We start from the raw sequence: 57671 nt of genomic DNA, 5'->3' as shown, positions 1-57671 counted from the left end.
AAACGCCTAGTAATTCGAGGCGTTTTTAGTTATTTCTTAAAAATAAATTCTAATCCCATGCGTTTAAGCATCTTTTTTTCGAAAGTCCAAAAGAATTTGAACTGTCCGAACAAAAAGCCTATTAACACTAATAATACTTGATAGATGGGGAAAATTAGAACTAACCGAACAGGAGTAAACCAATGCCCTAATTCTTCGGAAGTAATTCCCAGCCAAATACAAAAAGGTTCGGACAACCATGCCGATGCTGATCCGGTTATTGCAAAAACAATAAATATAAGGGTAAGTTGGAAATTAGTTTCAATCCCCCAACGCTGTTTCAGTTTGTTCATTTTTATTTAAAATCAATACAAAGATAGTGACATTATCTGATGGGGACAAAACCAAAGAATTTTTGTTTATGCGTGTTTTGAAAATAAATCATATAATTGTAGATCAAATAATTTACTTCATACCCATAATCAATGTTAAGGTCATAATTGATTGTCAATTCATACAAATTGGGATCATAGCGTTGTGGTTGCAATACCCGACTGTTCCATTCCATCACATAAAGTTGGTTTTTGCTTTCCAAAAAGGGTTGGGAATGATAATTTCTTGGAAATGCCCTTGAGTTAAGCCACATGCTAAAACCGGGATCAATAATTATCACCTCGTATTCCAGTTCCTCATTTGCAATACGAACCGTGTCGCCTTGGGCGGCAACAGATTTTTCAGTACTTGGAAATGCAGTTTTAGAAGATGTGCAGCCCAAAATCACACAAAAAATGACGATAATGATGCAGTAACTTTTTTTCATGATAAAAAATTGAAGTATAAAGTTACGAAAAACAAATCATTGATTGGTAGGATTTTAAACAAAAAAAGAGGCTGTTTGTATCAAACAGCCTCTCATTAAATATTTAATTTGAAAATACTAACCTAATATACTAATAATTTGGGAAGCTAATTCAGTACCAATTCTATCTTGTGCTTCTCCTGTAGCCGCTCCTATATGTGGAGTCAACGAGATTTTATGATGCATCAAAATAGCCATTTCGGGAGTTGGTTCATTTTCAAAAACGTCTAATCCTGCAAATAATACTTTTCCGCTGTCTAATGCTTTTACTAATGCAACTTCGTCAATAACACCGCCACGGGCACAGTTTACAATTCCTACACCCTCTTTCATAATAGCAAGTGCCGCCTCTCCAATGATGTAACCATCTTGAGCAGGAACGTGTAACGTAATGAAATCAGCTTCTTTGAATAAAGATTCTAATGATTGAGAAACGATTGTGGTCGTAATAGCTTGTCCGTCAAAAAATTCGACTTTAACATCTACTTGCGGGATAAAACTATCGGCAGCAATCACTTTCATTCCTAGTCCTAACGCCATTTTAGCGGTAGCCTGACCAATACGGCCAATTCCAACAATTCCCAGTGTTTTTCCTCTTAGTTCAATTCCGTTCGCATAAGCTTTCTTCAAACCATCAAAGTTGGTATCTCCTTCAAGCGGCATATTTCTGTTGGAATCATGCAAGAAGCGAACGCCAGAAAATAAATGTGCAAAAACCAATTCAGCCACTGATTCTGAGGATGAAGCTGGAGTATTAATCACGTGAATTCCTTTGCTTTTAGCATAATCCACATCAATATTATCCATACCTACACCACCACGACCTATGATTTTCAGCCCTGGGCAAGCGTCAATGATATCTTTCCGAACTTTAGTTGCACTTCGTACCAAGACCACACTTACATTATTTTCGTTTACAAAATTAGCCACTTGTTCCTGTGCTACTTTTGTTGTTATCACTTCAAATCCACCTTTTTCTAAAGCTAGAATTCCACTTTTAGAAATTCCGTCATTGGCTAATACTTTCATTTGTATTTTATATTTAAAGATTGAAAAATTTAAAGATTCAATCTATGTTGTTTAATGTAGTGATTGATTAAAAATTGATTTTTCAAATCTTTAAATCATTCAATATTTTAATTTTTAAATTCCTTTTTCCAAAGCCTGCATTACATCCACTAATACTTGAACACTTTCTAACGGGAGTGCATTGTACATAGAAGCTCTGTAACCACCTACTGAACGGTGTCCAGGCAAACCTGAAATTCCCGCTGCTTTCCACATTGCATCAAACGTGGCAGCATGTGCTTCATCATTTAATAAGAAAGTAGCATTCATGTTCGAACGATCTTCAACAGCTGCAGCGCCTTTGAATAATGGGTTTCTGTCAATTTCTCCGTAAATCAAAGCTGCTTTAGCATTGTTTATTTTTTCAATAGCGGGTATACCACCAAGATTTTTCAACCATTGTAAGGTCAACAAGGAAGCATAAACCGGAAAAACAGGGGGTGTATTGTACATACTTTCTGCTTTGATATGTTTAGTGTAATCCAACATGCTTGGGATTATTCTACCACTTTTACCCAAGATTTCTTCTTTTACAACAATCAGGGTAGTTCCTGCTGGTCCCATATTTTTTTGGGCTCCGGCATAAATCAAATCAAATTTAGAAAAGTCTAATTGTCGTGAAAATATATCAGAGCTCATGTCACATACAATTGGCATGTCCAATGCCGGGAATTCCTTCATTTGTGTGCCAAAAATAGTGTTGTTACTCGTGCAGTGAAAATAATCAGCATCTGCTGGTACAGCGTATCCTTTTGGAATATGATTGTAATTTTCGTCTTTTGAGGAAGCAACAACTACTGTGTCACCAAAAAGCTTAGCTTCTTTTATAGCGCCAGCTGCCCAGGTTCCAGAATCAAGATACGCCGCTTTTCCGCCCTCTTTCATCAAGTTATAGGGAGCCATAATAAATTCTAGACTCGCTCCGCCTGCCAGAAATAAGGCGCTGTAGCCTTTGCCTTCAAGTCCTAAAAGTTCAATAGCCAGTGTTCTCGCTTCGTCCATAACGGCAACAAAATCCTTGCTTCTGTGTGATATTTCTAAAAGGGATAATCCGGAATCATTAAAATTTAAAATAGCTTGTGCTGATTTTTCAAAAACTTCTTGCGGTAAAATACAAGGTCCTGCGCTGTAGTTGTGTTTTTTCATGGTGTAGTTTATGTCCAAAAAATTAAAGTGCAAATTTCGACAATCGGAGTTTAAAAAACGTTAATTAATTCGGAATAATTCTACTTTTTTCTGCTATATTGTTAACAAAAACGAAATAGTATCGGTATTATCTGCATAATTCCATAATTGGGGATTTTGAGTTTGTCCAAAAGCCACATTGTCATCAATCGTTCTATCCGCAACAACACATTGTATTCGCTCACTTTCTAATTTTAATTTTGTTTTTAATTCATTAATGTCGTTGTAAAACTCATAAAAGACACTTGAAATTGGTGAGGCATGACTTTGATCTTCTTTTAAAGTCAGAAATCCATTGTCCAGTAATTTGAAATTACTCATCAGAAAAACCGCTTTATTGTAATCGTAATTGTTAGCATATTTTTCGTAATGAATGACGTCTTGGTACACAAATATGGCTTCAAAAAAAGGAACAAACGAATATCCTTTTGGCACAAAAAGTTTAGAGACATTGCGGCAACCCAATCCAAAATAGCGAAAAATATCTTCGCCTAAAGCAGTAAGTTGTTCCTTGGTTTCATTTCCGGTTAAAACAGCTACTGAATTTCTGCTTTTTCTAATAATAGACGGTTTGTCTTTAAAATAATATTCAAAATAACGCGCTGTGTTATTGCTTCCTGTGGCAATAACGGCATCAAAATTCTCTAATTTCCCATCTACAAAAGTAATATTTGTAGCTAATTCTGGCTGTACTGCAATGATGTATTTAGCTAAAAAAGGTAATAAATGCTGATCATTTGACGATGTTTTAACCAATACATTATTTCCAGTAATTAGAACCGATAGAAAATCGTGAAAACCCACCAACGGAATATTTCCGGCAAGAATTAAGGCGATGTTTTTAGATTCTTGTATTGGAATAGTATAACTGGAAAGCCATTGGTTTAAGTTCTTTTCTGTCAGAGCTTCTGCCCAGGAATGTATCGAGAAATAGACGTTTTCGGGGGTGTACCAGCCATTATGCGATTGCGATAATTGTACCAAGTCAACAAAAGCATCAAAAAACGCTTCGTTGTGCAAAACAGTCGGATTTTTTAACGTGTTGTTTTCGGAAAACTGACTTAAAAATTTCCCTAATTCAACAAAAACACTTTTTTTTGTTTCTAATGTCATAATGTTTGCTTATGAATAGTTTTGATTGTAATTTTGCACAAAAATAAGCATAATTATGTCGAAAGTCAAAAGTCAAAATATCAAAAGAAAATTTGATATTTTACCTTTGATATTTTGACTTTAAAACAATAAAAAGATGGCAATTATTATAACAGACGAATGTATCAATTGTGGTGCTTGTGAGCCCGAGTGTCCAAATACCGCAATATATGAAGGAGCAGACGATTGGAGATACAAAGACGGAACAAAACTGAAAGGGAAAGTGATTTTGCCTGATGGGTCCGAAGTAGATTCTGATGAGGCTCAAACTCCAATTTCGGACGAAGTGTATTATATTGTACCCGGAAAATGTACGGAGTGTAAAGGATTTCACGATGAGCCACAATGTGCGGCCGTATGTCCGGTAGATTGCTGTATTCCGGATGACAATCATGTAGAAAGCGAAGAGACTTTACTGAACAGACAAGCGTTTTTACACAATGAATAGCAAATAATTCTGTATTGATATAAATCCCGAGTCTGATGCTCGGGATTTTTTTTTCTATTTTTTTCGTGCAACAATAACATACGTATCGTAAGCGTAGGTTTTTCTATCGATGGTTCGAATGATTTCAAAGTCGTTTAAATATAAAAATAGTTGTATTTCGTTTAAGGTAAAAACACGAACGGTAGAAAAATCATCGGCAATTATTTCTTTTTTATCATTTTTCATGGTGTAATAAAGTGCTGTCCAATCCAGCATGAAATTTTCTAAGGCAGTTGCTCTCCACTTGCTGTTGCGATAGTAGTCTATTCCTAGGTAGGTAGCTTCGTGAAGTGTCACAGGATTTTCTTTAATAAAAGGGATAAATCTATTAGCATCTATAAAGTCAAAAATAAGAATTCCTCCTTTACTCAGATTTTTATAAATAGAACAGAACGTATTATTTAGATCTTGATTTGTTATCAAATAACTGGTAGAGCGTCCCGTAATTAATACGGAATCAACTGGTTTTTGTAGTTTAAAATCCCTCATGTCTCCCAGAATAAAAATCCCGTTTTCATTTCTTTTTTTGGCAATTGCAATCATACTTTGGCTGTAATCCAAACCAATATAATCGATGTAATTTTGTAAAAACCGTTTGGCTAGATTGCCTGTTCCACTGCCAATTTCCAAAACTGTTTTGTACTCGTGTTCCTTAATTAAATTGGTGTAGAATTGATATTCTGCATCATAATCAATAAAAGTTTGGTACATGGCGTCAAAAATTGAGGCCATTTTTCCATCATAAAGATTTGCCATGATAAGATGTTTTAAAGACTAAATTTAGGGAGAATAAATGATATAAAAAAAGAGTTGTCTCAAATTAAAAAGGAGCCAGTCACTATTGTTTGTATTTCCAAGAGGGAAAACCTATGATTCTCAATGACCTATTTCACTCTCAAGATGGTGAGTTTAAAAAACTAAAAATCAGCGCATTAGGCTTTCTTTGCGTAATTTTATCTAAATGGGCTTCACAGAGGATAAGATGTATAAACATAGTGGTTTTTTGCGCATAAAGGCAGCGATGGAATAGGAATTTCTTTCTCCAGGAATACCTTCTTGTTTTTCGTATTTGGTTGTGCTTTGAGGATAATTTGATGTATACGCACTTCAATTACTTCGTGAAATAGATGGACTAGCGGCACTAAGTCTTGTCTTGAAGAAGGCTAAAGCTTTATTTGCTTTTGATGAAAGGCTTTAAAAACAGGTTTTTGAAATTACATAGTATGGATTAAAAACCAGAAAATCGTAAAAATAGAATGCTTATTCTGTTAATTTGTATATATAAATAGGCTGTCCTTTTGAGATAGCCTATTTATATTGATCCAAGAAAGGAATTAGTTATACTTTTCCTAAGGTGTATAATTGTTCCATTGTAGGAGTCAAACTTCCGCCTGCGGGTTCTAATGTAATTCCAAAGGCTTCCGCTTCATTAGCATTATTTACTGCAAATAATTTTTGTTCATTTACATCAAAATTTTCTAACAATCCAATGCTGGTAGGAGTCAGTGGACTTAATTTTAACGCCCAAACCTGATATACCATTCCTTCTGGCGGTTCTGGCAAGCCTGCAGCATCAATATAAACCACTTTGGTGTCTTGATTCCAGTATACTTTTGCAAAGGATTCCGGAGCTACAGTTTGCCCTCCAAGAGCTACTACCGTATTTTTAGTATCCCTTACAACGGCTAAACTCGTTTCAATTGTTGTATTTTTTAATTTTAAGACATTAAATTCTTTTTCTAATTTAGCTTTCTCAATTGCTGTAGTAGCAACTTGTGTATTGGTCTGATCCAGTTGATTGTATTGGTACCCAATACCAACTAATAATAGTATAGCTGCAGCCCAACCAATGTACTGAGCCCTGTTATTAGTAGGTTCTAATGGTATGACTTGAGCATGTTTAAGTTCTAGCTTTTCTTTTATTTTTTCGAAATTAGCTACAGAATGAAAAGGTGAAAAGCTGGATGATATAGCAATAATCGCCTTCTCAATGGCAATAATTTCTGCATTTATTTCCGGATTGTTTTTCGCCATAGTGGTAACTTCTTCGTTTTCGGGTTCACTCAATAAACCGTAAACATAAAGTTCCAGAATTCCTGATTCGATATATTCTTTTATTTCCATTATACTTTCAAATAATTTCGTAGGTCATTAATACAATTTCTATTTTGTGTTTTTACAGTTCCTAAAGGTATTGCCAACTCATCCGAAGCTTCCTGCTGGGTGTAACCTTTAAAAAAAAGTAAATCTATTATTTGAATACATTTTGGTTTTAGTCTTTTTACAAATTCCTGCAACCCTATTGTATCCACTTTGTCAGACAGTTTGTTGCTGTCTTCAAAATGATTTACGAAATTATCTGAAGAAAGGTTTTTTTGACTGTTATTAAAATTTTTAGAGCGTAATTTATCAATAGAGGTATTTCTGGCAATGTTTAGAATCCATGTGTAGAACCGGCCCTTACTTTCATGATAGGAATCAATGTTTTTCCAGATTTTAACAAATACATCCTGAAGTACATCTTCAGCTTCTTCTCGGTTTTTTACGAGAACATTGATCACGGAAAATAAGCTTTTCGAATACATATCATATAGATGTGTAAATGCCCTTTCATCTTTCTTATAAATTAATACTAATAATTCGTCTTGGCTCATACTATTTTTTATTTATCTCTTACAAATCTATACAATCTTATTTTACAATTGACCTTTTTTGTGATTAGTAACATTAAAAAAAACAAATTTTAAAATAATTGAATTTTATTTAAGTATTTAAAATATTGATTATAAGTAACTTAATTAAAAATTTATTTTTTTTTATGGTTTAAAAAAACCAAATCAAGTACTATCCCGTAAATGCTTGTATAACTTTTTAAATTTATAATAAAATGAAAAAATCAAAAATGATTTTAGGTCTTTCGCTAGTGGCGGTTTCAGGCTTAATTTTAGTAGCTGCGGATCACATTGATGCTCCTGCTACAGCATCTGGTGGTGCAAATGATATTACTGATGTGTACGCTTTTCAAGGGCAAGACACTAATAATTTAGTTTTTGCTGTAAATACGCAAGGCTTGTTAAGTCCAAATGCTACTGGTGCTGCAAAATTCGATGAAAATACAATGATCGAAATTAATATTGACAACAATGGTGACAATGTTGAGGATTTAGTGATCCAAGCTATCAAAAGAGATGACAAGATGTATTTCTTTGGTCCGGTAGCTCCAGGTACCCCAGGAACTTCAAGCACGATTAAAACAGCTGCTGCCTCAGGAAGTGTTACCATATCTTCTTATGGAGCTGCTGCATTAACGGCACAGAATAATGGAATGAAATTTTTTGCAGGACCAAGAGACGATCCGTTCTTTTTTGACTTAGGTCAATTTAAAGCTATTCTCGCTAATACAGCAACTGGATTCAAGAATCCTGGAACAGATACTTTTGCCGGGACTAATGTGCTTTCAGTAGTTGTAGAAGTTCCTAAAGCAATGCTAGGTACTTCAGGAACAGTAAATGTTTGGGCAGAAACCAAGAAAAAACAATAACTATTTTAATTTTAAAGTATGAAATCGGAATCTACGATTTTTAAAATAACTAAATACAAACGTCATGAGTAAAACAAATAAATTTAAAATTATAACAATCGCATTAATAACTGCAGTTGTTTCAGTAAATTGTGATAATAATGATTCAGATTCTGTTTCTGAACCAAGTATTAATTTCACAGGTACTTTTGTACAGCAAGATCAAATGGCCAGACCGGCAATAAACACTGTATTTATTGCTTCAGGATCTCCTAAAGATGAATTTAACGGTACCACTCCTTCAGCAATGGGTGCTAAATATCAATCTGTTTTTCAATCTAGATTAATGGCCTTGAATCCAGGGTATACCACTAATGCATTAGGACAAACGGCTGCTCAGTTTACCGGTCTTTTAGCTACAGATGTATTAGGAGTTTCTAAAACAGCAAAAACAACTTTCTTTGATGGAACTAATATTTTGACAGGAAGAGCTTTGGCTGATGATGTAATCGATGTGGAATTATTATTGATTTTTGGTGGATCAGCGGGTACTTCAAATCCAGGGCTTACTAAAGATAATGTGAATTCAAATGATAAAACATTTAGCACAACTTTCCCATACCTAGCTTCTGCTTGGTAGTATTTCCTAAAAAAAACAGAGCGCTTTATTTAATAATCTTCGCTCTGTTTTTTTATTTTTAAAGCAAACAAACAAACAAACAAACAAACAAAATAATTAGAGTATGAAAACTTTAAAAATAATTCCATTTTTGGTTTTCACAATCCTATTAATATTCGGTTGCGAGACTAAATCAGAACAAATTACAAATGCAGATGATTACACGAAATATCTGGGTTTAAAAGATAATAAATCAGTCACTTTTGCTCAGAATGAAATTGATTTTTGGCAAAAAAAATTCGACGCAGCACCCAATCAAATCAGTTATTTAAGTCAGATAGCGGCTAATTATAGTACCCTTTTTGAATATACAGGCGATATTAAAAACTTATATAAAACGGAAGAATTATTAGTACAATCGAACGAAGCCTATGATTATTCCAGAGTGTCAACAGTTCGATCTTTAGCAAGAAATTATATCTCTCAGCATCGTTTTAAAGAAGCATTGGTATTAGCTAATAAAGCATTAGCAATCGATGAAGGAAAAAAAGAAACTCAGAAATTACTTTTCGACGTTCAAATGGAACTTGGGAATTATCCGGAAGCAGTCAAAAATTTGAATGTGATTAGGGATATGAATAGTTTTGATTATTTGATTCGCTTGGCAAAATGGAACGATCACAAAGGCGATCTTGAAACAGCTATCACTTTTATGGAAAAAGCCAGAGATATTGCTGAGAAAGAAGATAATAAGGTGCTTAAAATTTGGTCCTATTCGAACTTAGGTGATTTTTATGGTCATGCTGGCAGAATTCAGGATTCGTATGACAGTTTCTTAAAAACAGTAGCACTAGATCCTAATTATTCCTATGCTTTAAAAGGAATTGCCTGGATTGTTTTTTCGAAAGAAAGAAACACTGAAGAGGCGAATCGAATTATTGATGCTATTGCCACCACACACAACACCCCAGATTTTTATTTATTAAAATCTCAAATTGCTCAATTTGATGGAAATAAAAGTGAAGAAATAAAAAATAGAAACGCTTATTTTTCGATGATGGAGAAAAATAATTATGGTGCAATGTACAACAAATACAATGCTTTGATTTATGCTGAGAACAAAAATACGGCGCAAAAAGCAATAGAAATTGCTAAGATTGAAGTAGCACACAGGCCCACTGCTGATTCTTATGATTTATTGGCCTGGGCGTACTTAAATGTAGGCGATAATAAAAAGGCTTTAGAAATTGCTCAGCTTCATGTAGCAGGAAAATCCTTTGAGCCAAAGATTCAATACCATTTAGCGATGATTTATAAATCGAATAATTTACCACTCAAAACCAAACCTATCAAGGACGAATTACTGTCTAGTTTGTATGAATTGGGGCCTAACTTTGAGAAAAAGGTAAACCAATTATAATTCATTATGAAAAATATTGTTTTAGTATTGATATCCCTTTTTGGGCTGTCTTCTTACGCCCAAATTCAAAAGGGAAAAATTTTGGATCGTGATGGAAATCCAATTGAAAATGCCTATTTAGTCAATACAAATTCTGAGAGTCATGCCCACACCAATGAATTTGGATTGTTTAGTTTGGATAAAACGATTTTGGGGGATGTAATCAAAATAACTGCTTTAGGGTACAAAAAAACAAATTTCATCCTGAATTTTTCCGAGGAGGTAATTGTGATGGAAGATGATATTTTTAGATTGAATGAAATTGTTATCCAACCAAAACTTTCGGCGATGAATGTCATTTCAAAAATAGATTTAGAAACCACTCCTGTAAATTCGTCGCAAGAAATTCTTCGAAAAGTTCCGGGATTATTTATCGGACAACATGCCGGTGGGGGAAAAGCAGAGCAAATATTTTTAAGAGGTTTTGATATTGATCACGGCACAGACATTGCTATTTCAGTAGACGGAATGCCGGTTAATATGGTGTCTCACGCTCACGGTCAAGGTTATGCCGATTTGCATTTTGTAATTCCGGAAACAGTAGAAAAAATAGATTTTGGAAAAGGAACGTATTATGCCAACAAAGGGGATTTTGCTACGGCGGGATACGTTGCTTTCCAAACTAAAGACAAAATTGAAAAAAGTAGTATTGGTATCGAAGTCGGACAATTCAATACCTTAAGAACAGTTGCGCTTTTTAACCTTTTAGGGAATCAAAAAACACAAAGTGCTTATATTGCCACAGAGTATATCCTGACAGACGGTCCCTTTGAATCTCCTCAGAATTTTAACCGAATTAACATATTAGGAAAATATTCGGCTATTTTGAAAGATAACAGCAAGTTTTCCATCTTGGCTTCTCGCTTTTCCAGCAAATGGGATGCTTCAGGCCAAATTCCGCAACGGCTGATTGATGATGGAACGATTTCAAGATTTGGCTCTGTTGACGATACTGAAGGCGGAAATACATCCAGAACGAACTTCAATGCCAGTTTGAGTAAATCTATTGACGAAAATACATTTCTGAAAGCAAATGCTTTTTATTCAAAATATGAATTTGAATTGTATTCTAACTTTACTTTTTTCCTAAATGACCCCATCAATGGGGACCAGATTAAACAGAAGGAAAACAGGGATATTTATGGAATGAATGCTGAGTTGAACAAGAAAACGAAATGGAATGATACCAATGTTTTGTTCCAATTTGGAGCGGGTTTCCGTACGGATGCCACAACTGATACGGAACTTTCGCATACGTTGAATAGAAGAACTGTTCTTGAAAATATACAATTAGGAGATATTGATGAGTCTAATTTGTTTACGTATTTGAACTCTGAGTTCACTTTTGGAAAACTGATAATTAATCCGGCCATTCGATTGGATTATTTCAAATTCAATTATCAGGATAAATTGATGGAAAATTATAAAACAGCATCCGAATCGAAAGTAAAGTTTTCTCCAAAACTGAATTTTATTTATTCACAAAATAACAATTTGCAGTTTTTTATAAAATCAGGAATGGGTTTCCATTCGAATGATGCCCGTGTGGTGGTTCAAAACAATGGGAAACAAATACTACCAACTGCAATAGGAACGGATGTAGGGACCATTTTTAAACCATTTCCAAAATTGATTGTCAATGCCGCTTTATGGCATTTGTACTTAGAACAAGAATTTGTTTATGTGGGAGATGCCGGAATTGTTGAACCAAGCGGACAATCAAGACGCATGGGTGCTGAACTGGGATTGCGGTATCAATTGAACGATTGGTTGTATTTTGATGCGGATGCTAATTATACTTATGCCAGAAGTATTGATGAGCCCAAAGGGCAGGATTACATTCCGTTAGCACCGGATTTTACCACAACTGGAGGATTAAGTTTCCAAAAAGTGAATGGTTTTTCGGGAGGAATTCGGTATCGGTATCTAAAAAATCGCCCGGCAAATGAAGATAATTCGATTGTTGCCAAAGGCTATTTTATATCCGATTTGAATGTTAATTATCAATATAAGAATATGAATTTTGGAATTTCAGTAGAAAATATTTTTGATACTGAATGGAACGAAACTCAGTTTGCCACTGAATCCAGATTACAAAATGAACCACAAAGTGTCGAAGAAATTCATTTAACTCCAGGAACGCCTTTCTTCATGAAAGGAAAAATAACGTATACTTTTTAAATACCACAGTAAGATTTGTTGTTTATTTGTTTGGGAGTCTAGCATTTTTATAATGTTAGACTCCTTGTTTTTTTAACTGTTGTTTAACAAAAAATTACTTTAACAAAACAAATATTTATCTACTTTTATAAAAAATTTCAATTATGAAAAATAGTGTATTTATAGCTACTTGCGCTTTACTGTTATTTAGTTGCCAAAATCAGGCACAACCTAAAAAATCTGAAATAAATATGAACACAGCTCCAATTGCAAAAGAAACCATTTATCAGTTTAAAGTAGAAGATTTATCAGGAAACAGTTTTGATTTTGCTTCTTTGAAAGGAAAAAAAATCATGATTGTGAATACGGCTTCAAAATGTGGACTGACACCTCAGTACAAAGATCTTGAAGCTACATATAAAGAATACAAAGACAAAGGGTTAGTGATTATCGGTTTTCCTGCTAATAATTTTGCGTCACAAGAGCCAGGAACCAATGACGAAATTGCTACTTTTTGTCAAATGAATTACGGTGTTACGTTTCCTATGATGGATAAAGTTTCTGTAAAAGGAGAGGATATGGCGGCTATTTATCAGTTTTTGACTCAAAAATCTAAAAACGGATTACAAGATTCCACTGTAGAATGGAATTTTCAAAAATACCTAATCAATGAAAAAGGTGAATTAGAAAAAGTGATCGCTCCACGAACATTAGTAACGGATCCGGAAGTATTGAATTGGATTAAAGCATAATTTTTACCGCTAATTTGCTAATTATTATAAAGTAAATAATCAAAAGAGATTTTCAGTCAAATGAAAATCTTTTTTTTTTTGCATTTTGAGTACGTGTCGAATATTTTCTAAAAGTTGAACCATTAAAATTAAGTTACATTAAGTTCCAAGGCTTAATTTTTCTTAATTTTAATGGTTTATTTTTTAATTTAGAATTTTTCATTTTTGAAAATTTCAGCTACAGCTGCTTCGTAATTCCGAATACTCTGTGCTTTTTTTATTTTCTTTAAAACCTTGTGCGGATTTGAAAACGTAGCCGAAAAGTATTCCCATAAATGGTACATTTTTAATAAAATATGGGTTGAGCCAGAAAGGGATTCGCTGTAAATAGCATACAAAGTATCGTGAAACGCACTGAACAGTTCCATTTTGTTTGCAGGATATTCTGAAGTATTGTTTTTTATCATACTTGGTAAAAAAGGATCTGATATTAATCCTCGGCCAATCATCCAATGGTCAATGGTTGGAAAGCGTTGCTGCATTTCATGAAATTTAGCCACGGAGGTTATGTCGCCATTGTAATATAATTTATGCTTGGTGTTGTCAACACAATGCTGGAATGCATCTAGATTTACGCCACCTTTGTACAATTGCTTGCCAATACGCGCATGAATCGCTATGTTCTTGATTGGATAGGTATCTAAAATAGGTAAAACATCCAGTATTTCTTCACTGTTTTCATACCCCAAACGCATTTTCATAGAGACAATAATATCCGATTCAGTATGCGCTCTGTGAAGGATAGTATTTATTTTATCGGGATTGCTGATCAAGCCGGAACCCATACCAGACTTAGTAACCATAGGATACGGACAGCCTAAATTCCAGTTTAATTCTTTATATCCCAATTCTTGAACGTACTTGGCCACAAATAAAAATTCATCGGCATCGTTTGTTATCACTTGCGGAATAACTTCTAAATCAAGATTATTTTCAGGAAGCAGGTCTCGTTCATACGAAGGTTTTATTACCATCTTTCCGTGCAATCGAATATAAGGCGAGTAAAATGTATCAATTCCTCCAAAAAGTTTGTTTTGGGCATTTCTAAAACGAAAGTCGGTAAATCCCTGTAAAGGCGAGGAGAGTAAGGTGTAGTCCATGAAATTTTTAGTTGTGCAAATATACTATAAAGTGGCAAGTCTTAAAGTTATAAATTTTTTAAAGCCTAACATGTTTAATAAATAAACTATTATATGCTGGTACAAATTCAATTATTCTAAAATTAATTGCATAAAAACGGAACTCAACCAACGATCAAATTTATAGCCGGATTCTTTAATAACGCCAACGGTTTCAAAACCATATTTTTTATGAAAAGCGATACTTCCTTTATTTTCGGAGTCAATAACGCCAATCATTGTATGGTATTTTTGTTTTTTTGCCAATTGAATTAGTTCAGCCAGTAATAATTTCCCAACGCCTTTTCCTAAAAACTCCTCCGCAACATAAACAGAATGTTCTACCGTAAAACGATATCCTATTTTATGACGAAAAGTTCCGTAAGTAGCGTACCCGATTGTTCCATTTTCAGTTTCAGCAACAATAACAGGTAAGTCATTAGTTATTTTGTCTTCAAACCACAATTTATGGGTTTCAAAATCACGGGGCTCATAATCATAAATCGAAGTACTGTGCAGTATTTGGTGATTGATGATCTCCAATATTGTATCTAAATCGGTAAAAACAGCCGGTCTTATTTTGATTTCCATAAAGAATATATTTTGCTTCAAATTTAAGAAAAGTATTTAAGATTAGAAAAAAACCTTCACAACTTTGTATCTTTGTTTCTTTCAAACTAAAACAATGATTTACCCAAAAATACCTTTAGCACAAAGCATTATTGAAATCTGTTTGGCCAAAGGAATTACTACTATAATTATTTCTCCGGGTTCTCGTAATGCCCCGCTCACAATTGGTTTTGTAAATAATCCCGCTTTTCAATGTTACAGTATTGCTGACGAGCGTTCGGCTGCTTTTTTTGCATTGGGAATAGCACAACAAACCAAGCAACCAGCGGCTTTAGTGTGCACTTCTGGGTCGGCTTTATTGAATTATTATCCGGCTTTTGCGGAAGCATATTACAGCCAGATTCCTATGATTGTGATTTCGGCAGACAGGCCCCAAAGCAAGATTGATATTGGTGACGGCCAAACGATTCGGCAAGAAAATGTATTCGAAAACCATTCGCTATACAATGCTAATTTGCATGAGGATGTTTTGGTGGCAAATAATTTAAAAATCAATGCGGCGATCAATACGGCGATCACTCAAAAAGGCCCCGTTCACATTAATGCGCCTTTTGAAGAACCATTGTATGAAACCGTTTCGGAACTTTCAATAAAAGTGAATAGTATCGCTTCCGCAAAAGTGACTCAGACGATTTCCATTGAAGACGTTTCGGAATTTGCAACAATTTGGAACAACTCCACTAAAAAAATGATTTTGGTTGGTGTGAATGCCCCAAATGCTATCAACCAAAAAATAATTGAGGCTTTCGCCAAAGACGCTTCGATTGTAGTTTTGACCGAAACGACTTCTAACCTGCATCACGATACTTTCATCAATACTATAGACACAATAATTACGCCTTTTACGAATGCCGATTTTGAAAATTTTAGTCCGGAAATTTTAGTCACTTTTGGAGGAATGGTCGTTTCAAAACGAATCAAGGCTTTTTTAAGAAAACACAAACCAAAACACCATTGGCATATTGATTCTTTAAGAGCTTACGACACGTTTGGCGCTTTGACCAAACATTTTGAAGCAGATCCAAATGTTTTTTTTGATACTTTCTTACCACTTACAAAAGCAACAAAAAGTAATTATTTTCAGCAATTAGACGCGGTGAAAGTGCTGCGAAAGTTAAAAAGGGATATTTATTTAAACAAAATTCCTTTTTCGGATTTTAAAGTTTTCGAAAAAGTGATGCAATGTTTACCAAAAAACAGTCAATTGCAAATCAGCAATAGTTCAGCAATCCGTTATGCGCAATTAGTAGCTGTTGATCCTTCAATTGAAGTATATTGCAATCGCGGTACCAGCGGAATTGATGGCAGTACCTCTACGGCTATTGGTGCGGCTGTTGCCAATGAAAAACAAACGGTTTTTATAACAGGTGATATAGGATTTTTGTACGACAGCAATGCATTATGGAACAATTACATTCCAAAAAATTTCAAGATTATATTGATTAATAACGGTGGAGGAGGAATATTTAGGATTTTACCCGGACACAAAGAAACACCGGTTTTTAATACCTTCTTTGAAACTTCACATTGTTTAACTGCGGAACATTTGGCTAAAATGTATGGTTTTGAATACTGTATTGCCAGTGATGAGGCGAGTTTAGCAATAAGTTTGACTGCTTTGTATGCTCAAAATGAAAAACCAAGTATTTTGGAAATTTTTACACCAACCTTGAAAAACGACAGTATTTTACTGCAATATTTTAAAGAGTTGATTTAATTATTTTCGGATCATTGATATTTAGCATTTATACTTAATTTATAAATGGGAAACAAAAAAAAACGTTTGCATAAGCAAACGCTTTTTTATTTATTGTTGTGTTGAACCATCAAGTACGATTCATTAATAAAAACGTGACTATAAATAATTACTTTAATTGTTTAAAACGTTCTAGTGTTTTAACGAATTGGCAAAGGGAAAACCGGTAAACTGGAATGTCCTAATGCATCAACTGCTTGAACAGCAAAGAAAAAATTGTCTTTAGAATATGGGATTTCAGCTTTAGTATCTTGTACAAAAATTGTTTTTTCCCAATGTTGTGATGCCGTTTCTCTGATAAGAATGTTGTATCCATAAACCGATTTCCCTTCAGGTGCGGTCCAAACTAACGTAGAAAAATTAGTAAGTTCCTTTACTTCAATTCCTACGTTTGTAGGCGCTTTAGGAGACCAAGCCAAATTACTGAACGTAGCCAAGTTAGAACAGGTTACTTTCTTCATGTATTCAAAGTCCATAAATTCTGCAAGATCGCCGTACTGGATGTTGTTTTCTTTTCGAACATCTTGATGTTGGTGGTCGTAGTTTTCGTTCATTTCACAAAAACGAACAGCTGTAAATCCATTTTGACTGAAAGGAGTATGATCCCCACCACGTAAGAAACGGTCGTTGCGATACACTAAATTAATATCCAGTTGCTCCACATATTGATTGGTAACCGTTTTGATGTATCGCGCTAGTTGTCTGGATGGACTGTCATTATCACGATTGGTCGATTTACGCATTTTTGACTCAGCTTCTGTCTCTAAGAATGGAATTGTTTCACTGAAAACGCGCACTTTAGTATTGTCTCGTAATAAAGTACCGCTGGATAAACTGTTTCCAATCATATCATTGTTGATCATGGCAATAACATTCCATTTTCCCTCTTTGGCAACATCCGCTAAATGCTTAGCTCCGTATAATCCTTGTTCTTCACCAACTACAGCCACAAAAATCAGTGTAAAAGGGAATTCTCTTTGGCTCATTATACGGGCCAGTTCCATCATGGCGGCTACTCCGGAAGCGTCGTCATTAGCACCTGGCGCATCAATTTTAGCATCCATGACATCCGAAGCACGGGAATCTAAATGGCCGCTTATAATTAATACACGATCGTCCGTAGGATCAGTTCCTTTTAAGGTTGCCATGACATTACCCAATTGGCTGTCGGTGGCAATACGTCTTCCATCTGCTTTGATGGTGAAAAAGTCAATAACCGAAGTTAGTCTGCCGCCAGAAGCCAAAGCATATTTATCAAATTCCGATTTTACCCAGCGTTGTGCCGCGCCAATACCGCGAGTGTTACTTTTTGTGTCGCTTAGGGTATGTCTGGTTCCAAAAGACACTAGTTTTCGGACCGTAGCTTCCATATTTTCCGATTGTACCTCAGCCACCATTTTTTTTATTTCGGGATCATCGACGGTGGTTTGTGCGTAATTGGCATGAGTAATGAATAATAGTAGGAACAAACAGAGAATTGAGGTTGATTTCATCTAATTTTTTTTAGTTTTCTCAAAGTTAGGGAAAAGGAAAAGATTTTAGGCACAAAATTGTGCTTTAGTGTTTCATTGCTAGAACTTGCGCAATCGCTTTTTCAGCCAGAGGCGCCATTACCTGATAGCCCAATTTATTAGGATGTACTCCATCACCGGAATAGGCAGCTTTTAATCCGTTGCTCTCATCGGCCATTGCCGAAAAATAATCCAGGTAGATAATTCCATTCGCATCAGCATATTTCTTTAGTAATTGATTAAGCTCCATAACCTTTTCAGCCGGATTTTGATTGGGTTTCCAAGGAAAATCAAAAGCGGGTAATACGGAACACAAAATAACTTTGATCTGGTTTGCTTGTGCCAATTCAACCATCGAAATAATATTGTTTTCAATCCTATCTAATGTTGTGGGGCCTGTATTTCCGGCAATATCATTGATTCCTGCTAAAATGAGTACTGCGGCTGGCTGTAAAGCAATAACATCAGCTCTGAAACGGATGAGCATTTGCGGGGTTGTTTGACCGCTAATACCCCTATTTATATAGGGTTTTCCTGAAAAGTATTCAGAATTGATTGCACTCCAGAATTCGGTTATGGAATCACCCATAAAGACAATTCGTTGTTGTCCAGCTGCTGGTGGTTTCAGCGAAACATTCTGCTCTTGGTATTTGCTTAAATTTGGCCAGTCCTGCGCCTGTATTGTTTCTCCCATAACGATTGATAAAAATAAGATGCTGTAAATAAATTGGATGTTTTTCATTTGTAACCGGATTAGAGATTTTGAAAACAGTAAATAAGTAGTAATGCAGTAAAACGCAACAACCTTCCATTCTTATCCGAAAGATAGAGAAAAGGAAGGTTGATTTTATAGTGCATTGGTAATTAATCAAATAAATCGGAAGACAAATACCGATCGCCTCGGTCGCAAATGATAGCGACAATCACACCGGACTCTATTGTATTTGCTATTTTTAGTGCTGCAGCCACGGAACCGCCACTGCTCATTCCTGCAAAAATGCCTTCTTCAAGTGCCAAACGTTTGGTCATAGCACGTGCTTCCTGTTCCGAAATTTCAATGATGGTATCTACTTTTGAAGCATCAAAAATTCTAGGTAAATATTCTTGAGGCCATTTTCTGATTCCCGGAATCTGCGAACCGTCGCTGGGTTGCGCACCAATAATTTGAATTTCTGGATTCCGCTCTTTCAAATACGTTGACGTTCCTATAATTGTCCCTGTAGTTCCCATTGCTGATATGAAATGGGTTACCGTTCCTTCCGTATCATTCCATATTTCCGGACCTGTGGTTTTGTAATGTGCTTTCCAGTTGTCATCATTAGCAAACTGATTGAGCATTATGTATCCGCCTTCGGCTACCTTTTTATCAGCATAATCTCTGGAACCAATTATTCCGGTGTCAGCAGGCGTTAGAATGACCGTAGCTCCATAAGCACGCATAGTAAGCGTACGTTCTATAGTGGAATCTTCCGGCAGTATCAATTCGATTTCGATATTGAATAATTGGGCAATCATTGCCAAAGCAATTCCGGTATTGCCGCTGGTTGCCTCAATTAACTTGTCTCCTTTTTTGATTTCTCCTCTTTCTAATGCTGATTTGATCATGTTGTATGCCGCACGATCCTTTATGCTTCCGCCTGGATTATTTCCTTCGAGTTTCAGTAAAAGTTTTACCTTGTCATTTTGTATCAAATGGGTAGATTCAACTAAAGGTGTATTGCCTATTAAATCTAGTATTGTTTGAGATTTCATGCTATTGGGTGTGTTGTGTTTGATTTGTAATAATCCGAGTATTGACTAAATTTGATAAGTATTCGTTTATAAAAACTATTTTTAACAAGCTTATTTTAAAAATAGCAACAACAATAGCAGAAAGGAATATTTTTATAATTCAGTGGCATTTTCATGGTTTTTAAAACGAATGGTAAAGGTATTGAACAATTTTGGATTATTTGTTTTTAGTCAATAAAGCTATCTTGTTTATTGCTGCATTTTTGTTAAATTTATCGCTTTTGAATGCAATTGAAATTATTGTTATATCCGTTAATTGGAATTAATAAAAATTAAATCAATAGCTTTTTTTACAATTTTAAGATATAAACAGCTATTGCTAGACTGTTTATATTTTCAAGGTATACAAATTGATTATTAGTTTCGATAGAAGTGTTTTTTAAATTAGCCAATAAATAACTAGCTATGAAAAGTAATTCGACTTTTATAAGTGACATTTCTAAAAAGGTATTGCCAATAGCGGATAAAGTAGCTGCTAAGACCATACGGAACCCAATATTAGCACTTATTCAAAATGATTATCCTGATTTTGATGCCAATAAATTATTAGCAATAAGTGAACTTAATAGGTATCGGGAAAAATATATTTCGAATTATTTATTGGTCGAAATAGGGGAATTGTCTAATCTGGAGGCTAAAGTAATCGGTTCCTTAAGCGAAGATAAATCGCTGGTGAATACTGTAGAGGATGAAAATGGTGATAGAACCGTAGGGCAAAAAGTGGCAGACAAGGTAGCTGCTTTTGGCGGAAGCTGGAAATTTATCATTCTTTTTGGGGTGTTTATTTTATTGTGGATTTTGGCTAATATTTATATTCTGCTGAATAAAGGTTTTGATCCGTACCCATTTATTTTATTGAATTTAATTCTGTCTTGTTTGGCTGCACTTCAAGCACCGGTAATTATGATGAGCCAAAACCGTCAGGAAGAAAAAGATCGGGAAAGAGCTAAAAAAGATTATATGATTAATTTGAAATCAGAACTTGAAATCAGAATGCTTCATGAAAAACTGGATCATTTGATTATGCATCAGCAAGAAGAATTAATTGAAATTCAGAAAGTACAAATCGAAATGATGAATGATATTCTAGCCCGAATCAAATAATTGTTGTTGCTGTAAAGGGGATAAAAAGAACCTCATTAGTAGTGTTTAAAATAATACCCTGCAATCATAAAAACACCATTAAGGACAGCGGTGCCGATAATTATTTTTTTGTAGTTTGTGTTGGTGTCTATGAAATTCAAAGCCAGAATTCCCAGAAATAATAAGGTCGTGAAAATTGCCGGATACCTATCGAAAGCACCTCCAAAATCACCTTGTAAAAGCAATAAAAATCCCCGCTGAAAACCACAGCCCAAACACTCTATTCCAAAGAGTGTTTTACTGAAACACGGGAGCATGTATTTTTCTATATTCAATTTTTTTTCTTTTTTACAAGTATACGTAAAAGTAAGAAATTTTATCAAGAGTAAATAGAGTAATTTTAAATTCAGTACTTTTGGAATCTGATATTTTAAAAGATGAAAAAATATATAATCCCCATAATGATTCTCGCCATCACAGTTGCTTTATATGAGCAGGTGAGTGCCGAAAAAAACGTGTACATCATGGTTGTTGCAATTGTAGTTTTTATGATTGGAATGATGCAGTTGAGTGCTAAAACTCCGAGTAAAAATCAAGAAAAAGAAGACAAAAATGTTCAATAAAGGAGATAAAGTTTCCGTGCTGGATGAAGCGATGAATGGGATAGTGTTGTCAGTCAAAGACCAGCAGGTTACGATAGAAACGGAGGATGGTTTTACGATGACATTTATTGTCAATGAATTGCTTAAAATAAACGATTCCAGTAACTTAATGGAATCAATCAGAAGAATAAATGTAAGTGAAATTGCAAAAGAGAAAGAGATCCCAAAACCCCGTAGTTTTGTAAAAGAAAGGAAATCTAAACACGAAATTCCAGCTCCTGAATTTGATTTACACATTGAAAAACTGGTGCCTAATAAACGCGGAATGTCGAATTATGATATTCTGACGCTACAGACTGAAACAGCAAAACGCCATATTGAATTTGCGATTAAAAATCGCATTCCAAAGATTGTTTTTATACATGGAGTCGGGGAAGGAGTCTTGAAAGCAGAGCTGGATTTCTTATTGGGACGGTATGATAACATCGCTTTTCAAGAAGGTAATTATCAAAAATACGGTCAAGGAGCAACAGAAGTTTTCATTAAACAAAATGCCATGTAAGTTCATTTTTGGATTTTTAATTAAAAAAAAAGGGTCTAATTTAAGTAAATTTCAATGGAGAAATCATCTTAAATAAGACCATTTTTGTAGCCTTGAAAACAACTTTTTCTTATCTGAAATATAAGTTTTTTGGCCCCTAATTGGTAGTCAATAAATCTCCATAAATATAAGCATCACCTAGAATAAAATCACTGTTTCCTTTCTTCATTTTTACTTTTTTCAGCACTACAGTATGTCTAAAACCTGATCCATTTGTTGTAGTTGTTACTTCTATAATACCGCTGGTATTTGCTATTCCTGACACTCCAATCCATTCTTCACTAAATGTCGGAGTAGTAGGAAAAGTAGTATTACAAAAATAATTTCCTGTAACCAAGCCAGAGAACAAACGATACGTCAGTTTGTTTTCTGTGTCGCCTATCAATCCGGTTCTAGGAGTGTTCAGCGGTGTTACGGCATTCACGATTAAACTGGCATCAATATCCAGAATTAGCGCTTCACTGCTGTTGTAATCGTATAATTGTTTGGAAGTAGCACATTGTTCCAGTGTTTTATTAAAACTAAAAGGCAGCGGTATTGCTGCTATTTGATAGTCTCCAAAAAAGAATGTTTCGTACACTTGCGTTCCGTTTCCTTTATCAAAAGTGATGTTTTTGAACGTTATATTATGATTGTATCCTGTAATTTTAGTACTGTTATCATCTGGATTTAGGGGTTTTATTGCCGTTGTAGTTATTACAATTGTCCCGCCAGTTGCGGTCCATTGGCCTGTAACTGTAGGTGTTGCTGGAGGAATAGTTTCGCAAATTGTAGCATTTGTGACAGTTCCGTTATAAAAACGGTAAAAAACTCGATTTGTACCATTGATATCCAGTTCTTGCACACTTGTTTCTGTCGGAAAAACAACATTTTTTATTTCAAGAATTAACGCTTCGCTATCTTTTAATTTATAAATGATCCCATTTGTCGTGCAATTTTGTGTGGCTACATCTTCAAAAGTGATGGTTTCTTGAATTAAATCTCCATCATCACATCCGTTTAGGAGCAATGCAAAAACCAACAGGCTAACAATTCTTTTCATTTTATAAAATTTAAAACAAAAATAGAATTTTTAATTTATTCCAAATGCATAACCGCTTAAAAATAGATTATTTAACAGGATATTGTGTTTTAGCAACTATCAATTAAGTGATAAAGTACCTGTTTTAATAGTTATAAAATTGAAAGATAGTGAGAATTTAAAGCCGATTGAAATCAGTATCTTTGTCTAAATTTAATACGATAGATGAGACTTAACAAATATTATTCGGCTGCTTTTTTAGCTTTTTTTGTTTGGGGTTTTTTTAGTTTTGCTTTAAAGCCTTTACACAATTATCCGTCGCTGGATATATTATTTTACCGAGTGTTTTTTAGTGCCATTACCATGGTGTTGATCAATGTTGTTTTCCGTAGAAATGTAATGCGTAAAAACTGGAATCACTTCAAGACGATACCTCCCAAACAACAGAAGAGTGTTGTTATGCTAACACTTGGCGGAGGTATATTTCTCTCCTCAAACTGGTTTGTTTACATTTATGTGATGAATCACGTAAGTGTAAATGCGGCTTCGTTGGCGTATTTAATTTGTCCAATTGTAACAACTGTTTTTGCCTTTTTCATGTTGAAAGAAACGCTGAGCAAATGGCAGTGGATTGCTGTTTTAATTAGTGTATTTAGTTGCGTTTTATTATCCTTTAATCATTTTCAGGATATATTCTACAGTCTTATTACGGCTGCTACTTATGCGCTGTATTTAGTGAGTCAACGTAAAAATAATGATTTAGATAAATTCCTCAGCCTGACGATTCAATTGATTTTTACGGCACTTGTACTGCTCCCTTTTTATCCAAAATACAGTGGAACAATTCCTGTAGAGCCTCTGTTTTACGGCTACATGTTCCTGATTGTGGTTTTTTTTACGATTATCCCTTTGTTTCTAAATCTCTATGCGCTCAAAGGAATCAACTCTTCCGCGGTGGGAATTATGATTTATATTAACCCGATTATTAATTTCTTGTTGGCTATATTTTATTATAACGAGCAGGTTAGCTCGCTTCAATTGTTTTCTTATTTGCTGATTTTGGTTTCAATTGTTGTTTTTAATGAAAAACTGCTTTTTCCCCGAAAATTAAAACTCGTCCCTTCAGAAATACCAGTTTTAAAATAATTTTATAATTAAAAAAATGAAAAAAGTATATCTCGATAACGCTTCTACAACTGCTATTCGTCCCGAAGTAATCCAGGAAATGACTAAAGTATTAACGGAAGATTATGGAAATCCATCTTCAACGCACAGCTTAGGGCGTTCTGCAAAAAATGTTCTGGAGCTTTCCAGAAAGTCAATTGCCAAAAACCTGAATGCCACTGCGCAGGAAATAATTTTTACTTCCTGTGGTACCGAGGCCAATAACTGGATTCTTCGGTCAGCCGTTAAGGACTTGAAAGTGCAACGAATCATTACCAGTAAAATCGAGCATCATGCGGTTTTGTACACGGCTTTAGTTTTAGAAAAAGAGTATGGCATTCAGATTGATTATGTAGCAATAAAGCCAAATGGAGCAATTGATATTACTGATTTAGTAGAGTTATTATCACAGGATAAGAAAACATTAGTCAGTTTGATGCATGTGAATAATGAAATTGGAACTGTTTTAGATTTAGAACGAATAAGCCGTATTTGTCAAGAGCACAGTGCTTTGTTTCATTCGGATACCGTACAGTCCATAGGGAAAACCGGCATAGATTTGCAAAATTTATCTATAGATTTTATCGTGGCCAGTGCGCATAAATTTCATGGACCTAAAGGCGTTGGTTTTGCATTTATTCGAAAAAATTCAGGAATGCAACCCTTATTTTTTGGTGGCGAACAAGAGAAAGGATTGCGCGCCGGGACTGAGGCTCTACATCAAATTGCAGGAATGGCAAAAGCTCTGGAACTTTCATACACCAATTTAGAAACGGAACGAAAGCACATTTCTGAAGTACGGAGTTATTTAATTACCAAGCTTGAAATTGATTTTCCAGGTTTCGAAATTAATGGGAATAGCGATGGTTTTTACACGGTTTTAAATGTTTTACTGCCTTTTTCAGACGAAAAGACAGCGATGATTTTGTTTCATTTAGACATGAAAGGGATAGCAGTTTCCCGCGGTAGCGCCTGCCAGTCCGGGAGTATAAAACCGTCTCATGTATTAGCCGAAATGCTTTCGAATGACGATTTAAAGAAACCAAGTTTGCGCATTTCATTCAGCCATTATAATACTAAAGAAGATATTGATTTGCTTATTGCAGCTTTGAAAACGATATAAAAAATCTGCTGTAAAGTAGTTTCTTCAGTAGTATTAACGTATTTACGCACCTAGTTTTGGATATTTATAATGAAATCGATGGCTTTTCTGCATATTTTTCCATGATTAAGCGCGCTTTAAAAAAGCATAATGCAGATTCAGAACCTTGATTAATAGACAGTTGCCGAGTGTTAATTAAAAAAAAAGTGTAAGCTGCAGTTCAATTACAAGTTATTCACCTGTTTGTTTAGAAATATGAATGGATTGCCCCACTAATTTCCAGTGTCCATCAATTTTTTCTAATAACCGAATTTCATACGAGAACGTTTTTTTACCATCTTTGGCCGTTGACTCTTCGTTGTGGCTTACCCAGGCGTTGTCCTTATGAATACTCATTTTGTAATTTGTATTTACAGAATAGCCACCGTTACCCATTGCTTCCGGATTTGTATTAATCATAGCCGTAGGCGGAATGTCGAGTACGGTTCCGTCTCCAGTTGAAATTAATATTCGGCTGTAGGGCTGAATGTACCAGCAGTCCGTATGTCCCTTGCTGTCGCCAGCTCTCCATGTGGCAGACTCTTTTTCAAGTAGTTTTTTGATGCTCTCAGATTCATCATTATTTTGACTATAACCTACCAAATTTAGTGCTAGTATAAGATAAAAGGATATTGTCCATTTCATATCAGGCCTGTTTTTTAGAATATTATGTTTTTCGTTTTTATGGCGTAAAATCAGCTAAAAACATGTGCTTTCAAGAATTTTAAGGTTCTTTACGAACGTAAATATATAATTTAATCCTATGAAAACAAATAGGATTTCATTTTTGTGCGTTGTTGTATTAAGAGAGAGTTTTACAATAGCTAAAAAAAAAGACTCTTGACACTATCCCGCTAATTATCACTGATTAACCGGATTGTGTTTAAAAAAATCCGGCTAGTCTAGTGGTAATATTAATTAAAGAAAGGTCGCTTTATTTTAAGGTTTTAGTATTGGATCCTACTAACTTGCATCAAAAAAGCACTGTTTTTTTAATGCGACGAAGGTTCATAAATGAGTCGTAAAAAGGAGCTAAACCGCTGGTTTTCTCTATTTATAGGAATTCCGGTTACTATGCCTATTAGTAAATTATCTGTAATTTCTACTCTCATTTGAGGTCGGATTGTCATATCAAAATCAGCATTATTAATTTCTTTGTTAAACTCCAGTCCAATAAAATTTCGCGTTCCGGGGATCATGTAATGGATATTTGAATTAATCTGCCAGTTCGTCTGTGTTGTATTATCTGAAAAGTGGTGCGTAAATTGTGGCCCGGTGTATAAAAGGGTATGAAAATTTTGTCCCCAGCGTTTAGCAATCACCAAGAACGGATTATATCCATTTCCGGTTATTAAAGTACTATTGCTGTAGTTGTTAAAATTGGGTAATAGAAATTCGTGAATATAGCCAACAGCCATTGATATTTTCTTTTTTTCTGAAACAAAAAAGGTATATTGTGCCGCTAGTTTTATACTATTCAGGTTACTTCCCGGCGAATTTCCGTTGCCGGAAGTAGGGTAATAAATTGAAAAAGGCAGTTCTACTTCAAGTCCTAATCGATCAATTGGAGCCCATTCATATTCTAGCAGTGCAGTATATTCATCATGAGTGATATTGTCTGTCAAACCGAGACCTAAATTCCATTCTTTTTCTCCTTTTCGGGCTCCCAAATCTCTAATGAGATCGATGTACAGAGGTTCAGCATGTAACACTTTTGGATGTTTTTTTTTGCCTTCAACTTCTTGAATGTAAAGACTGTCTTTGATCGTATTTTGTTGGTTTTTTTCTGTTTGTGCTTGAGAATGTGTACCCGTAAGTACCGTTAATAGCAGAGTAAATACCGCTGTTTTTAAATATTGAAGAGCCATTTTAATTTGTTTTATGTTTTAGTATACGAATTGCAACCCTAGTTTTCATGAGAAAATAAGGCAGGGATTAATGATCTAAATAACAAATTAAATGTCAGGGGGAGGCGTGTGTATTTCAAAATACGGGGTCGGAGGAATCGAATTTTGTTCAGCTAATTTCCCCTTTTTTAAATATAAATATTTTTTATAAAGACTAATTGCACTGTTTGGTACTACAAAAAAATCTATAAAAAAAGCACTTTTTGCAGCAAAATCTTGATTGGTATCATTATCATCGTATTCAGGTATGGCATTTTCGAATCCTAATATTTTTTCAACCACTATTTCAATAATGCTTTCCAGATCATTGTGGGTCAGATCCTCAGGTAAATGATTTGGTTGCGCATCCGGGGAATCAACAAAGCAGTTCAGCAGGTATAACGACATGAAACCCCAAAAATATCGAGTTAAAAGAGTATGTCGAATTTGTTTAATCATTTTGCATAATTACACTATTTTCTTGCTTAATAGTTGTAAATTTTCGTTAAAGTCGATTATAATTTAAGCGAGTCGCCATCTGCCAAGTGTTTAAAGGGTACTTTTCTGGATTATTTTAAGTTTAAAAGAGAAATATGGTATTTAGTTAAATTTCCTTTGGTTGTAACCGTTTTACGGATCTGTTTGCAAGCAGTTTTTGTTTTTAATAATACGTTATTGGATTTTATTTCTAAATTTTTCTAAAATGATTAAAATATTCATCAGTGCGTATCATCATTCCAGTCAGAATCTTCTTCAGTTGTTTTTTTGAAATCTTTATTCAAGAACTGTTTGTATTTCTTTTTGTCTTTTTGATTTTTTCTGATGAGAAATACTATCAAAGCAATTCCGAAGAAGAGTACAAGTCCAACTATTACCCAATTGATTTTCATTGTTTTTTTGTTTAATAAGTAAATTAACAATCTGCCATATTCACGGCGATGGCTAATCCGCCTTCTGAGGTTTCTTTGTACTTGTTGTTCATGTCTTTGGCGGTTTGCCACATCGTGTCCACGACTTTGTCTAAAGGCACTTTGGCATTTTTCGGATCGGTTTCCAGGGCTAATTCAGCGGCATTAATGGCTTTTATGGCACCCATAGTATTTCTTTCGATGCAGGGAATCTGAACCAAACCGCCAATAGGATCACAGGTCAACCCCAAGTGATGTTCCATTGCAATTTCGGCAGCCATTAAAACTTGTGCAGGAGTTCCGCCCATCAATTCGCATAAAGCGGCGGCAGCCATGGAAGATGAAACGCCTATTTCGGCCTGACAACCGCCCATTGCCGCAGAAATGGTAGAACCTTTCTTGAAAATACTGCCTACTTCACCGGCAACCATCAGGAATTGTTTGATTTCTTTTTCTCCTGCATTATGGTTTTCAATCACTAAATAATACATCAAAACAGCCGGAATTACGCCTGCGCTTCCATTTGTTGGAGCTGTGACCACGCGTCCTAAAGCGGCATTTACTTCATTTACCGCAAGGGCAAAACAGGAAACCCATTTCAGGATTTGGCGGAATTTTACTTCTGTTTTTCTGATCTCTTCAAGCCAGGTCTGAGGGGAATTATAATTGGATAAACCAATTAGTTTTTGGTGCATGTCAAAAGCACGGCGACGCACGTTTAGTCCGCCGGGAAGAATCCCTTCAGAATGACAACCAATGTACATGCATTCGAGCATCGTGTGCCAAATGCGCATTAGTTCCTGATCGATAACGGCTTCGGAACGCATTGATTTTTCGTTTTCATAAACGATTTCGGATATCGATTTGTTTTCTTTTTTACAAATATCCAATAGCTCAGCCGCTTTGTCAATTGGATAAGGAAAAGTACCTTTTATTTGGATTTTCTTTTTGGCGTTGATGCGTTCTTCCTTGACTACAAATCCGCCACCAATTGAATAATAGGTCGCTATATGTTCTTTGTTATCAGTTGTATAAGCTGTAAAAGTCATCCCATTGGAATGAAAGGGCAGAAAGTTTTTATTGAAAACGATATCTTGGAGAAAGTAGAATGGGATTCGCTTTTCATTTCCTAAATGGATTTCATTTTTGGATTCAATAGATTTGATAATTGCATCAATATTTTCTACGGGAATGTATTCTGGATCTTGTCCGCTCAAACCAAGCATTACTGCTAAATCCGTGGCGTGTCCTTTACCGGTTAAGGAAAGGGAACCGTATAGATCTATTTTTACCCTGCTGACAGCATGAAGTAAATTTTCGTTTCGCAATTCACTAAGAAAGCGTTCGGCAGCTCTCCAAGGTCCAAGTGTGTGTGAACTCGAAGGTCCAACACCAATTTTTAGCATATCAAAAACGGAGATACATTCTTCCATGTTAAGTGTGAATTTTTGTTACCTGCAAATATAATAGAATGTAGCAGGGATACGAATTGAAAACAGAATAATATTGTTTTTTTAATAATTAATATTGCTATATTGCTAGTATTCTTCAAAAAAAAAGGATTTAACAAAACTAATACTTTGTTAAAATCAATATTTCTTTAATTCAAAATTTAGCTTGTGCAATACTTTGTAAATGGCTATTTTTGAAGCTTAACTAACCCAAAACAACATGAAAAAGATTATTTTTTCTTTTTATCTACTGCTAACTTTGGTGCTGAGTGTTCATTCGCAAGTGCAAAGTCCTTCTGAATTTATACCCAATTACGGAAAACAAATAACCTATTACCATCAGACTGAAAATTATTTTAAGCATCTTACTGAAAAGTCTACTTTTATCAAACACCAGAAATATGGTGTAACGCCGGAACAAAGGGATTTGAATGTATACTTTATATCGAGCCCGGAGAATTTGGCTAATTTGGAACAAATTAGGAATAACAATTTGGCAGCCATTGGTTTATCCGAAAATAAATCACAAATGATTGGCGATAAATTAATTGTTTGGTTGAGTTTTAATGTGCACGGAAATGAATTTGCCGGAACCGAAAGTGCTATGACCGTGGCGTACGAATTAGTAAATCCTTCGAATGCCGATACTAAAAAGTGGTTAGAGAATACCATTGTAATACTGGATCCATGCATCAATCCGGATGGATATTCCAGATACGGAAATTGGTTAAGAGAAATTTCAGGTAAAAAAACGCATCCGGAATTGTCAGACAGAGAGCACATGGAAGTGTGGCCGGGCGGTAGATACAACCATTATATATTTGATTTAAACAGAGACTGGGCGTGGCAAACACAACCGGAAACCCAACAGCGTATTGCGTTGTACAACCAATGGATGCCACAAGTTCATACAGATGTGCATGAAATGGGATACGATTCTCCGTATTTTTTTCCACCCTCAGCGGAACCTTTGCACGAATATATTGAGAAATACCAGAAAGATTTTCACTACACTTTAGGTAAAAATATTTCTAAAAAATTTGATGCTCAAAACTGGATGTATAACACCGGTGAACGTTTTGATTTGTTTTATCCAAGTTATGGGGATACGTATCCTACATACAATGGCGCGGTTGGTATGACGATGGAACAAGGCGGAATAGGTGCGGGGAGAGCCATTACTATGGGCAACGGAATCACCTTAACGATACAAGACCGATTGACACATCACGCTACGGCAGTCCTGACGGTGGTAGAATCAGCCACCGCACAAGCGGATGTTTTGCTGAAAGGTTTCAGAGGTTTTATGAATAATTCCCGAAAAACAGTGAAGGGAAATTATAAAATGTATGTGATGAAAAATAATCCGAAGTTGGTTCAAATGGCGGATTTGTTGAAAAAAAATAATGTAGAATTCAGTTACGCTGATGCCAGTCAAAAAGTATCCGGATTCAATTACAATACAAAAACAGATAAAGGTTTTACGATTGAACCCGATGATTTAATTGTAAAAGTAGATCAACAAAAAGCTGTTTTAGCACAAGTGCTTTTTGAACCGGACCAAAAGTTGAATGACAGTTTATCGTATGATATTACCTCTTGGGCTTTGCCCTTGGCGTACGGTGTTGAAGGTTATGCGTTAAAAAATAGTCTGGACATAAAGACTAAAGCAACTATTGAAGTGAAAGAAAAGATCGTTCCTAAAAATGCTTATGCGTTTCATATTCCTTGGAATAACAGAATTTCAGCTCAGGTGTTGTCTTTGTTGCACCAAAATAATATCAAAGTGAGGTCTGCGATGAAAAAAGCCATTTTTGGAGATGTGATTGTAGAGCCGGGTGGACTGTTAGTGACCAAAGCGGATAATCCTAAAGTGGTTGATTTTGAAAAAACGATTAGTGAACTCGTAAAAATAAAAACCGATTATAATTACATACTTACAGGTTTTTCGTCTAATTCTAAAGATGTAGGCGGCGAAAATTTTAATTTATTGAAAGCGCCTAAAGTCGTTTTATTATCCGGAAAAGGGGTGGGCTCTACAGAGTTTGGTGCCGCTTGGTATTATATGCAAGAAACTATTGCATATCCGGTGAGTGTGGTTGAAGTAAATAATTTCAATAGATTTAATCTTTTTAACTACAACACACTGATTTTAGCAGACGGATATTATGATTTTTCAGAAGACCAACAAAAGAAAATTGGCGAATGGATTAAAAACGGTGGAAAAGTGATTGCAATGAATAGTGCGCTTACCCTTTTTGAAGCAAAAGAAGGATATGCATTAAGTCCTTTTGCAACTGAAGAAGACAAATTAAGCTCTGAGAAAGCCGCTGAAGAAGAGGAACTAAAAGAACGCTTCTTAGATTTTCAGGATTCAGAACGCAGGTATATTTCTAAATCCATTCCCGGAGCCATAATTGAAAACCTATTGAATAAAACACATCCCATGTCTTTTGGTTTAGGCGATACATATTTCAGTCTAAAAACGGATGACAGACATTATTCACTATTGAAAAAAGCCATAAATGTTGCTTATGTTCCTAAAGATTATAAGAGTTATGGTTTTGTAGGTAATGAAATCAAAAAGAAACTGAACAATACCGTGAGCTTTGCAGTTGATAAAAAAGGCGATGGATCTGTAATTTATATGGTAGATAATCCATTATTCAGAGGTTTTTGGGAAAATGGAAATCTATTGTTCAGCAATGCATTGTTCTTAGTCAATTAAAGAGTGTACAAGATAGGTTACATAAAAAGAGCACGAGGTATCGAGCTCTTTTTATGTTTCATTGTTTTTCTAAAAAGGATAACCAATTGCTAGATTGAAAACTAAATTTTCTTTTCTCCAGGCACTATTTCCCAGACTGATTTGATCTAAAACCCAGCGATCTCCATTTGGTAAATACGGTTTGCGTAACGGGAAAGCAAGATCTGTTCTCAGAATCAGAAAAGAGAAATCAAAGCGTAATCCGGCTCCAACTCCAACGGCCAGTTCATTCAGGAATTTTTTGGAAAATTTTGCTCCCGGTTTATCCGGATTTTCATTCAGTAACCAAATATTTCCGGCATCTAGAAACAAAGCTCCTTTTACCAGTCCATATATTTTAGTTCGGTATTCGGTATTAAACTCTAGTTTTAAATCACCGGATTGATCCGCTAAAAAAGTGCCGGTGTTAGCTGCAGCTCCATCAAAACTTCCAGGTCCCAAGGAACGGGCTCTAAAGGCTCGCAAACTATTGGTCCCACCAATGAAAAACTGCTTGATAAAAGGCATTTCATTTGAATTTCCATACGTAAATCCTGCTCCTGCAATGATTCTGCTGGCTAATAGAGACTCTTTTCCTAATTTTAAATAATGTCTGAAATCTTGCTCTATTTTGATAAATTGACTAAACGGAACATCAAATAATTTGATAGTATCTCCTTTTCGAATATTTGCTCCTGAAACTAATCCTGCTATATTGCCTACCAGATCAAGGCTAGCTTTGTAGTAAAAAGTGTTTTTCTTTCTCGTTTGTAAAGTATTAGTGTACGTATAGGAATAGGATGGTCCAAATAGTAATTGCTTCTCAACCACTTTCTCCAGAGAAGGGTTGTTTGCAATTTGTTCATGGTACAAATTAGTTATGTTTTGCGGACTGGCGTATGTGATTTCGGTAACATTTAAAAGGTGTTCTTTTCGTTCGTTTTCTTTCCATAAATAACCAAAAGAACCTTTGAATGTTTGTAGGGAATATAAATTGGTTCTGTTTTGAAATTCATATCCCAATGTTGCTTTTGTCTTTGGAACAAAACCACTTGACGGGTTTAGCTTAAAAGGGGATATAAATCGGGGCCAAATTAAATTAGCTTCGGTACCAACTCTGTACACATTGAAACCATTATTTTGTCCGGAAACTTGCACTTCTACACCCCCAAAAGCTGAGATTGTTAATAATTCAGCACCCCGGAACGCATTGCGATTGCTCCAGTTTAAATTGAGTTCGGTTCCGGTGTAATTAGCAGAATTTGTTTTGGCCAATAATTCCATCCGAAGCGATTTTTTAGGCAATGGCGTCAGGTAATAATAGGCATCTAAATAATTTCCGAGTGTATCAGAAACCTTAAACTGATTTTTCACAAATTTGAAAGTACCTAGGTTTACCAATCGGTTCAATGATAAATTATGGTCGCTACGGTTGTATAGATCCTCTTTTTTAAAGTATAAAGCCCGATCAAAAATCCTGGGTTTGAATAAATTTTCTGGATCTATAATGGTTAAATCATTATATTTTGTAATGGTATCGATACTGATTTTTAAACTGTCAGAACTAATAGAATAGTTTGGATATACAATAATTTTATTAATTTTGTACGGAGTTTCGGCTAGTTTCGGAGTTTCCTCTTTTATCTTTACAATCAGATCGACCTGATGATCTGCAACCGTTGAGTCTACTTGTACTTTTAAATAATCAGGATTAAAATAAAAGAATCCTTTTTCTTTTAGCCTAGAATCGATTCTGATTCTTTCTTCTTTGATGGTATTTAGGCTGTATCCTTCTTCTTTTTTTAACAAACTTCTAAGTCTGGTATTGCGCACGGCACTTGAAATCACTGCGGAGTCTACAGGGAATTTGACGGCGCTGATTTTGTATTGTTTTGCAGGTTTTACAAGATATTCTACAGTTGCTTTTTTTCCGTGTCGTGTTGAATCAGCCGCTGTTTTTGTATTGAAATAGCCATTGTTTTCTGTGAAATTTTGTAAAACGTTTTTGTTGTATTCTAAGTCTACCTGACTGTATAAAACAGGGGCTTCGCCTACTTTAGTTTTTAACCAGTAGCGCCATCCTTTTTCTTTCTTTGGCGTCCCTGCCAAGTTATAAATGTACAGCTTAGGCCTCAATCCTAAAATCGAGGAATTGGGTTTTGGTCTTACCACTTCTCCAAGAGCGGTTTTTAATGCTTTGTTTTCTTTTTTAGAGGTTTCTTTTCCTTCTACGGTTACTTCAGCACCGGTATAGAGCAGCTCTCCTTCGGGCAAAAAGCGAGTGTTGCTGCACGATGAAGCCAACATTGCAAAGAAAAGAAAAGATACTAAATGGTTATTATTCATTAATTTTATTATTTATTAAAAAAAATTAAACCACTAAGAGATTAGGTTTTTATTAAGGAAAATCAATTGGTCTAATTTCTTAATGGTAAAAAAACTTTTATTTATTTTTTTGCTTTGCTTTCTTCGCTTCACTTTTTGTAAATAATTCTTTGAATTTATTATAATCTAAAGTGATTATAAAGGCAATTCCAGTCTCGACGACTTCCCCTTGCAGCGCCACTTGGTATTTGTTTATGCGGTAGGCTCTCATTTTATACCTTCCATCTCTTGAGAGTTGATAATCTAAGGAAACATTGCCGGCAATATTATTGGTATTTTGATTGGCTTGCTGGGGCCCTTCAATCCCAAAGCTGCTGCCAACAGTAACTTTCAATCGGTCGTTCAGCAATTTTTTTGAAATGCCTACATTAAGATCTGTTTTGTTCTCGCGTTGCCCGGTAGTATAATCATCGGACGTATTCAGATCAAAATTCAGCTCTACTCCTTGAATTAAATCACCGGCGAGGTTGTTCAGTTGTTGGGATAAAATTTTACTGGCACTTTCTCTGGCCAGTGAGGAAACGGTTGCTCCGCCGGATTGACTGGCAAATGGGTTTTCTCCAATAAATCGATTCAAGAGCAGTAAGGCAAAAACCTGTTTGTTCAGCTCATCAGGTTGCTGACGCAATTGGGTCAGTTTAGCCTGAGTGGTATTTATAATCTCTGTTGAAACACTATTGTTCCCCTCTGGCAAAACTATATCAAATGAAATAGTGGGTTTGAGCAAAGCACCATTCATTTTTAATGCGGTTTCAAAAGGGATTTTTTGTTTGTAGGTATTTCTCACTTCGGTGGTAACACTTCCTAATTGGTCATTGACTAAATCAATTGGAGCCGCTTCTGTTTTATAAATTGCAGTTATATTAATATCAGCAGTTGTGGGCTCTCCTGTCCATAGAATGTAGCTGCCTTTTTTGATGTCAAATTTCCTTTTGATGGCGTTAAAGTTCATTTCATAACTCCCTTCGGACAATTCATAGCGTCCGGTCAGCGTTGTTTTTCCTGAAGGATCAATTCCTCCGTTTAATTGCGCTTCGCCTTTTAATTTCAAGAAATCCCCGTTGGCTTTGTCAATTACCATTGATAATTCAGCTTCTTTGTTTACCTCAATGTTTACGGATGCGTTAACCCCTTTTATTGTGGATTCACTGCTGAATTCTTCCAGAACAATGGTCTCCATTAATTTTGGATTGTCTTGGTCAATAAATTCTACAATTCCTTCCCTATCAGCTATTGAAGGATCTGATTGGGGCAAAACAATAGTGAATTTAGTCTCTTTATTAATACGTATGGTTCCTTCGACAATAGGATTGTCTAAATTTCCTGTTATTTTTAAATGGTTGTCTAAGTACAGCTCCCCATAATACAAATCATTGTCTTTCGCTTTAGAATTGACCGCTTTGAAGTTATCCGCATCCAGGGCTAAATCGAACCCAAAATTACTAAAATTGGCACTGTCAATTTTTCCGTTGATGGCTAAATCATTGTCTCTCTCATCATTGATAATGAAATTGTCAAAAACAATAGCGTTTTCAGTAAAGATAATTTTATCATTTAACGACTTAAATTTAGAATTGAGCGGCGTGGCTTTGAAACCAATTTCATTGAATTGTAATTCTCCAATTACTTTGGGCTGGCTTGTATTCCCAGTGATTTTAAAATTCCCATTCAAAAAACCGGTGCTTTCAGTGATATTATTCAACGTAAAACCTTGAATACTTTTTAAATTCAGCTTTTCAATATCCAGATTCATATCAAAACTACTGTTGTTTATTTTATAGTTTCCTTCTAATTTGACTTGGTTTCCCTGACCTGTAATAGCAACAACAGCATCGTATTGGTTGGAAATGGCATTATTTACTTTTATACTGATAGTTCCAATGGTATCTTTTTTGAACGTAAAATTTTCAATATTTAAATCCGAAGTAAAAACGGGCGATGTGGTTGTGTTTTTCACCACTGCGTTTCCATTGATCTTACCACTCAGTTGTAAATCCTTTTTCTCCACAAAACTCGTAATCGTTTTAATGTCAAAATCTTTGAAATCAATAGTGATCGGCGCATTAGGAGTTTCAGACTGTGATTGAATGCGAATGCTACTGCCGTTATTGTTCAATTCGAAATTATCTGCGTAAATTCCTTTTTTGCCAAACCGAATCAAATTAGCATCCGCTATTGTCCAAGATTCATAATTCAGCAGTAGTTTAGCGGGGTCAAGACGAACTTCGTTATTTCCGTTTGCCGCTTTTAGTGTTCCGCTTATGCCATATCGTTCTGCGTCTTTTGCATCCTTCAGCTGTAAGGTGTAATCCAGGATATTTTGCGCTACTTTTCCTGTAATACTCGTATGTGGGAGCTGAATTTGTTTGTTTTGAATGTCGTCTATAATTAAGCTGTAAACAAGTGCATTTGCTTGTGTGTCTAGTTTGAAAATTACATTGGTTATCGTGTTTTCTCCATAAATTAATTTTGGAACAGCGCCATTAAGAACAATTGAGTCGTTGAGAGAGTTGTATCTTCCGCTGATGCTAATGGGTTCCAGACTTTTTATGCTAGGAATTAATTTTATTAAAAGAGGACTGTCCTTGATACCAATTTGAAAAGCAAATTGTTGCTTTCCTACCACTGTTTTTTTAGCAGTAGGATTCTTGTCATAATATTTAGCAATCGAGTTTGTTAATGCTGTAGCAACTTTAGACAGCGTGTATTTTCCTTTTATTTCTGCATTTGCAAGCGAGGAACTCAGCAATAATGTATTCTTTTGAGTAGTAGATGTTGCAACAAGAGTGATCGAGTCTATCTCAAATTGTTCTGTTGCATTAGTGATGCTTATGCGGTTTGCACTTACACTTCCGTTGAGATAATCTAAATTTGCGGATTGAATGTCAGCATCTACAACGCCTCTTATTTTTAGTGGTCCTGCATGGAGATTTAGTTTTTCTAAATCAGCAATATCCACATTCAGTTTTAATTTTCCGGTAGGATATTTGTCTCTAAAGCTTCCGTTACTCACTAAATCAAACGTTAAATTAGGATCCTTTGCGTAGGCAGTAGCATTGAAATTTCCGTTGCGAACGTTTCCTTTTAAGCTTAAATTTTGATAGGTGTATTTGTTGTAATTTGCTTTTAGAATGTTGCCGTTCAAGGAGGCATTGGCTGTTTTTGGATCAAATCCAGTTCCTTTTACGCTTGCTTTTAGAGTGATTTTTCCAATGGAATCATTTTTGATAAAGCGTCCCAAATCAAAATTTGTAAACTCGGTTTGAACATCATATTTCTCGAAATTTTTTCTGTTTTGATTCAACGCCGCTTTGATCTTGGCAGTACCAAAACTACTTGACAGATTCAGGTTCGTATAGAAATTAGCAATGGTTCCTTTAAACGTTCCTTTGGCATTGAACTGCGGAGGCAGCAGGATCGAATTTGGGATTGTTCCATTGGGTAAAAAACCAATAAAATCTTTGGATCCTGATTGTAAGTTTTTGATATTCACGTCAAAATAGGCTTTATTTACATCTGGCAAACCTACTATGCTGCCGCTTGCTGCTACTTTTGTAGTACCAATGCCGCTAATCTCCATAGATGGGAATGTGATAGCACTCAATTTTCCGGTTATGTCACCGTTGATTAGCAAGATGGCATTGGGATTACTCTTAAATGGGTCTGTATTTGCTAAAGTTGGTACAAAGAGCAGTACATCTTTGACACCCAATTTGCTTTTTTTCAAGTAAGCAATCAGACCCAATTCTCCCGGAGTATCAGCCAAAGCGGCAAGAGATGGATATCCAATTCTGATTTCATCTCTCAATTCTGTCTGAGGTGTTTTTAAATACAGTTTTTTGAGAAACGCATTCTTTTTGCCATAGTAAAATTCTGCGTTAAAGGATTGGATATTCAAACCACTATGATCTTTAACGCTCATGGAATTAGCTACTCCAGATATATTAGTTGGGCCGTAATTTATGGCATCAATTTGTAGGTTTAAGTTAGTAAGATGCAAATGATTGTAATCCATGCCTTTGGCAACAGCCGCAACATTGTTGTTGTCATACCTAAAATCCACTCGCTTGATTTCCGTATTCTTGATTTTGATTTGCCAGTTATTGCCTTCTTCCGAAGCAGGATTTTTTTTAGTTTTAACGGGTTCTGATTTACCAAAAGCCAAAGCTCCTTTTAGACCCGATAATTCAATACTTTCAAGGAGTGCAAATTTGTTATTGATATCCAACCGGTCAATTTTAGCTACTAGTTTTTTCAAATAAAAAGCAGTAGATAACTTTGTTCCCTCACTTTGGTAATCAAAATCAATTTTTGCAAAATCAATTTCTCCTAGTTTTAATTTGAAAACGGGTTCCGGTGTATTTCCTGTGGGAACTTCTTTAGCAGCGGATTTCTGAACCAAACCTTGTTTTAATTTAAAGTGTAGTCCGTTGATTTTAGCCTTTGGAATTTCGAAATTCATTTGTTCTAAATCGAAAGTTTTAATTTTCGTTTCAAGGTGATTTAGATTGGTAGATAGATAATTTTTTGTAATCGCATCGGAATACGTTAACTGGATTCGGTCGAGCTTAATTTCGGATACAGAGAATTGCATGGGTGGCGAATCGCTCTTTTGTTCCTCTGGCGAGGCAAATGCATTCAGGATATAATCAAAATTAAAAACTGCTTTTGAATCCCGACTCAAATTAGTGGTGATGCCTTCGAGCTGAATGGAATTAATTTCGATTTTATTATTCATCAATTGAAAAAGACTAATATCTACAGCTAGTTTTTCTCCGGCAAAAAGGGTGTCTTTTTTTTGATCTTCAAAATAAACACCTTGCAGCATTATTTTTTTTGGAAATCCAATTTCTATTCGGTCAATAGTAACCTTAGTTTTGATTTTTCCTTCCAGATAGGTTACTGCTTTTTCTTTGACATAATTTTGAACAGACGGAGTTTGGATGGCCACAACCAAGACTAAGAACAATAGAAGTAGGAATCCTATTATCCAAAGGAAAATTTTTAAACTTTTCTTTAAATATTTTTTCAAAAGTGGTTTTATTTTGTGGCTAAAAATAACCAAATTAAATCAGAATTGCAATTTCAAGTACAAATGGAATAAGTAAACAAAGGTCAAAATTTAAAAAAGGAAAGTTAGTATAAAATCAAAAAAATATTGCATTAAATTTTTGATATCAATTTAAGGCGCATTAACCGTTTTTAGGTCTTGTACCTGAGTTTTCATAGCCGTTTTCATAAAGGAAAGACCTCTGAACATTAAACCAAATTTCAACAGAAAATAAGAGAGGTATTTTATTTTTTTTTGGTTTCTATGTAGGATTAAAAGAAAACCACCTGTAGTTGGTTTTGCAAGATGTCTAGACGCAAAACTAATAATCAGAATAATCAGTTGGATACAAAAAAGTGATGTCGATGTGGGAAATATTATTTTTATATTTTTCCATGGCAATTAGGGCTTTCCATTCCGGCGAATCTACAAAAGATTTCCAATGTGCTTCTCGGCTTGTTTGATCTGCGAAAGTAGTGAGGTACATAAGGTTTGGCATTTTGGGACCAGAGATCACTTCGCCATAAAAAACTGCATTAAAACCTAATCGATCAAAGAGTTTTATTTCTCCTCCTCCGTTAAACATGGCTACTTTGTTGGCGTAAATCGCTTCTGTGGCTGATTCGTAGCTTCTCAATTCGTATACACGACTGGATCTTGTGCTGTTCAAAGCGGGTTTTGTCAGGAAAGGATGGTCTGAAAAAGCCTGTAACAAAACGGATTCTATTCTCAAGTATGAAGGTTCATTGTAAACCGCATTCAAATAGGCTGATCCCTCAGTTAAGTAGGTTTTGTCTTTAGCTAGTTTTTCGTCAAGTGCAAGGAATTGTTCCAAAGTGGAAAACGGAATCAGTACCACAATTTTTTTCAAGGTATCTGTGGCGTTTGGTTTTAACTTGAATACCCCAATATTTTTGATTCCCAGTTTTTTTAATCCCGGCAAATAGGCTTCTTTTAGGTACTTGTCAGTTGTTTGTTCTTGTTGTTCTGTCTTGAAAATATAGGTTTTGAGCTGATACAATTCCCTAGGTTTTTGAACAGTTGTTGGTACAATCGTTTGCGCGGGTACCGGTTTAAAACTGGTATTAGTAAATACGATCAGCAGTGTGAAAAATAGGTTGGTTAATTTCATTTCATTTTTTTTGGTGGTAGGCTAGCCTGAATAATTTTTATAAAAGTAGCCATTATTGTCCGATAAAAAAAGAAGTTAAATGAATGTCTTACTGTTAAAACCTTATTTATTATGTTGTTCCGTTTTATGAAATGGAAGTATTTTTTAATATCTCTAGTAGTACTTAAGTCCCTTATTTACTATTTTCCACGCTAATAAGACATGGCTTTTCCAAGGGTGATAAATTCATTGTCCTAGTTGCAATACTATAGGCTTTTTTCAATGGGAAATATCTTTTCGTTGTTTCTTTTGAAAGTATTAATCATGGATCTTTTTCATAAATGAAGGATATTGCTTTTTTTTTGATATCTCTTTTAGTACTGTGACTTTGCGTGTTCTCTCAAGCTCAGCTATTCGAAGCTGATTTAAACCGGACAATTAACAATTCATTAACGATATCGTGTCGATTTGATGGTATTGAAAACTAGGGGTATTTCTCTTATTTTGACTCCTATTAATAAAGAGAATTTTTTATGTTGAATGTTAGTCAGAAAGAAAAAAAATGTGTGCGGTATCTTGCCAACGAAATGTCTATAGCAGAGCGATCTGTGTTTGAAATTGAGCTTTCTTTAGATGATGATCTCCTTGCAGTTTTTGAAAATTTTCAAACCATTTGGATGAATTATCCCAATAGTGAAGTGCCTATACGAACTATTTCTTTTGAGGAAATCATCACTAAATATAATAAACCAGAAAAGATAAAATCCGTAAAAATTTCTATCAAAAAGAAGGCTGTTTTTGCTATGGCTTTTCTTATGGTTTTTTGTCTGGGTTTTTATTTTATAGGAATGACTCCTTCCGGGTATACCAATCATAAAATTGCCCTTAAAGGGCAGCGGCTAACTTTTAAGTTGCCGGATAGCAGCACCGTTATTTTAAATTCAGGCAGTGAAGTTAAATATTCCAGTGATTTCAGTACACAAAGAGCTATCTGGTTGCAAGGGGAAGCTTTCTTTAAAGTTACGAAGAATACTAATTCTCCTTTTGTTGTACATACAAATGGTTTTGATGTGAAAGTTTTAGGAACAGAATTTAATGTCAGTAGCAATACCATTGATCAAACTGTTTCTTTGGCAAAAGGAAAAGTAAACGTATTGCTTAAAGAAAGTAAGGATGAAATTAACCTATTGCCAAATGAAGAAGTAGTGTGGAATTCTAAAACCAAGTTAGTGATCAAAAGAAATTTTGATGTGAATAAGGTTTCTGCTTGGAAAGACAATATACTTATATTGGATGATGAAAAATTTGAAGATGCACTCCCAAAAATTAATCAATTCTACGGAGTAAATTTTATCATTAAGGATGCTACTATTGCAAATCAGCATATAAAAGGAGCTTTTAAAAACCAGACAATTGATGAATTTATAACGTCTCTGGAGTTTATTTCAGGGGTAAGCATCACAAAAACTATTCAAAACAACATCGAGATATCCAAGTACCATGAAGATTAATGCAACAAAAATGGCTAGTAGTGATTGCTTTTCAGACGATTATTTATTTAAGCAAATTCAGAACGGTCAATACGAGGCGATGGAACTTTTCTTTAAAAGGTATTACACGCCTTTATGTCGTTTTGGAATGAGTTATGAATCGAACTCGTGCCTTGTTGAAGAAAAAGTGGCTGATATTTTTATTCAGTTGTGGACCAATAGAAACATTCTTGATACAATTAAAAACCCTAAATCTTACATCTATGTAATTGTGAAAAATAGTTTAAAAAAAATACGAAAATCAGAGCCATTTCACCAACAAATCGAAGAAACAAAAACTATAAACTCTATATTTTCGCCCAGTAGGGAGCAGGAGATTATTGAAAATGAACAAAAAGAAATGAAAACTAATTTGATACGTGAAATATTAGATATTATTCCTAAAAAATCACGTCAGGCATTTGAACTCAGTAGAATCGATGGTCTAAAATACAAAGAAATTGCGGAAATTCAAAACGTCACTCCTAAAACGGTTGAAAATCATATCGCTATTGCCCTAAAATATATTAGTAGGGCTTTAGAATCCTATAAAAAAAGAGGGTTGCTTAATTCCATCTAATAATTAATAGAAAACCAACTATTCTAAAATCAGTTTTGGTTTGTAAAAAACAATAAATAATCACAGATAAAATGAAACAAAAAATTATTCTAACGGTATCCTTATTGCTTCTGTTTGGTAATGGAATATCTTATTCAAAGACTTCAAATACAAGTGCTATTGAAGAGATTGCAGTCAAAAAAGAGAAAATCAATTTAAATCTAAAAGACGTTTCCATAAAGCAAACCTTTACTCTTATAGAACGACAAATAAACAATAGGTTTATTTATATGTCCGACCAAAAATTTCTTCAAAAGAAAATTTCTATTACCATCAACAACCAAGATTTAAATCAGGTATTAGCCGTTTTGAAAACTAAGGTGAGTCTTGATTTTAAGATCACTAAAAATGGCGTTTTAGTCAAAGAATTGGTTGGGATTACTCCAAAAAGCACGACAAAAAAGAATCAGGAAAACCGAAAAATTACAGGAGTGGTTTTAGACGAATCTAATTTGCCAATACCCGGAGCTTCTGTTTTTGTAGCAGAAACCACGATCACTGCAACAACGGATTTTGACGGAAAATTCACGATTAGTGTTCCAGCAAATACAACGGTTTTATCGGTGAGTTATATCGGATTTGAGACCAAAGAAATTAATATTGAAAACCAGACGGAAATAAAAGTAATGCTTTCGGAATCGGCTTCTCAATTAAACGAAGTTGTTGTTATGGGGTATGGAACAGAACAAAGACGAAATGTTACCGGTTCAGTATCGTCTGTAAAAATGAAAGAGATTGTATCACAGCCTAAAGCGAATGTAACTGAAATGCTGGAAGGCCGTTTGCCGGGTGTTCAAATCATGAGTGACAATAGCCCAGGCGGAGGCTCTTCTATTCGGGTACGCGGGTTTAGCACTATTAACAATAATGATCCGTTGGTGATTATTGATGGGGTTCCTGCTTCCAATGGTTTAAATGGAATCAATCCATCCGACATAGAAACACTTCAAGTATTAAAAGATGCTGCCTCGTCTTCTATTTATGGCTCTCGTGCGGCTAATGGAGTTGTCGTTATAACCACCAAAAAGGGAGGTAAAACTGGAAAAACTGAAATGCAATTTGATGGGTATTCCGGTGTTCAATCGGTATTTAATTTGCCTACTATGTTGAATGCGCAACAGTATGGAGACTTACTTTGGCAAGCAACTAAAAATGACGGGAAAGTTCCATCAAGCGGGATCTATGGTAGTAATCCTAATTCGCCTACAATACCGGCATTTCTCAATGCTGCCAATACGATTCCAAGTGGTGATGTGAAATGGATTAATGAAATCATGCGACCTGCAGCAGTTCATTCCTATAATTTATCATTGTCAAAAGGAGATGAAAAAAGTCAACACGCTTTTACACTTGGTTATTTTAATCAGGAAGGAATTATAAAGCATACTGGTTTTGAGCGTTTTTCGGCACGATTTAATTCTAGTTATAAAGTAAAAGACTTTCTGACTATTGGCGAAAATTTTACGGCTTCTTATTCGGAGCAAGTTGCAACAGGAACGAATAGCTCTTTGGGAAGTATTGTTTACAATGCCTTACAGTTTCCTTCTATTGTTCCGGTGTATGATATCAACGGAAATTTTGCGGGTAACCCAATCAATGATATTCCGAATCCATTGGGCAGTTTAACGCGGGCCAAAGAAAACAAACAAAAGCGAATTCAGGCTTTAGGAAATGTGTTTGCCAGTGTAAAAATTAGTGATTTTACATTTAAAACTTCTTTGGGACTGGACTTTCAAAATTATAATTTCAGGAATTTTTCACCTGTTTTTAATGAGATTCTTTCACAAAATGTTAAAAATGCTTTAACTACAAGCAATAGTTTTAATTATCAACTTACGATATCCAATACTTTAAATTACCAAAAACAATTTGGTCAACACAATCTGGATGTGCTTTTAGGACAAGAAGCGATTAAATATTATTACGAGGGTTTTGGTGCTTCTCGTCAAAATTTCCTTTATGAAGATCCCAATTTCAGATATTTAAGTTATGGCACCGAAAATCAATTAAATATGGGAACTGCAAATGAATGGGCTTTGAACAGCTATTTTGGTAGAGTGAATTACAATTTTAATCAAAAATATATAGTTAGTGCCACAGTTAGAAGAGATGGGACTTCTAGATTAGCCAATAATAATTGGGGTACCTTTCCTGCAATTTCTGGTGGATGGAGATTAGACAAGGAAGAATTTTTTGATTTTGGAAACACATTTACTTCCTTTTTACTTCGTGCGAGTTGGGGACAAACCGGCAATCAAGAATTACCGTCCTATTCTACGGTGGATAGTTATTCTAACAATAATAATTATTCTGATTATGCCATTGGAGGGCAAAATGTGATTGCAACAGGATTGACACAAACGAGAGTTTCGAATGCGAATTTATCTTGGGAAACTACGACTCAAAAAACAATTGGATTGGATCTTGGTTTTTTTAATAATAAATTAAATGTAACGGCAGAATATTACAACAAAGAGACTAATGATATTCTCGTTTATAATGTAATTCCTTTAACTTATGGAGGTACAAATGACGGACAATGGATTAATGATGGGCAAATGAAAAACCACGGTTTTGAATTGGATTTAAATTATGCCGATAAAATTAGTAATTTCTCCTATGATCTTGCTTTGAATTTGACGGGATACAAAAATGAATTGACCACTTTGAACAGTGTTCCCTATTTGGGAATTCCTAGTTCTTCCCTGCATACAGTAAATTTTGGTCAGGAAATATCCAGAAGTGCCGTTGGGCAACCTATTGGATCTTTTTATGGATTTGTTTCCGAAGGCTTATTTCGCAGTCAACAAGAAGTTGCCGATTATGGGATGCAGCCCAATGCGCAAGCAGGAGATCTTAAATTTAAAGATGTAAATGGTGATGGAGTAATTAACAATAATGACAGAGCTTTTATTGGTTCTCCCCATCCGGATATCATGTTGGGTTTTAATATCAATTTGAAATACAAACAGTTTGATTTAGGAATGTTTTTTAACGGAAGTTTTGGAAATGACATCTATAATCTGACAAAATACAAAACTAATTTCTTTAATCAGGCTGCTTATAATAAAGACAGTGCATTATTAGGCGCCTGGACGATTGACAATCCTAATTCTTCTATTCCAAGATTGTCTTTAGATGACAGAAATAACAACATTCGACCTTCTTCGTATTATGTAGAGGATGGTTCGTATTTTAAACTAAACAATTTACAAATGGGTTATACTTTTGCTCCAGAAGTTCTAGCCGGAATGAAATTACGTTTGTATGGACAGGCGAGTAATGTATTTACGATTACCAAATACAGCGGTTTGACACCACAAATTGGGCTGCAAAGTTATTCTTCAAGCAACCGAAATCTTGATATAGGTATCGATAGAGGAATTTATCCCACTTCAAGAACATTTACTTTTGGCTGTAATTTAAACTTTTAAATTTAAAAATGATGCGAATAAAAAACACAATAAAAATAGTAGCTTTTCTGGCTTTAGGACTTCAAATGAGTTCTTGTTCTGATACATTTTTAGAAGAAGTTACATACGGTGAAGTTGATCCTTCCGAAATGACGAAGCCGGCTAATGTAGAACGCGCCATTATATCCGCCTACAGCGTTTTAAACGGACAAATTGACGGAGCCTCAAATGCCCTTAATTCACCCAGTTCGAATTGGAGTTTTGGAGATGTCACTTCGGATGACAGTTATAAAGGCGGTGGAGGAACTGGAGATCAGAACAATATTCACCAAATGGAGATTTACAATGAAAACTCGACCACGTTGGATATAGAACGCAAATGGGTGGCACTGTACGAAGGGGTGAAACGGGCAAATGAAGCCATGCGATTGTTAAATGCTTCTTCTGATTTTGAAGCCAGTTTGAAAGTTAAACGAATGGCAGAATTGCGATTCTTAAGAGGACATTTTTATTTTGAGTTAAAAAAAATATACAATCGTATCCCGTATATTGATGAAACGGCAGCTACAGTAGCTGATTACGCTAAATCCAATACGACTTTCAGCTCAACGGAATTGTGGACTAAAATCGAAACCGATTTTCAATTGGCCTATGCCGATCTACCCGTTACACAAACAGAGTTAGGGCGACCAACCAAGATCGCAGCTAAATCTTATTTGGCTAAATGTTATGTTTTCCAAAACAAATGGCAATTAGCCTATGATGCTACGACCGAAATAATGAGTAGTAATTATGGTTTATTGGCTGATTTTCAACAACTCTTTTTGCCGGAAAATGATAATAATAAGGAAGTTATTTTTGCGATACAGCATTCTGTAAAAGATGGTCAACCTAGTTCGTATAACGGGAGTATTGGAGATCGCTTATCAGCTCCCGGAGGTCCATTTTATTCCCAATATGGTTTTCACCGTCCTACACAGAATCTTGTGAATGCCTTTAAAACGGATGCTAACGGTTTGCCATTGGAAAACAACATCAACGTTGTATCCAGTGATAATGTAGATCCACGTATCGATGTCACAATAGGCCGTCCGGGAATCCCTTACAAAGATTTAGGCATTTTATACCAAGACAGCTGGGCAAGAGATTTAGCAACTTACGGGGCATTTGCTCCTAAAAAGCGAATTGTTTCTGCTAAATCTGCTTTTCATGTTACTGTTTGGCCGTATGTAAATGCTTTGAATTATTATATTCTTCGATATGCTGAGGTTGTTTTATGGAGAGCAGAAGCCGCTATTGAAATTGGAAAAATAGATGATGCGCGAATTTTAGTGAATCAAATTCGGAATCGTGCTGCTACCTCTACTTATGTAAAGACTTTAGATGGAAGCGCAAACGCAGCAAACTACAATATTAAATCTTATAACGCTATTTGGACTGATAAAATTACCGCAAGAGCTGCTGTACATTTAGAAACCCGTTTAGAATTGGCTATGGAAGGCCACCGTTTCTTTAATTTGGTTCGATGGGGAGAAGCAGATACTGTTCTAAATGCCTATTTGAAAGTCGAAAAAATAAGAAGAACGCATTTGACAAATGCGTTCTTTACCAAAGGGAAAAACGAATATTTCCCAATTCCACAGCGGTATATTGATGCACTGCCAATAGGCACAGTAACTCAGAATAACGGTTTTTAAAAATAAATTTAAGTAAATTGGGCAATCGACCAGGTTGCCCAATTTTTTATACAAAAAGATGAGAAAAATAATTTATTTAGTACTAGCGTTTGTAACTATTTCAGGCTATTGCCAAAAAGCGAAAGGATTTGAATTGGGGTATGTTTCGTCTATTTCAGGTTCGGTGATTCAGGACAAGAATTTTTATTTATTGACTGCCATTCAAAACGATAAAGCCGTTAGTCAACTGCTGGAAAAGAATAGTTTTTTCAAAACAATTTTTGAGAATCAGCAGCAAGAAATTGGGTACAAACTAACGTCCTGCAAAGACAGCATTTCATGCTTGATTAGTGGGTATCAATTTGAAGAAAAAGAACTTAAAAATATTGTCGATGAACTTCAAATTTTGATGAAAGACGAAAAGGTACTTCAAGATTTTGTAAAAAATAATTTGCGTTCTTCTGGGAAATACGAAAATTTTAAAAACAGTACCGATACGGAATTATTATTGAAAGCATGGCAACTTTGTGCTCAGGGGATGAATCGTATCATGAAGGTATATGGTCTTGGGGAAGCACCGCAATATGCTAAAATGGATTCGGTTTCTTATGACGTTCAGTCTGAATTTTATAAAGGATCGGTCTTTATGTGGTCAGATTTTCTTCATAATAAGAAGCCGAAAGAGAATGCCCTGTTTTTTCAGGAAAGCTTAGATTTTAGCTTAGCACTCATGTATATGAACCATCGGGATGAGGTGGAACGCTACGAACCCTTGGAGGAAAAGGAGAACAAGAAAGCAATCGCTCATATAAAACAAATTAATTTCGATGCTTTTGATTATGCTTCTGTTCTAATTTTAGGTAACGGCCCGGAAAATTATCAAGACCGATTGTCTGCCATTGGAAAATTAAATTTGCAATTAGGAGTATTGGAATATGAAGCTAAGAAAGCCCCACTAATCATTGTTTCTGGAGGTCATGCCCATCCTTTTAGAGCGACTTATTGTGAGGCGATCGAAATGAAAAAAGAACTGATGAATGTGCATCATATTCCTGAAGAAAATATTCTAATTGATCCTTTTGCCCGGCACACCACAACTAATTTGCGTAATGCAACCAGATTGATGATTGGGTATCAAATGCCTCTTGACAAAAAAAGTATTGTAGTAACAAATGCGAATCATAGCGATTATGTTGGAAATCCAAACTTTAATGCGCGTTGTATGGAAGAATTGGGTTATTTGCCTGCAGTTATTTTAAAAAGACTAAATTCGACTGCGATAGAATTTCTACCCAATGTGGAATCTTTGCATCAAAATCCAATTGATCCCCTAGATCCGTAAATGTATACCATGAAAAAAATACTCGTACTTGGATTAGCAATCGTTACAGTAGCTTGCCAGCCTTTAAGAAATAATAGCGCTAATTTAGCCTCTTCGACAGTAGAAAAAGTAAATGTCTTTTTAGGTACTTCAGGAGATCATGGACAAATGTCTCCAGCTGCTTCTTCTCCCTTCAATATGATGAGTATTGGCCCGCAAACTTATCCTCATATTCATTCGGGTTATGAGCATTTAGCAAAAGAATTTCTAGGATTTACCCACAGCCGTATCGAAGGAGTCGGGTGTTTGGGAAGTGGAGGAAATCTTTTGATAAAACCTATTTTAGATGGAGATGACAAAACGGAATTACTCAAAAAACAGGAATCAGCTTCTCCGGGTGTTTATAAAGTAGCTTTTGAGAATGGGATTCAGGCCCAAATGAGTGTAAAACAAAATTTCGGACTCCATCAATATGAATTTCCTAGAAAAGGAGCAGGGCTGCATATTGATTTATCTCATGCATTTGTAAATCGATTTGTTGCCGAAGCGCATGAAATTGGAACCAAAAGTATTAGTGGTTGGATAGATACTCAAACCACTTGTGACAAGGGAATATATCGTATTTATTATGTGTTGGAATTCTCTAATTTGGTTACAATTATAAAAACAGCTGACCATCAATATCGTATTACTGCGCCCGAAGATGCCACGGAAATGGGAGTCCGTGTTGGTTTTTCCTCTGTAAGTACGGCTTTCGCCAAAGCAAAAATAGAAGTAATTTCCCTGAAAGAATTGGCTTCACAAACTGCGGCAGTTTGGGAGCATCATTTGAACAGAATAGAAGTTGAGGGTGAAAAAGATAGGGTAGCTTTATTTTATTCCCTTTTATACCGCGGATTACAAGCACCGTTTTTAGTTTCGGAAACCAATAGTACTTATAAAGCCATTGATGGATCCATTCAAAAATCTACAAGTCCAATCTACAGCGGTTGGGCTATTTGGGATAATTATCGCGAACAATTGCCTATGCTTTCACTAGCCTATCCAGAACGTTTTGGACCTATTGTAAATTCTATTGCAAATTTGTATCCGTATGGGAAGAATAATTGGGCTACAAAACACGAATCTTCCCCTACAGTACGAACGGAACATGCGATTGTTGTCTTATTGGACGGCTACAAAAAAGGATATCCTGTAAATTTTAATGCTATTAAAGATTCCTTAATCGCCGAAGTGGATCGTTTGGAATATAATGCACCTGATAAGGCTTTGGAATCCTCGTATGACAGTTGGGCGCTTTCTGAAATTCTGAAAATCACCAACGATTCTGTTTTGAGTGCCAAGTATTTGAATAAAGCGTTAGAATATAAGCACTATTGGGAAAAAGATTTCGCTGATTTATCCCAGAAAGATATCGATAAAATGCCTTCTCGCGGAATGTATCAGGGCACTGTTTGGCAGTATCGCTGGTTCGTTCCTTTTGATGTATCAGGTCTCAAAAAATTAACGGGCGGAGAAACTCCCTTTTTAAACCAATTGGACCAGTTTTTTGCGGAGGACAATTACAACCATGCGAATCAGCCGGATTTACAAGTTCCGGGACTGTATAATGCGAGTTCCCAACCCTGGAAATCACAAAAACTGTTTCGGAATATTATGTTGGATACTGTAGTTCAGGCTTATTTTAATGACAATAGCAAGGGAATTGATTCCTATATTGGGAGGATCTATAAAAACGAACCCCAAGCCTATGTCCGCACTATGGATGATGATGCCGGTACGATGTCCTCTTGGTTTGTAATGCGAAGTATAGGTCTGTCTCCAGCAAATATTGGCAGCCCCATTTATTATTTGACAGCTCCAATCTTTGAGTCCGTAAAATTAAATTGGGAAAATGGAAAATCATTTCACATACAAGTGTCTAATTATAATAAAGAGTACTTTTATGTCCAATCAGCTCAATTAAACGGCCAGCCAATATACAGAAATTGGTTGACACAAGAGGAGATTAGCAAAGGAGGAACTCTGATCCTTGAAACTGCTGCTGTACCAAATAAAAAATGGGGAATCGAGAATCAGTGGATTTCAAAAACAGCAGAAGCAGAGGATTAATTGAAAGAGCGCGCATTGGCAGCATTTTGAATCGTATTATTTTGTCGCAAAAATACGAGATATTTGCGACAAAATTATAGGTTTAATTCTGGTACTAATACGTGGTTGTTAATCCACAATTTCAATAGTACTAAACTCACTCGTATATTTTTTTACTTGAATTTGAGTGGTAATTCTTTTTTTCAATTCTTCCACATGCGAGATGATCCCAATTTGGCGGTCGTCATTTTGGCGAAGCATTTCCAGCGTGTCTAATGCATTGTTCAAGTTCTCAGGATCGAGTGATCCAAAACCTTCGTCGATAAATAAAGAACGGATTTTAGTGTTTTTACTCGCAAGGTCGGATAATCCTAACGCTAACGATAAACTTACCAAAAAAGTTTCACCACCAGAAAGCGAATTAATATTGCGAATTTCCCCAAAAAAGTTATTGTCTTTTATTTGCAATTCCATTTCATCTGAGGTGTCATCTTTAAAAAGTTCATATCTGTTGAACATGGTTTCTAGATGCTTATTGGCGTGTTGTACCAATAAGGAAAGCGTAAAATCTTGAGCGAATTTTTTAAAAGCTTTGCCATCAGAAGAACCTACCGTTTTATTTAATAAATCCCATTTCTGGAATACATTGTTTTTTGTTTTGATTACATCAATTATCAGCTGATTTTCCTCTTTTATTTTATTGTCATTATTAATTTGTTCCTTTAATTGTCCAATTTCTTGATTTATTTTTGTTTTTTCTTGCTCTGAAGCCACTTTTTCGACATTTAAATCTTCTACTAATTTAGCTGTTAAAGGATTTGAATTGAGTTCCTCTTGTTTGAGTAAATTAGCATTCAATGCTCCTTCGATTTGTTGTTTTTTAGTCTCGAATGTTTGTTTTTGTGCAATTAACAAAGCACTGTTTTCTAAGTTTAATGCTTCTTGTAATTGGACACTGTTTTCGAAACCATTTTCAGTCAGCTTATCATTCAATTGGGCTGTAGCCAAACGAAATACATCATCTAGTTCTGATTTTTCGGCAACCAATTGCCCTACATCAACGTGTTTGTTTTTGATGGAAGCCAAGGTGATTTCCTTTTTACCTTTCCATTTGGTTACCAAATCTTGTTCCGTTTTACCTTTAATTTGCAAACGGGATTCTTCCTCTTGTGGTGATTTTAATTCAAAATTGGCCGTTTGATTTCTAAATTCATTCTCTAGCAAACCTTTTTTAGTGTTAAGCGCTTCATCTTCTTTTATATACTTTGAAACACTCTCTTCTAAGCTGGTACTTTTTGTTGAAAACGCCGTTGTGGCATTGTTCACGGTTACAATTTCAGTCTGATTGGCTTTTAAAATTTCATTACCGGCATTCAGTTTTCTTAAATTGTCCCCTAGTTTCTTGCCGATTTCAGAAACGGCTGCGATGTCATTTTCTTCTAAATTCTCATCAAATGAATAGAATATCTTTTTTATAAAAGCGAAATTTTCGGCTATGTTAACTTCCTTTTCGTCTATTTGTTTTTTGGCAGTTTGATATGCAGTATCGGACAAATGAATTTCATTTAAATGGCTGGTTTTATTGGAATACAATTTATTAACACGGTCATAAGCTGCATTCAATTCCGATAGTTTATTAATCCGGGTTTGAACAAAGTCAAATTCAGCTTCCAAATTGAGAATTGCAGCTTCAATATCCTCCATTTTCAACTCTTTTTCAACTTGTAAAACGTATTTTAATTTAGCAGTAGCTTCCTGAATTTCAGCAATAGTTGCATTCGTGTTTATGATTTGTTGACTGGAACTTGCCACTTTTTTTACAGCTTCTTCCTTTTCATTTTCCTTTAATTTAATTTCGTAATCTAGATTTTTGATTTCATCGTCAATATCATTTTTAGAAAATATTTCAGGTAAATTCATGGCATAAGGGTGCTCTTTAGAACCGCATAACGGACAATCTTCGTCCTCTTTTAAATTGTGTCGGTGTTCCTCAAAACTCGCCAATAACTGTTTTAAGTTTTTATTTTCTTGTAAGATCCCCAGCGATTTTTTTTTGTCAAAAATTGCTGTTTCTAAAGTTTCCCTGGATAAATTAGCGGTAATTAATTCGGCAGAATTTAGTCTTAATTGATCATTTTGACTTTCTAATTTTGGAAAATACTCTAATAATTTCTTCCAGTTTTCTAAATCGGTTTTTGTATTGTCTTTTAGTTTCGACAAATTTTCTGAGGTATCTGAATCCTTTTTTTGTAATTCTAATAAATCAACTTCCGATTTTAATGTAGTGTTTTCGTGTCTTGTGTTTTGCAATAACTTTTCTATCCCAATATTTTTTGTATCATAATCAGAAATCTGTTTTTGTAAACTTTCAATATTAAACGATTCAATTTCTTTTTGAGATTTTTCAATATCCTGCCGTTTTAAAATCACAGCTCCCTTCTCTGTTTCCCATGAGCCATATTTTTCATGTTGTACAATGGTTTTTTGGTTCTGTTCAATTGCAGAATCTAAGATTGATTTTTTGGATGTTTGAGCCTTCAAATCTTCTAGGTTTGAATCGAAATTGCTTTTTGCTGTTACTAAATCTTTAGCATTTTGTTTTAGGGTTTCATTATTATTTGCAATCGCTCCAAAAGTTGTTTTGGCACTTTCAATTAATGGTTTTTTAAGTAATTGCTCTTTTTGAGTTTCTTCTAGTTTTTTGATTGCAGATTCTAATTCGGGTGCAATGGTAGCCAAAATTTTATTTAAACTTTCAATTTCATCAATCGTTCTTTGCGTGTTTACTGTATTTTTAGCGCACTCTTTTTCACTGTTTTGAAAAGCTAGCCAATCTCTTTCTATTAGCTTTGCTTTGCTGTAATGATCTAATTTTTGATATAATTCGATATTATCTAAAAAGTGTTGTTTCACCAATTCAAGCGAATTTTTATGCCGATTTATTTCTGTTTTCGTATTTTCAACAGCCGCTAACCAAGCAATTTCCGCTAGAATTCGGGTTAATTTTGGTTCTATTTCCTTAATCGTATTTTCTTTTTCTTCAAATGAAACGGCAATAGCATTTAATTCTTCTTCATTTAAAATATTTTCGTTTATGGTGGCTCTTAGGTTATTAATTTCAGTTTCAAAGGCTTTTGTATGCTCAAAAACCTTCTTCGAGATTTCTTCATAAATTTGTGTCCCCGTTATTTTGCTCAACATTTCGGCACGTTCATCCGGTTTTGCTTTTAAAAACGCTGAAAAATTATTTTGAGCCAATAAAATGGATTTGGTAAATTGCTCGTATTTTAGCCCAATAATTTCTTCTATCATTGGATTGACGTTTGATACTTTTTCGGCAATTAACCGAAATTCACCATTCTCTTTTCTAGACAATTTTCTGTCATCCGTCGCATTTATTTTGTTATTTTTATTGAATGAAGCTGCCCATCTGGCCAAATAAACGATGTCATTTACTTCGAATGTAACCTCTGCATAAGCATCTTTTTGATTGCGGGTGATTATTTCAGAACTCGGTTTGTCATTGCCATATCGATTTATTTTACCGTATAACGCCAAAGTAATTGCATCCAAAATGGTCGATTTTCCGGCTCCTGTTTGACCGGTAATAGCATACAAACCTGCATGGGCCAAAATTCCATCGGTAAAATTAATTTCGGGTTGAACCCCTTTCAAAGACTGTATGTTGTTGATGTTTATTTTTAAAATTTTCATACTAAGATAATATTTGCTTTTTAAAGGAATATGGTATCGCCATTCTTCATTCCTGTTTGTGATTTGGAATCATAGCGATTTCATAAGAAGATGCTATTTTTTTATTGAAATCGGACAGAATTCTGTAATGCTTTGCCGGTGGTTTATCGCTTGGGTCAAAAAATGTTTTGAAAACCTAATGTGTGTTATTAATTTCATCCAATATCTGCATAAACAACGGCATTATTCCGGCAATACTTTCTTCATTCATTCCTTTTTTTTCGCATCTTATAGTAAAGATTTTTGGGATATTATCCAAAGGATTATTATCGGTACCGGCAATATATTCTTCTCTTACTGATTGATTATTAATTGGGGTAAACTTAGTAGTTCGGTTCAAAATTTCTATTTTTCGATCAATACATAAATCATTTATCTTGTTATTAAAGTCAATATAATTTACAGCTTCAGTAATTATGATTTCTGCCCAAGTTGGCAATACTTGTGAATGTTCATGTAATTTTATTTTTTCAATAATTTCATCAGCCTTTCCTTCAAATCGTATCACGCTCCTTTGCAAAGGGATCGGCAGAGATTCATGTGCTATTTTATTATCGGCAATCGTCAAAACAGTTATTTCTTTAAGATCATTGCGTTCGTTAAAACTGAGCGAAATTGGGGAACCGGCATATTTGGCAATCACATTATCCGGATGTTGGACCATCTGAGGTTTGTGAATGTGCCCCATTGCAATATAATCATATCCGGATGAAAATACACTCGATGGGATTTGTCCGAGTGTCCCCACCAAAGAATGCATTCTTTTTTCGGCGGGTTCACTGAGAATACAGCCGGTTACATACAAATGCGCCGTGCCAATAACGGGTACACCTGGATAATTCGTTTTTGCTTGTTTCAACAAATTATCGTAGTGCTTTTTTACTTCCGCTGTAAATAAACCATGGGCTTCATTGACGGTTTCGCCCTCGATAATTTTACGAATATCACCATCACGAAGGTAAGGCACTGCGGCAATAACGGCTGCGGCATTTGTTGTTCCGCGTTTGTAAACTGGGATTAATTCTCCCACATTGTTAAGATCGCCACCGACAATACTTACATTTAAAATTTTGAAAATATCTTTATAAGAATTTAATCGAGACGCTGAATCGTGATTGCCACCAATAATTATAACTTGTACCTTGAGTTTATAAGCCTCCAACAAAAAATAATGATATTTGTTTATGGCTTCAATTGAAGGACTCGAAACATCAAAAATGTCCCCAGCAATAATAATAGCATCAATAACCTGCGTTTGAATGGTTTTTAACAACCAATCGATAAAATAGGTGTGTTCCTCAATTCTTGATTTTTGCAAAAAGGTCTGTCCAAGATGCCAATCGGCGGTGTGTATTATTTTTAACGACATGAATTTTTTGTTATTGAGATTGTTTTACTACTTTTAAAAGATGCTGCTGACTAAATAATGATGCAATTTCAGTTTTTTTATTGACTTTCCACTACTATCCCTAACGCGAAGATAATAAAACCAGAATATTTAGTTGTTTAGCATGATACCTTATATATAGGATATAAAAGCAATAGTAGAATTTAGACTTTACATTATATAGGAGAAAACCTTTTAATCCGTTGCGATCTTTTGTTAGGATAAAGGCTCTATGCGATATTTTTCAGTAAAGAAAAAAGAGCCAAAGGCATAAAAAGTGCAATAAAGCGTGATTTGGATAGGTTTCAAAAAAAGGGAATGGAGATTAAAGCTTTGTGAGGATAGATAAAAAGGTGATTTAGGATTGAAACGGATTAAAAGGGGAGTTAAGAATTAGGATTATTTAAAAAACTTTGATCTTCAAAAAACGAGATATCAGCTAGTTAAAGACAAAGTTAAGAAAAGTTTAAAAAAAAGGGAATAAAAAGCTTGTAAAAGCGAATAAAGGTGCTAGTTTTGCACCCGCAAACAAGTTCACCGAACATTAATTAGAATATAATTATAGAGAGGTAATGGTTTAGAAGTTCTTTAAAATACTGGCAAGTTAGTTAGATCAAAAGGAAAATTTATTTTCAAAAAAAGATTTAA

The 57671-nt window shown here is 35.1% G+C and carries 45 protein-coding genes (1 of these 45 running past the window's edge); 20 read left to right on the top strand and 25 right to left on the bottom strand.

The window, feature by feature from the left end; all coding sequences use genetic code 11:
• Positions 1-10, top strand: partial view of a hypothetical protein gene (locus tag EKM02_RS09525; protein ID WP_126454553.1) — the 3' portion only. Its footprint begins 287 nt before the window's first position; 10 of the gene's 297 nt are visible here — the last part of the coding sequence; the start codon falls outside the window, past its left edge; it ends in the stop codon at positions 8-10.
• 19 nt (positions 11-29) lie between these two features.
• On the opposite strand, the gene EKM02_RS09520 is transcribed toward EKM02_RS09525, so the two are convergent.
• From EKM02_RS09520 to EKM02_RS09500, 5 genes are all read right to left on the bottom strand, one after another.
• The gene (locus EKM02_RS09520) at positions 30-332 is read right to left on the bottom strand and encodes a DUF6787 family protein (RefSeq protein WP_126454551.1); all 303 of its coding nucleotides are present in this window, start codon (positions 330-332) and stop codon (positions 30-32) included.
• Positions 333-364: 32 nt separating this feature from the next.
• A complete protein-coding gene (locus EKM02_RS09515; RefSeq protein WP_126454549.1) occupies positions 365-799 on the bottom strand; it encodes a DUF6146 family protein in 435 nt (144 codons plus the stop codon).
• Between the two features lie 117 nt (positions 800-916).
• Entirely contained in the window at positions 917-1867 is a 951-nt protein-coding gene (locus EKM02_RS09510) for a D-2-hydroxyacid dehydrogenase (RefSeq protein ID WP_126454547.1), read from the bottom strand.
• Positions 1868-1981: 114 nt separating this feature from the next.
• Positions 1982-3052 carry a 3-phosphoserine/phosphohydroxythreonine transaminase gene (gene serC, locus EKM02_RS09505; RefSeq protein WP_126454545.1) on the bottom strand — a complete coding sequence of 357 codons (1071 nt, stop codon included), beginning with the start codon at positions 3050-3052 and terminating at the stop codon, positions 1982-1984.
• Between the two features lie 93 nt (positions 3053-3145).
• On the bottom strand, positions 3146-4204 hold the full coding sequence (locus tag EKM02_RS09500) for an acyl-CoA reductase (RefSeq protein ID WP_126454543.1): 1059 nt from the start codon (positions 4202-4204) through the stop codon (positions 3146-3148).
• A gap of 136 nt (positions 4205-4340) precedes the next feature.
• Here EKM02_RS09500 and EKM02_RS09495 point away from each other — a divergent pair, with 136 nt between their 5' ends.
• A complete protein-coding gene (locus EKM02_RS09495) occupies positions 4341-4691 on the top strand; it encodes a 4Fe-4S dicluster domain-containing protein (RefSeq protein WP_126454541.1) in 351 nt (116 codons plus the stop codon).
• Positions 4692-4745: 54 nt separating this feature from the next.
• On the opposite strand, the gene EKM02_RS09490 is transcribed toward EKM02_RS09495, so the two are convergent.
• The 3 genes from EKM02_RS09490 to EKM02_RS09480 form a co-directional block, all read right to left on the bottom strand.
• Positions 4746-5486, bottom strand: a complete 741-nt coding sequence (locus EKM02_RS09490; protein ID WP_126454539.1) for a class I SAM-dependent DNA methyltransferase — start codon at positions 5484-5486, stop codon at positions 4746-4748.
• 582 nt (positions 5487-6068) lie between these two features.
• Positions 6069-6854, bottom strand: a complete 786-nt coding sequence (locus tag EKM02_RS09485; RefSeq protein WP_126454537.1) for an anti-sigma factor domain-containing protein — start codon at positions 6852-6854, stop codon at positions 6069-6071.
• On the bottom strand, positions 6854-7384 hold the full coding sequence (locus tag EKM02_RS09480) for an RNA polymerase sigma factor (protein ID WP_126454535.1): 531 nt from the start codon (positions 7382-7384) through the stop codon (positions 6854-6856). Before EKM02_RS09480 ends, EKM02_RS09485 begins: the two co-directional genes overlap by 1 nt.
• Before the next feature lie 233 nt (positions 7385-7617).
• Between EKM02_RS09480 and EKM02_RS09475 the strand changes: the two genes are divergently transcribed.
• The 5 genes from EKM02_RS09475 to EKM02_RS09455 all read left to right on the top strand — a co-directional run bounded on the left by EKM02_RS09475 (position 7618) and on the right by EKM02_RS09455 (position 13240).
• Positions 7618-8271: a DUF4331 family protein gene (locus EKM02_RS09475; RefSeq protein ID WP_126454533.1), complete on the top strand. Its 654-nt coding sequence runs from the start codon at positions 7618-7620 to the stop codon at positions 8269-8271.
• 64 nt (positions 8272-8335) lie between these two features.
• Positions 8336-8890 carry a DUF4331 family protein gene (locus EKM02_RS09470; protein ID WP_126454531.1) on the top strand — a complete coding sequence of 185 codons (555 nt, stop codon included), beginning with the start codon at positions 8336-8338 and terminating at the stop codon, positions 8888-8890.
• Between the two features lie 103 nt (positions 8891-8993).
• Positions 8994-10289, top strand: a complete 1296-nt coding sequence (locus tag EKM02_RS09465) for a tetratricopeptide repeat protein (protein ID WP_126454529.1) — start codon at positions 8994-8996, stop codon at positions 10287-10289.
• A gap of 6 nt (positions 10290-10295) precedes the next feature.
• Positions 10296-12509, top strand: a complete 2214-nt coding sequence (locus EKM02_RS09460) for a TonB-dependent receptor (RefSeq protein WP_126454527.1) — start codon at positions 10296-10298, stop codon at positions 12507-12509.
• Positions 12510-12652: 143 nt separating this feature from the next.
• On the top strand, positions 12653-13240 hold the full coding sequence (locus EKM02_RS09455) for a glutathione peroxidase (protein ID WP_126454524.1): 588 nt from the start codon (positions 12653-12655) through the stop codon (positions 13238-13240).
• Positions 13241-13428: 188 nt separating this feature from the next.
• On the opposite strand, the gene EKM02_RS09450 is transcribed toward EKM02_RS09455, so the two are convergent.
• Both EKM02_RS09450 and EKM02_RS09445 read right to left on the bottom strand, forming a co-directional pair.
• On the bottom strand, positions 13429-14379 hold the full coding sequence (locus EKM02_RS09450) for a tRNA dihydrouridine synthase (protein WP_126454522.1): 951 nt from the start codon (positions 14377-14379) through the stop codon (positions 13429-13431).
• 111 nt (positions 14380-14490) lie between these two features.
• Positions 14491-14988, bottom strand: coding sequence for a GNAT family N-acetyltransferase (locus EKM02_RS09445; protein WP_126454520.1), 498 nt, complete (start codon positions 14986-14988; stop codon positions 14491-14493).
• Between the two features lie 94 nt (positions 14989-15082).
• Here EKM02_RS09445 and menD point away from each other — a divergent pair, with 94 nt between their 5' ends.
• Positions 15083-16744 (top strand): 2-succinyl-5-enolpyruvyl-6-hydroxy-3-cyclohexene-1-carboxylic-acid synthase, encoded by a 1662-nt coding sequence (gene menD, locus EKM02_RS09440; RefSeq protein ID WP_126454518.1) that lies wholly within the window; start codon positions 15083-15085, stop codon positions 16742-16744.
• Between the two features lie 179 nt (positions 16745-16923).
• Here the strand turns inward: menD and EKM02_RS09435 are convergent, their stop codons facing one another.
• The 3 genes from EKM02_RS09435 to cysM form a co-directional block, all read right to left on the bottom strand.
• A complete protein-coding gene (locus EKM02_RS09435; RefSeq protein WP_126454516.1) occupies positions 16924-18276 on the bottom strand; it encodes a M28 family metallopeptidase in 1353 nt (450 codons plus the stop codon).
• Between the two features lie 64 nt (positions 18277-18340).
• Positions 18341-19036 (bottom strand): SGNH/GDSL hydrolase family protein, encoded by a 696-nt coding sequence (locus tag EKM02_RS09430; RefSeq protein WP_234423172.1) that lies wholly within the window; start codon positions 19034-19036, stop codon positions 18341-18343.
• A gap of 122 nt (positions 19037-19158) precedes the next feature.
• Entirely contained in the window at positions 19159-20046 is an 888-nt protein-coding gene (cysM, locus tag EKM02_RS09425) for a cysteine synthase CysM (RefSeq protein WP_126454514.1), read from the bottom strand.
• 444 nt (positions 20047-20490) lie between these two features.
• Here cysM and EKM02_RS09420 point away from each other — a divergent pair, with 444 nt between their 5' ends.
• Positions 20491-21189, top strand: coding sequence for a DUF1003 domain-containing protein (locus tag EKM02_RS09420; RefSeq protein ID WP_126454512.1), 699 nt, complete (start codon positions 20491-20493; stop codon positions 21187-21189).
• A 35-nt stretch (positions 21190-21224) separates the two neighbouring features.
• Here the strand turns inward: EKM02_RS09420 and EKM02_RS09415 are convergent, their stop codons facing one another.
• Positions 21225-21503 carry a DUF2752 domain-containing protein gene (locus tag EKM02_RS09415; protein ID WP_126454510.1) on the bottom strand — a complete coding sequence of 93 codons (279 nt, stop codon included), beginning with the start codon at positions 21501-21503 and terminating at the stop codon, positions 21225-21227.
• A gap of 102 nt (positions 21504-21605) precedes the next feature.
• Here EKM02_RS09415 and EKM02_RS09410 point away from each other — a divergent pair, with 102 nt between their 5' ends.
• Both EKM02_RS09410 and EKM02_RS09405 read left to right on the top strand, forming a co-directional pair.
• A complete protein-coding gene (locus EKM02_RS09410; protein ID WP_126454508.1) occupies positions 21606-21791 on the top strand; it encodes a hypothetical protein in 186 nt (61 codons plus the stop codon).
• Positions 21781-22332: a Smr/MutS family protein gene (locus EKM02_RS09405; RefSeq protein WP_126454506.1), complete on the top strand. Its 552-nt coding sequence runs from the start codon at positions 21781-21783 to the stop codon at positions 22330-22332. Before EKM02_RS09410 ends, EKM02_RS09405 begins: the two co-directional genes overlap by 11 nt.
• Positions 22333-22468: 136 nt before the next feature.
• Here the strand turns inward: EKM02_RS09405 and EKM02_RS09400 are convergent, their stop codons facing one another.
• Positions 22469-23413, bottom strand: a complete 945-nt coding sequence (locus EKM02_RS09400; protein ID WP_126454504.1) for a hypothetical protein — start codon at positions 23411-23413, stop codon at positions 22469-22471.
• A 204-nt stretch (positions 23414-23617) separates the two neighbouring features.
• Between EKM02_RS09400 and EKM02_RS09395 the strand changes: the two genes are divergently transcribed.
• On the top strand, positions 23618-24538 hold the full coding sequence (locus EKM02_RS09395) for an EamA family transporter (protein WP_126454502.1): 921 nt from the start codon (positions 23618-23620) through the stop codon (positions 24536-24538).
• Positions 24539-24554: 16 nt separating this feature from the next.
• The gene (locus EKM02_RS09390; RefSeq protein ID WP_126454500.1) at positions 24555-25679 is read left to right on the top strand and encodes a cysteine desulfurase family protein; all 1125 of its coding nucleotides are present in this window, start codon (positions 24555-24557) and stop codon (positions 25677-25679) included.
• Between the two features lie 210 nt (positions 25680-25889).
• Here the strand turns inward: EKM02_RS09390 and EKM02_RS09385 are convergent, their stop codons facing one another.
• The 5 genes from EKM02_RS09385 to EKM02_RS09370 form a co-directional block, all read right to left on the bottom strand.
• Positions 25890-26342, bottom strand: a complete 453-nt coding sequence (locus tag EKM02_RS09385; protein WP_126454498.1) for an endo-arabinase — start codon at positions 26340-26342, stop codon at positions 25890-25892.
• 347 nt (positions 26343-26689) lie between these two features.
• Positions 26690-27565, bottom strand: coding sequence for an HAEPLYID family protein (locus tag EKM02_RS09380; protein ID WP_126454496.1), 876 nt, complete (start codon positions 27563-27565; stop codon positions 26690-26692).
• Between the two features lie 87 nt (positions 27566-27652).
• On the bottom strand, positions 27653-28042 hold the full coding sequence (locus tag EKM02_RS09375; protein WP_126454494.1) for a hypothetical protein: 390 nt from the start codon (positions 28040-28042) through the stop codon (positions 27653-27655).
• A gap of 260 nt (positions 28043-28302) precedes the next feature.
• Positions 28303-28473 (bottom strand): hypothetical protein, encoded by a 171-nt coding sequence (locus EKM02_RS14915; RefSeq protein WP_197037241.1) that lies wholly within the window; start codon positions 28471-28473, stop codon positions 28303-28305.
• Between the two features lie 23 nt (positions 28474-28496).
• Entirely contained in the window at positions 28497-29924 is a 1428-nt protein-coding gene (locus EKM02_RS09370) for an L-serine ammonia-lyase (protein ID WP_126454492.1), read from the bottom strand.
• A gap of 238 nt (positions 29925-30162) precedes the next feature.
• On the opposite strand from EKM02_RS09370, the gene EKM02_RS09365 reads away from it, so the two are divergent.
• Entirely contained in the window at positions 30163-32670 is a 2508-nt protein-coding gene (locus EKM02_RS09365; protein ID WP_126454490.1) for a M14 family zinc carboxypeptidase, read from the top strand.
• Positions 32671-32739: 69 nt separating this feature from the next.
• On the opposite strand, the gene EKM02_RS09360 is transcribed toward EKM02_RS09365, so the two are convergent.
• From EKM02_RS09360 to EKM02_RS09350, 3 genes are all read right to left on the bottom strand, one after another.
• A complete protein-coding gene (locus EKM02_RS09360) occupies positions 32740-35034 on the bottom strand; it encodes a BamA/TamA family outer membrane protein (RefSeq protein WP_126454488.1) in 2295 nt (764 codons plus the stop codon).
• Between the two features lie 97 nt (positions 35035-35131).
• Positions 35132-40105 (bottom strand): translocation/assembly module TamB domain-containing protein, encoded by a 4974-nt coding sequence (locus EKM02_RS09355; protein ID WP_126454486.1) that lies wholly within the window; start codon positions 40103-40105, stop codon positions 35132-35134.
• Between the two features lie 340 nt (positions 40106-40445).
• Complete coding sequence (locus EKM02_RS09350; protein WP_126454484.1) at positions 40446-41255, bottom strand: NIPSNAP family protein; 810 nt, start codon at positions 41253-41255, stop codon at positions 40446-40448.
• Positions 41256-41767: 512 nt separating this feature from the next.
• On the opposite strand from EKM02_RS09350, the gene EKM02_RS09345 reads away from it, so the two are divergent.
• The 6 genes from EKM02_RS09345 to EKM02_RS09320 all read left to right on the top strand — a co-directional run bounded on the left by EKM02_RS09345 (position 41768) and on the right by EKM02_RS09320 (position 51904).
• The gene (locus EKM02_RS09345; protein WP_234423171.1) at positions 41768-42745 is read left to right on the top strand and encodes a FecR family protein; all 978 of its coding nucleotides are present in this window, start codon (positions 41768-41770) and stop codon (positions 42743-42745) included.
• 10 nt (positions 42746-42755) lie between these two features.
• Complete coding sequence (locus EKM02_RS09340; protein WP_233589397.1) at positions 42756-43343, top strand: sigma-70 family RNA polymerase sigma factor; 588 nt, start codon at positions 42756-42758, stop codon at positions 43341-43343.
• Positions 43344-43414: 71 nt separating this feature from the next.
• Positions 43415-46816, top strand: coding sequence for a SusC/RagA family TonB-linked outer membrane protein (locus EKM02_RS09335; RefSeq protein ID WP_126454480.1), 3402 nt, complete (start codon positions 43415-43417; stop codon positions 46814-46816).
• An 11-nt stretch (positions 46817-46827) separates the two neighbouring features.
• Positions 46828-48492: a RagB/SusD family nutrient uptake outer membrane protein gene (locus tag EKM02_RS09330; protein ID WP_126454565.1), complete on the top strand. Its 1665-nt coding sequence runs from the start codon at positions 46828-46830 to the stop codon at positions 48490-48492.
• Between the two features lie 58 nt (positions 48493-48550).
• Entirely contained in the window at positions 48551-49813 is a 1263-nt protein-coding gene (locus tag EKM02_RS09325; RefSeq protein WP_126454478.1) for a YdcF family protein, read from the top strand.
• Between the two features lie 9 nt (positions 49814-49822).
• Entirely contained in the window at positions 49823-51904 is a 2082-nt protein-coding gene (locus EKM02_RS09320; protein ID WP_126454477.1) for a glycoside hydrolase domain-containing protein, read from the top strand.
• Between the two features lie 108 nt (positions 51905-52012).
• Here the strand turns inward: EKM02_RS09320 and EKM02_RS09315 are convergent, their stop codons facing one another.
• Together EKM02_RS09315 and sbcD are read right to left on the bottom strand one after the other, a co-directional pair.
• Positions 52013-55597, bottom strand: a complete 3585-nt coding sequence (locus EKM02_RS09315) for an AAA family ATPase (RefSeq protein WP_126454475.1) — start codon at positions 55595-55597, stop codon at positions 52013-52015.
• Between the two features lie 175 nt (positions 55598-55772).
• Positions 55773-57005, bottom strand: a complete 1233-nt coding sequence (sbcD, locus tag EKM02_RS09310; protein WP_126454473.1) for an exonuclease subunit SbcD — start codon at positions 57003-57005, stop codon at positions 55773-55775.
• Between the last annotated feature and the right edge of the window lie 666 nt (positions 57006-57671).

The organism is Flavobacterium sp. RSP49 (genome assembly GCF_003968735.1).
Lineage (GTDB): Bacteria > Bacteroidota > Bacteroidia > Flavobacteriales > Flavobacteriaceae > Flavobacterium.
The sequence above is the reverse complement of the archived record's forward strand: the minus strand, read 5'-3'. Positions and strand labels throughout refer to the sequence as shown.

Coding starts and splice junctions, on each gene's coding strand:
- EKM02_RS09520 (WP_126454551.1), bottom strand. CDS start 332: ATGAACAAACTGAAACAGCGTTGGGGGATTGAAACTAATTTCCAACTT.
- EKM02_RS09515 (WP_126454549.1), bottom strand. CDS start 799: ATGAAAAAAAGTTACTGCATCATTATCGTCATTTTTTGTGTGATTTTG.
- EKM02_RS09510 (WP_126454547.1), bottom strand. CDS start 1,867: ATGAAAGTATTAGCCAATGACGGAATTTCTAAAAGTGGAATTCTAGCT.
- serC (WP_126454545.1), bottom strand. CDS start 3,052: ATGAAAAAACACAACTACAGCGCAGGACCTTGTATTTTACCGCAAGAA.
- EKM02_RS09500 (WP_126454543.1), bottom strand. CDS start 4,204: ATGACATTAGAAACAAAAAAAAGTGTTTTTGTTGAATTAGGGAAATTT.
- EKM02_RS09495 (WP_126454541.1), top strand. CDS start 4,341: ATGGCAATTATTATAACAGACGAATGTATCAATTGTGGTGCTTGTGAG.
- EKM02_RS09490 (WP_126454539.1), bottom strand. CDS start 5,486: ATGGCAAATCTTTATGATGGAAAAATGGCCTCAATTTTTGACGCCATG.
- EKM02_RS09485 (WP_126454537.1), bottom strand. CDS start 6,854: ATGGAAATAAAAGAATATATCGAATCAGGAATTCTGGAACTTTATGTT.
- EKM02_RS09480 (WP_126454535.1), bottom strand. CDS start 7,384: ATGAGCCAAGACGAATTATTAGTATTAATTTATAAGAAAGATGAAAGG.
- EKM02_RS09475 (WP_126454533.1), top strand. CDS start 7,618: ATGAAAAAATCAAAAATGATTTTAGGTCTTTCGCTAGTGGCGGTTTCA.
- EKM02_RS09470 (WP_126454531.1), top strand. CDS start 8,336: ATGAGTAAAACAAATAAATTTAAAATTATAACAATCGCATTAATAACT.
- EKM02_RS09465 (WP_126454529.1), top strand. CDS start 8,994: ATGAAAACTTTAAAAATAATTCCATTTTTGGTTTTCACAATCCTATTA.
- EKM02_RS09460 (WP_126454527.1), top strand. CDS start 10,296: ATGAAAAATATTGTTTTAGTATTGATATCCCTTTTTGGGCTGTCTTCT.
- EKM02_RS09455 (WP_126454524.1), top strand. CDS start 12,653: ATGAAAAATAGTGTATTTATAGCTACTTGCGCTTTACTGTTATTTAGT.
- EKM02_RS09450 (WP_126454522.1), bottom strand. CDS start 14,379: ATGGACTACACCTTACTCTCCTCGCCTTTACAGGGATTTACCGACTTT.
- EKM02_RS09445 (WP_126454520.1), bottom strand. CDS start 14,988: ATGGAAATCAAAATAAGACCGGCTGTTTTTACCGATTTAGATACAATA.
- menD (WP_126454518.1), top strand. CDS start 15,083: ATGATTTACCCAAAAATACCTTTAGCACAAAGCATTATTGAAATCTGT.
- EKM02_RS09435 (WP_126454516.1), bottom strand. CDS start 18,276: ATGAAATCAACCTCAATTCTCTGTTTGTTCCTACTATTATTCATTACT.
- EKM02_RS09430 (WP_234423172.1), bottom strand. CDS start 19,036: ATGAAAAACATCCAATTTATTTACAGCATCTTATTTTTATCAATCGTT.
- cysM (WP_126454514.1), bottom strand. CDS start 20,046: ATGAAATCTCAAACAATACTAGATTTAATAGGCAATACACCTTTAGTT.
- EKM02_RS09420 (WP_126454512.1), top strand. CDS start 20,491: ATGAAAAGTAATTCGACTTTTATAAGTGACATTTCTAAAAAGGTATTG.
- EKM02_RS09410 (WP_126454508.1), top strand. CDS start 21,606: ATGAAAAAATATATAATCCCCATAATGATTCTCGCCATCACAGTTGCT.
- EKM02_RS09405 (WP_126454506.1), top strand. CDS start 21,781: ATGTTCAATAAAGGAGATAAAGTTTCCGTGCTGGATGAAGCGATGAAT.
- EKM02_RS09400 (WP_126454504.1), bottom strand. CDS start 23,413: ATGAAAAGAATTGTTAGCCTGTTGGTTTTTGCATTGCTCCTAAACGGA.
- EKM02_RS09395 (WP_126454502.1), top strand. CDS start 23,618: ATGAGACTTAACAAATATTATTCGGCTGCTTTTTTAGCTTTTTTTGTT.
- EKM02_RS09390 (WP_126454500.1), top strand. CDS start 24,555: ATGAAAAAAGTATATCTCGATAACGCTTCTACAACTGCTATTCGTCCC.
- EKM02_RS09385 (WP_126454498.1), bottom strand. CDS start 26,342: ATGAAATGGACAATATCCTTTTATCTTATACTAGCACTAAATTTGGTA.
- EKM02_RS09380 (WP_126454496.1), bottom strand. CDS start 27,565: ATGGCTCTTCAATATTTAAAAACAGCGGTATTTACTCTGCTATTAACG.
- EKM02_RS09375 (WP_126454494.1), bottom strand. CDS start 28,042: ATGATTAAACAAATTCGACATACTCTTTTAACTCGATATTTTTGGGGT.
- EKM02_RS14915 (WP_197037241.1), bottom strand. CDS start 28,473: ATGAAAATCAATTGGGTAATAGTTGGACTTGTACTCTTCTTCGGAATT.
- EKM02_RS09370 (WP_126454492.1), bottom strand. CDS start 29,924: ATGGAAGAATGTATCTCCGTTTTTGATATGCTAAAAATTGGTGTTGGA.
- EKM02_RS09365 (WP_126454490.1), top strand. CDS start 30,163: ATGAAAAAGATTATTTTTTCTTTTTATCTACTGCTAACTTTGGTGCTG.
- EKM02_RS09360 (WP_126454488.1), bottom strand. CDS start 35,034: ATGAATAATAACCATTTAGTATCTTTTCTTTTCTTTGCAATGTTGGCT.
- EKM02_RS09350 (WP_126454484.1), bottom strand. CDS start 41,255: ATGAAATTAACCAACCTATTTTTCACACTGCTGATCGTATTTACTAAT.
- EKM02_RS09345 (WP_234423171.1), top strand. CDS start 41,768: ATGTTGAATGTTAGTCAGAAAGAAAAAAAATGTGTGCGGTATCTTGCC.
- EKM02_RS09340 (WP_233589397.1), top strand. CDS start 42,756: ATGGCTAGTAGTGATTGCTTTTCAGACGATTATTTATTTAAGCAAATT.
- EKM02_RS09335 (WP_126454480.1), top strand. CDS start 43,415: ATGAAACAAAAAATTATTCTAACGGTATCCTTATTGCTTCTGTTTGGT.
- EKM02_RS09330 (WP_126454565.1), top strand. CDS start 46,828: ATGCGAATAAAAAACACAATAAAAATAGTAGCTTTTCTGGCTTTAGGA.
- EKM02_RS09325 (WP_126454478.1), top strand. CDS start 48,551: ATGAGAAAAATAATTTATTTAGTACTAGCGTTTGTAACTATTTCAGGC.
- EKM02_RS09320 (WP_126454477.1), top strand. CDS start 49,823: ATGAAAAAAATACTCGTACTTGGATTAGCAATCGTTACAGTAGCTTGC.
- EKM02_RS09315 (WP_126454475.1), bottom strand. CDS start 55,597: ATGAAAATTTTAAAAATAAACATCAACAACATACAGTCTTTGAAAGGG.
- sbcD (WP_126454473.1), bottom strand. CDS start 57,005: ATGTCGTTAAAAATAATACACACCGCCGATTGGCATCTTGGACAGACC.